Here is a 57,671-nt window from a genome sequence, read left to right as displayed (position 1 = left end):
AGTACGTTCAAATTTAGATGAAGATCCGAGCTTAGTTATTCGACAATTTCAAAAAATTGAACAACACTTGTTTGCCAGTCAAGCCTATTTAAATCAATATGACACTCCTAAGCACCCTGATGACCTCAGCCAACATAGACTGCTGAGTATGGTTGCAGACCACGTTGACCAAAGCTTGGTACTGTACAATAACCAGCAACAGCAAGTAAAAATCAAAATTAATCCGATGATTATGGGATCTGACCTCAATATGCTAGCGCAGTTGGTTAGTAAAGACTGTGGTATAGCCCTACTGCCAGATACGATTGCGTGCAACTATGTGAAAAGTGGACAGATTGTTCGAGTGCTCCCGGATTGGAAAGCACCTCATGGCGTTTTCCATGCAGTCTATCCGTCTAGACGAGGCGTACTGCCAGCCGTTCGAGTTTTTATTGATTATCTAGTAGAACGTCTCGGTCAAAATATCGAATCACGCCACACTACATAGATCACACAAGCACAAAACAAAAAAGTTTGTTAAGATTCTCGGCAATTTTTCGCTCTAGCCTAATTGAATACGAGATTTATGACCACTCCCGCTTATCAGCAACAGTTAAATGCCAAAGTTGAACGTATCCAAACACAATTTGCTACGTTCTCAACACCTGAACTCGAAGTATTCGACTCTGCTGCGAACAACTTCCGAATGCGTGCAGAGTTTCGAGTATGGCATACTGAGGATGACATGTTTTATGCCATGTTTGATCGATCTGGCGAAAATCAACATAAAACCGTCATTCGTATTGACGAATTTCCAATAGCGGATCAAGCCATTAACCAGTTGATGCCTAAACTATTATCAGCTTTAAAAGCCAATCCACTACTCAGCAAACGCTTATTTGAAGTCCACTTTCTTTGTAGCCTTAAGGGTGAAATGCTGGTAACTATTATTTACCATCGTCAACTTGATGCAGATTGGGAGGCAGCAGCTAAACAACTGGCTATCGATTTTAACATTAAACTTATTGGTCGTAGTCGCAAACAAAAGTTTGTATTCAGTGATGAATATATTTTAGAAAGCTTAGAGGTTGAAAAGCAAAGCTATACCTACAAACAATACGAAAACAGCTTTACTCAACCCAATGCGAAAGTGTGTGAAAAAATGCTGGCCTGGGCTTGCCAAGTTGCTGGACAGTCTGAGCAAGATCTACTTGAATTATATTGTGGTAATGGTAATTTCACCCTACCTTTGTCTAAGCATTTTCGTCAGGTACTCGCTACTGAATTGGCTAAATCTTCTGTATATGCGGCACAATGGAATATCCAACAAAATCAAATAGACAATATTAAAATTGCCCGTCTTTCCGCTGAGGAGTTTACTCAAGCCTATGGTGCTGAACGTGAATTTAGACGCTTACAAGAAGCAGATATTGACATTCAATCCTATGATTTTGATACCATCTTTGTTGATCCACCACGTGCAGGAATTGACAAGCAGACGCTAGGCTTAATGCAAAACTTTAACCGCATTATTTATATCTCATGCAATCCTGATACCTTACATGATAACTTAACTCAGTTAACACAAACTCATGCAATCAAGAGATTTGCATTATTCGACCAATTCCCTTTTACACATCATGTAGAATGTGGAGTACTTTTAGAAAAATTGTAAGTAACTATGAAATAGTAATATCAGATCACTTTTGAGTGGTCTGATTAACTTATTGAAAACTATATTTTTATAAAAATTGCTTATCACTTTTGTTGCATAATATCGTTTAAAATTGAATTTATAATCGAAAAAAGCTGATTTCAACACCCGCTTTCCCCCCTCGTAGATGCTTGTAATTTATTTTATATTGGATATAGTCCGTACTATCTTAGGTTTATAAAGAAGGCTCTATGAGTTTTTGGCAAAATTTGTTGCGATCTAATCAACATAAAAACGAGCTACGTAATCAAGTCGCTTGTGTTGAGAATGACTGTGCATGTACGTCGAATGAACAACTTATTGCTTCATTATTACAGGAACATGATCCTGAGATCCGTCAAGGAAAAACCAAGGTATTAATGTCACGCGGCTATACCCGCAAAGAATTAGATGCCTTGATCGAAGCGAATTCTACGACGAAAGTTAATTAAGTGAAAAATGGCATTGCATGGATACAATGCCATTTTTTTATTATAGAAAAAAATATAAACACCGATCTGTATTATTTTTAACCCATATAACTGCAATAAAAACATACAATTGAAATTAATTCATGTATTTTATTAAGGTTGAGCTAGTCCTAATCTTGTTCTCGATGTAACATATTGCGTCTTTATAAGTAAACTGTAATAGGACTTTCATGCGCGAGTATGCCGTTTTTACTTCGGAATCTGTTAGCGAAGGTCATCCTGATAAAATGGCTGACCAAATCAGTGACGCTATCTTGGATGCAATCTTAAAAGAAGACCCATACGCTCGAGTGGCTTGTGAAACCTTAGTAAAAACCGGTGCAGTCGTGCTTGCTGGTGAGATTTCAACCACTGCAAATGTTGATTTTGAACATGTCGTTCGCCAAACGGTAAACGGTATTGGTTATCATCATACAGATTTGGGCTTTGATGGTTCTACCTGTGCTGTTATTAACATGATTGGTAAACAATCCCCAGAAATTGCACAAGGTGTTGACCGCCAAAAACCTGAAGACCAAGGTGCAGGCGACCAAGGTTTAATGTTTGGTTATGCGAGTCGTGAGACCGATGTGCTTATGCCAGCACCGATCTCTTATGCACACCGCTTAATGGAAAAACAAGCCGAATTGCGTCGTAACGGCCAATTGGCATGGTTACGTCCAGATGCAAAAAGCCAAGTTACTTTTGCTTATGAAAATGGTAAGCCTGTACGTCTTGATGCTGTTGTGCTTTCAACACAACATGATCCTGAGATCAGTCAAGCTGCCCTCAAAGAAGCGATTATCGAAGAAATTATTAAACCGATTATTCCAGCAGAAATGTTCCATAGTGCAACCAAATTCCACATTAACCCAACAGGTTTATTTGTGATTGGTGGTCCTGTGGGTGACTGTGGTCTAACTGGTCGTAAAATTATTGTTGATACTTACGGTGGTATGGCGCGTCACGGTGGTGGTGCCTTCTCTGGAAAAGATCCATCAAAAGTTGACCGTTCTGCAGCCTATGCTGGTCGTTATGTTGCTAAAAATATTGTTGCAGCAGGCCTCGCAGATAAATGCGAAATTCAAGTCTCTTATGCAATTGGTGTTGCAGAACCAACGTCTATTTCGATTAATACCTTCAATACAGGGAAAATCTCTGATGAATTAATCGTACAATTGGTTCGTGAGCACTTTGATCTCCGTCCATATGGTATTACTCGTATGCTGGACCTTCTCCAGCCAATGTATAAGCAAACTGCAGCCTATGGTCACTTTGGACGTGAAGGCAATGATCATGCTTTTACTTGGGAAAAAACAGACAAAGCCGAAGCGCTCAAAGCATCTGCAAATATCTAATTTTCAAAAAAAGAGAAGCTCAAATGAGCTTCTTTTTTTGTCTTCGTAAAACTAAATACTGAATCAATTGGATGAATTAATTTTTTTTAATCACTTCAAAAATTGATTGTGATATTGGCAGATCACTTGTATCTCTAGTCACTTGCACATACAAGCTCACTAAGGTGAAGAGTAATACCACAATAAGACATGCAAACACACAGAATACCCATAGGCTAATTGGGCTTCGAATATGGTGAGAACCACACTCGGGACATTCTTTTTGATCACTGCCCACAATGTGATTACAACATGCACAATGATAATGATAGCGGTAAAGCATAATAGGTATCCTCCTATTTCACTGTTTAAATCATCCATGATTGATAAATAAGTCAACATAATTTTCTATGTCTCAAACAGATAGTAGCCAATTATGTATGAATTACCCATTACAACTTACTAAACACCTACAATGTATCTCTAGCAAATAATTAGTTTAGCTGTTAACAAATAGCTAAAAAACTATGACTAGTATAGCTCTCAATCCATTTTCAGCCTGCACTGTACAGCATTAATTCATAACCTATCATCTATTTTTATGGAAAAAACAATATCTTTGCTAAAATATTTGCAGTACAACCCATATACTGGATCATATCAATGACTTTAATTCGCAAAGGTGGCTTTAGAGAGCGCGCCAACCGTCAAAGAAAATATACAAACTCAGAAAATCAACAGACTACACTCGCTCCACAAAACCAATATCAGCCCACCAATACACCAACTGACTTAGAAGCCCATGTGCAACATATCAATCCACAATATAACCGCAAAACTCAAAAATAATATCCCTGAAATCATATCAAGCCCATGCGCAATTACTTGATATTTCTTTTGAATCGCTTCACGCGACAAAACCCAAGCCAATACACTAAATGTAGCGAATGTTTGTAAGGGTATAATCGCCGCCAATTGCAATTTTAAATATGGAGAAGCGGTTGAACTCAGTGCAAGTGAAAATACACTGCTAAAATAAATCAAAGTCTTAGGATTGGTCAGATTCGTATATAAACCTAAAAGAAAATACTGTGCTGAGGTCTTGGCTACACCATTTTCAATTGGACTAGATTGAGTTGTCGCAAATTGAATGTCCTTCTTTTTATGTTGATATACCAACCAGCCCTCTTTCACCATGGCACACCCCATTTTGGCCAAAAAAGCGCCACCACATAGCATCATTAGCTGTTGAAGCCACGGCCATTGCTGGATCAAAACACTAAATCCTAATAGCGTCAAACACACCCATGCAGCAATTCCTACACTAATCCCAGCGACTACTTTCAAACTATTGTAAATGTGGTCTGTTGCTGCAGTTCTCACGATGAGTAAGATATCTGGCCCTGGTGTAAGTTGAGCGGCAAAATGAAGAAGACAGATGGTGAGTAAAAGGGTCATTTTTTGCAGCTCGCTTATATTTCATCAAATAACTTGTTCTTTAAACAAAAAAAAGAGCTGATTTCATTCTCAGCTCCTTTCATCTCAATCATGGCAATTATTTGGGATTGACGTCTTTCATGGTAATTTGTTTATGTTCTGGCTCAACCTCATGTGCTTCACCATCAATAATATTAGGATCTTGATAACGGCCACCCTGTTGTTGGTTTTGCATTTGGCGCATTAAATCTTCAAATGGGTTTTGTCCAGCAGCTCCCCCCATATTGCCCATCATTCCACCCATCATTTTCTCCATCATTGCTTGTTGACGTCGAGCAATCATGCGTAAAAATAAATTACGGAATAAACGTTGTACCGCAGGGATAAGCAATAATAAAGCAAGAACATCACTGATTAAACCTGGGACCATTAACAAGAAACCTGCTATCAATTTAGAAATATTGCCATTTGCTGCAATATCTCCGTTCATTTGACCTGTCATTTTCATTTGTTGCATTTGCGGCATGATTGAAGCAGCACTGCTACGCATCATGTTTAGGCCAATGAAGAATGCGATAATAAACCAGAAAAACACATACCAACCACTGATAAATTGGGCAACACCAATCCATACAGCAATTTCAGCAATAATCGCAATCAGAATAATTGGGAATAGTTTCATGAAGGTTTCATCATCTCTAAATAGCAATAAAAATAACACTGTAAGGTTTTTACAGTGCTCCTTCCAATGATGGGTACGATGTTTTCATTATTCAAGTCAATTTACGATAGTTTATGCAGTAATTTTTTTTAAATTTAGTATTAGTACTCATAATCCAGCTGATATTTTGTTTCTAATCCATTGAAATACAGCAAATAAGCTATTTCTTGTACTTCATTCACTTTAGAACTAAACCATATATTCAGATTTTGTATATCACTACAGATACTCAAAAGACTGACAAAGATCATCGGCAATGTTTTATTATTTCATATTATTTGTATCATCACGCAGTACACAAGCGCAGAAAATTAAAAACACGCAAAGGCTTTTGGTTCTAGATAAAGACAAATAACATCGATTTGACAAATTTAATAATAATTTCACTCTGTCATAACTCTATATGTAACAATAGCCGCAAGATAAATGATTTAAAGCAATTATGAGTTTAATTATTGGCATTGACCCCGGTTCACGTATGACGGGTTATGGCATCATAGAAAAAGATGGACAGACCTTACGCTTTGTTGATGCAGGTACAATCAAAACCGAAACTACTGCCATGCCCGAGCGACTAAAACGTATTTTTGCAGGTGTTGACCGTATTGTACGTTTTCACGGCCCTGTTGAAGCCGCAGTTGAACAAGTCTTCATGGCTCAAAATCCTGACTCAGCATTAAAACTTGGCCAAGCACGTGGTGCAGCCATTGCCGCTTTAGTCAATTTAGATCTGCAAGTTGCAGAATATACGGCAAGACAGATCAAACAATCTGTTGTCGGTTATGGTGCTGCTGATAAAGAGCAGGTTCAAATGATGGTAATGAAGCTGCTGAATTTAACTATTCGACCTCAAGCCGATGCAGCAGATGCTTTGGCTGCTGCAATTTGTCATGCGCATGCTTCTGGTAGTATGAGTAAAATGGCTGTACTCAATGCCTTAGGCGGTATGGCCCGAGGGCGTAGTCGTTATAGCAGCCGACGTCGCTGAACTATTTCGATGTAAAATTATTTTAACTTTACATATAAAAAAGCTCAGCCTCATTATATAGGCTGAGCTTTTAAACATTATAGCGCTTGATTATTTACCAGGTTTAAAGCTATCACGTAAATCGAGAATACGGTTAAATACTGGTTTATCAGCACAGTGATCATAACGATCTGCAACAAAATAGCCTTCACGTTCAAATTGGAAACGATCTTCTGCCTGTGCCTGAGCGAGTGCAGGTTCAACTACTGCTTGTACCACTTTCAGCGATTCAGGATTTAAGTTAGCTAAGAAATCATCCCCAGTTTCAGGGTTTGATTCAGTGAATAGTCGATCATAAACACGTACTTCAGCAGGTACCCCTTGTGTTGCAGATACCCAGTGAATCACACCTTTAACCTTACGACCTTCTGGATTTTTACCTAAAGTCTCTGGATCAATTGAACATTTCAATTCAACTATTTCTCCAGCAGCATCTTTAATGACTTCATCACATTTAATGACATAGGCATGACGTAAACGCACTTCACCATCAGTAGTCAAACGCTTAAAGCCTTTTGGAGGTACTTCTTCAAAATCTTTACGATCAATATAAATTTCTTGAGTGAGTGGAATCACGCGTTCACCCATATCTACATTTGGATGACGTGCATGTTTAAGCTCTAATGCTTCTGGTAAATTCGTCAAAGTGACTTTCAACGGATTTAACACAGCCATACCACGCGCTGCAGCATTTTCTAATGATTGACGGATAGAAAACTCAAGCATTGCAACATCAACAATACCATCAGTTTTTGAAACACCTACACGCTTACAAAAATCACGTAAACCTTCTGGTGTAAAACCACGACGACGCATTCCTACCACTGTAGGCATACGTGGATCATCCCAACCATTGACAAAACCACCTTCAACCAAACGGCGTAACTTACGTTTAGAGGTAATAGTATAGTCGATGTTTAAACGGCTTGATTCATATTGGTGCGGTACTGCAGGTGCTTTAACTTTCTCAACAAACCAATCATATAAAGGGCGGTGATCTTGGAACTCAAGTGTACATAATGAATGGGTAATCCCTTCAATTGCATCTGATAGTGGATGTGCATAGTCGTACATTGGGTACATTTTCCACTTATCACCTGTTTGATGATGTTCGGAATGTAATACACGATACATGATTGGATCACGCATATGCACGTTTGCCGCTGCCATATCAATTTTTGCACGAAGAACTGCCGCACCTTCTGCCAACTCACCGTTATTCATTTGTTCAAAACGTGCCAAGTTTTCTTCAACACTCGCATCGCGATAAGGTGAATTAGTGCCCGCCTCTACAAAAGAACCACGATTTAATTTGATTTGCTCTGGTGTTTGCAAATCAACATAAGCATCACCTTGTTTAATTAATTGAATAGCCCAAGCATGTAATTGATCAAAGTAGCTTGATGCATATAAAGGTTCACCTTCCCAGTTGAAACCTAACCATTTTACATCTGTCGCAATACCATCGACATATTCTTGTTCTTCAGCATCAGGGTTAGTGTCGTCAAAACGAAGATTACATTTACCATTAAACTCTTGTGCAATTCCAAAATTTAAGCAAATTGCTTTCACATGACCAATATGTAGATAACCATTTGGCTCAGGTGGGAAACGCGTAACAATAGACTGGTGCTTGCCTTCGTTAAGATCATCGGTAATCACTTGACGAATAAAATCCAAACCACCCTGTTGTTCTTGCTGCTGAGCATCGACAGGTGTAGATGTGGATGTCGGGTTCATTGGCAAATCTGAAACAACAGCATTTGGCTTCATAATTACTTAATCACTTCTTGAATAAAAAATAGATAAAAACATTATTTCAACATTTTAACAAAGAAAATAACGTTTTTGCTTGCCTTGTAGTTTACAGTTTGCTTATGCTTCTCACAACCGAAAAACCCATGGCATTTCGCTATGTTTAGGAGATTATAGAATGAGTTTTCCTCAAGTCGAATTAAATACCAACAAAGGACGTATCGTTCTTGAACTCAATTCAGAAAAAGCACCAATTACTGCAGCAAACTTTTTAGAATATGTTCGTGATGGTTTTTATGATGGCGTAATTTTCCACCGTGTTATCGATGGCTTTATGGTACAAGGCGGTGGCATGGATGAAAACTTCAAAGAGAAAACAACTCGTGACTCTATTGAAAACGAAGCAGACAATGGCTTAAGCAATGATATTGGTACAATTGCGATGGCACGTACTCAAGCACCACATTCTGCATCTGCACAATTCTTTATCAACGTAAGCAATAATGCTTTTCTTAACCACTCAGGTAAAACTGCTCAAGGTTGGGGTTATGCTGTGTTTGGTAAAGTGGTTGAAGGTATGGATGTAGTAGAAGCAATCAAAGGTGTTCGCACTGGTAACCGTGGTTATCATGCAGACGTACCTTTAGAGAACATTGTTATTGAATCTGCTAAAATCATCTCAGAATAATTTTCATTTGGATTATTAGTGACTTATCTGTTTATATCAGATCTGCACTTATCTGAAAACTACCCTCGATTCATTCGGGGGTTTTTAGATTTGCTTGTAGACTACGCTGACCGTAATACTCAACTCTATATTTTGGGTGATTGGTTTAATGCTTGGTTAGGCGATGATAATGATGAAGAATGGATAAAACCAATCGTCACCGCATTACAGCAATTCCACGCACGCGGCAATCAAGTATATTTTCAAGCAGGTAATCGTGATTTTGTTTTAGGTACAAAGTTCTTACAACAATTTAATGGCATATTATTACCCGAAATTGCCTATCTCACCCTAGGCTCAACATGTTTCCGTTTAGAACATGGTGATGCACTTTGTACGGATGACCGCTCTTACCAGCGTTTCAAGAAGTTTATTCGAAATCCCTTTGTTTTAAATGTGTTACGTAACACACCATTAAGCTTTCGCAAAAAACTAGCCAATAATTTACGCAAACAGAGTCAAGCTGCTCAACAAGAAAAAATGGCTAACATTATGGATGTTCACCCAGCAGCAGTACAAAAGGCTCTCAGTCAGTGTGATGTATTAATTCATGGCCATACACATCGCCCAATGGTTCATCAAATTGATCAAAAATTTCGCATCGTACTTGGCGATTGGCGCATGTCAACACAAAGTGCTGAAATTTTGGAAGTCAATGACGAGGGTGAATGGGTGATGCATCACTTTATGTTCTAAGACCGCAATATTTCGCTTCGAAAAACTTGATATGTTGTCTATCGTATGTAGATAAATTGGCTATACTTAAGCTTTCTTAGTTATTTATATAATGAATCATGGATTTACTTAAAGTACTACAGCAGCGTTATACCACCAAGGCTTATGATGCAAGTAAAGTCATTCCACAGCCTGAGTTTGATCAACTACTTGAAGTTTTAAAACTTACCCCTTCCTCTATTAATATCCAACCCTGGCATTTTTTTGTTGCAGCGACAGACTCCGCAAAACAACGTATTGCGACAGCTTTAGTCGGTGATTATGCTTATAATGCCCCTAAAGTTTTAAATGCATCTCACACTATTGTGTTTTGCAGTAAAACCGATATTAATCAAGAACATTTAAGCAATATTATTAATAAAGAAGCGCAAGATGGTCGGTTTAAAGATCAACAAGTGCAACAAAACCAAATGAATAGCCGTGCATTCTATGTTGACTATTATCGACAAGTGCAAGGGGATGTTTCGCGTTGGACAGAAAACCAAACCTTTATTGCCTTGGGTCAACTATTATTGGCTGCTGCCGTACAAGGTATTGATGCAACCCCTATTGGTGGATTTAATGCTGAGATTTTGACACAGGAATTAAAACTCACAGAACAGGGGCTTAAACCAAGTGTTATCGTTGCACTTGGTTATCGTAGTGAGCAAGATTTTAACGCTCCTCTACCTAAATCTCGCCTACAACGTGAAAAAATCATTAGTATTTTACCTTAAAAAATTCACTCAATTGGACGATGTATACCATTATGGCTACATCGTCATTTTCTTATTCGGAACTCAGATATTTTTAGTCAAAAAACTGTCATCTAGAATACTTAAAGCAATGCTATGCTTTAGATAAAAATTGGACACCATTTTAAATGGTTTGTATTTAGGTATTACTTATGGACCTAAACCACTATCTAGCAAATAAGTTCAAGATATTTAATGAATATCTAGAGAGGCATTGGCAGGATCAACCCCTTAAATATAAAGAGATCCAAACTTTGTTGTTTTTTCAAGCCTATACAACAATTGATTTAATGGCACGGACGGACATAAATTGCAGCCATTATTCTGAGTACCCTACCCTAAGTTATTATTATCAGCGCATTGAAAAGTATATAAAAATACCTGCCAAAGAATTATTTCCCGCCTCTTTTCATCGACCCTATACTCAAATTTTAAATGAATTTAAATATTTTAGTTTTTATCAAGATCCACTGCACATCCAAAAAAAAATTGACCATATTTACGATCTCTTTCAAAAAATAGCACTTCCCAACTCATCCCATGGTATTTACCATGAAATCTATGCCTCATTACAACACAGTATAGAATTCCTGCATGATCCAAATATTAACATTCAACAAAAAAATAAATTACTTTATCGTTGGCAAGACATTGATAATTTAGAAAGCGCCTCTGCTTACCGTTCTCTTGCTAAAATTCAACATACTCTCTCGCAATATCAACAACAAAGCCTAGCTGAAAAATACCAACGATTAATTGCTCAGAATGAAAATAACCGTATTGAGTTTAAACAACGCACAACTGACTTACTGAGCAATAAAAAATCTGATACATGGATTAAAGCTTGTTTTGCATTTATGAATACACGTAAAGGCTATGTGTTTATAGGTATAGCAGATGACCAAAGTATTATAGGTATTGAACAAGAACTTCATGAACATTTTCAAGGTTCATTAGACCTAATGAAAAGAGGTCTCCTAGATAAGCTTGCTCATGAAAGCCAAAAACGCTCCAATATTTACACCACTTTGGAGGATATTCAAATCGAAGGTAAAACAATATTGGTTTTTCAATGTAACAAAGCAGACCGCCCTCTTTATTATAAGGGCGAGTTATATATGCGAAATAATGCGCAAACAATCCGAGTTCCACCAGAATTGATTGCCTGCTTTCAGCAGGAATATTATTGTTAATCTGACTTAAAAACGTGTACGCAAGGTGAATGTCACTTTACGTGGCTCCCCCCAGTAGACACCATTATAAAAACCAATATTCTGATAATATTCTTTGTCAAATAAGTTTGTCACCTGTAATCCCGTGGAAACCATATCATTAAATTTATAATTCACTTGTGCATTGGCTAAGAAATATGCATCTTGGCGCATGATTCCATCACTGCCCTGAGGTGCAGACTTGGTTAGGTTTTTAACTAAATCACTTTGCCAATTTACCCCTACTCCAATACTCAATTTTTCAGCACCTTGCCACAAAGAACTGGGTAAATTAAATTGACTAAAAAACTTCACTTGATTTTGAGGAATCGTGGTTGAGGCTGCAACATCGGCAGAGCTTACGCTATTCACATAGGTATACCCAGCAGTTATATTCCAATGCGGCAATATCTCTCCCACTGCCTCAATTTCAAAACCATTAATATCTAGACCAGAACCAGAGGACATCATTGGATCAGTACCATCCACCTTAATTCCTTTGGCAATTGCATCCTCATCTTTGATTGCAACATTTTCCTTTTGAGACCAAAATGCCGCAGCTGTTGCTAATAATTTATCGTCAAAGAAAGTCCCTTTTATCCCCAACTCGTAACTTTTTCCTACTTCTGGTTCTAAGTAGTTATTATATCTATCCTTTTTTTTACTTGGATTAAACATATCCGTATAACTTGCATAAGCTGTATATTGGTCATTTAAAGCATAAGTCACACCAAAATATGGCGTAAATTTATCTTGCTCAATATCAGCTTTATTGCCATTACTGGCTTTATAATAACTTTGTCGCCCACCAATAATAACTTTTAAAGGATCTGTAATATTTAAACGTAAGGTTGAATATAAGCCATAATTGCGTTGAGTTTTGTCTTTATCTGCTGGTATCACCATATAATCAGGTTTATTAGTCGCATTACCATCCCAAGTATGCCAATCATTAATTACACAGTTGTCGCCAATATTTGTACTTGGAATTGTACTGGTGTCATTAATTTTTTTAGTACAAGTTAATTGATCACTGGCCTTACCGAATAGCATTCCTGAGGGCGAATCACTACTCAGATGAAAGCCACTAGCACCAATAACTAACTCATGTTGACGATCAAATAATTGAAATGGACCACTCGCATATAACTCAAGACTGGTTTTTTTTGACTCCGTTGTGGGATAAACAGTACTCCAAACTCCGATCCCTGTACCATCTTGTTTAGGAAAACCACTACCACCATAAGACATCAACCAAAAGCTTTTAGAAAAAGAATAAGTTGCTGCTGCTTTTATCATCCAGTCATTATCAAAGCGATAAGTTAAATCAGCCAGTACAGTACGGTCACTTTCATTAATAGTATTCCAGCTATTGGCTAAACTAAAATTACGAGGCAAGTTAGCCAAACGCCCATCTGCATACCAATAAGGCACTGTGCCCCAAGTTGAACCTTGAGGCTTATTTTCTTGATATTGGAAACCCAAACTAGCTGTAAGTTTATCAGTCAAATCTGCCTCAACGATTGCCATCGCAGCAACAGATTGTAGGGAATAATAATCCATATAGGAGTCACCATCGCGATAAGCTCCCATCAGACGGCTTCTTACTCGGCCATCTTGAGTTAAAGGAATAGAAACATCTGCTTCAGTACGAATGGTATCCCAGCTACCAATAGAGGTCGCAGCATAACCAGCAAACTCTTTCATTGGACGTTTGCGAATCATATTAATTGTGGCAGATGGATCACCCGTAGAACCTGTTAACCCTGAGGCACCTTTAATCACTTCAACACGATCAAAGAAAAAACTATCCGTTCGTGGTGCATTATCTGCAATGGGTAATCCGTCTATTTGTTGATTATTCACCTGATAACCACGTGCATAATAACTAGAACGCTCACTATCAAGTTTAGTAACAAAGATCCCAGGTGTAGCATCCAAAACATCATCAATAATATTTAAATTCCGTTGTTCAATCTGCTCACGAGTGACCACACTCACTGATTGTGGTGTTTCCTTAATATCTAGTTTTAATCTTGAAGAGGCACGAGATGATTTTGCCTTAAAGCGACCAGTTCCTTCAGTTATTTCACCTTGCGGTTGATCGTCAATGCTTTGGGCATAAACAGTGATTGTAGGTAACTGCACCAACTCAGGATTGGAAGTCGTTTCTGCAAATGCCACTGGACAACATACTGCCCATAAAACAGTTGTGTAAATTGCTTGAGTAATGGCATTTTTTTTAAAATATGTATTCATAATAATAGGATAATTTATATGAGAATGATTATTATTATTTTTAGAGCTATCTAAGTAAACTCATGCCATTATTTTTATTCAAAAAAATATATTTACTATGTAACAAATTAATTTATTTATAAAAATCTGGACTTTTTTGACCAGATTTTTAATTTCAAACGACTATAAATACTTACTGGCTTTAAATTGCCTTAGCTAAACAAAAAATAGCGGCTGTAGCAAAAATAATAGCAGCACTACTCAACCTATTTAAACGCTCTTTAAAGAAAACTAAACCTGCCATAGCACCTAATAAAATGACCAAAATATTCATTCCTGCAAAAACAACTGAAGGTGAATCTTTTAACCACTGATGTGCCTTTATATACAATGCAATATTCGCAAAATTAACTACCCCTAATAACAAACCAGCGTACATTGCACGCATAGTCCATTGGGTTTTTCTTAAGATTAAGAAGGAAAAAATAAAAATAAAAGCCAACATAAAACTTAAATTTAGCGTTACAGCAAACTGTAAACCCAATCCGCTGGTATATTTAAGTAAAATATCTACTAAAGCATAAATACCCCATACTGTTGCCAAAGAACACATCGCACCTTGATGTTGTGCGGCAGAACGAAATGCTGCCAGCTGATCCGAACGAGAACAAACCAGACACAGCATGGCAAATAGCCCTAAGCATATACCAATGACTTTCAGACTATTTAACTGTTCATTAAAAAATAAATAAGCAGCGCAGAGTGATAAAATTACAGATAATCGCTGTGCTATTTCAGTCTTAATTACCCCTGCACGTTGTAGTGAGCGTCCAAGTACAATAAATCCACCTGGTAAGACTAGACCTAAAATTGCAATGATCCACCATGGTGTATCGGTTAAACTTAAATGTGAAAAATCAGGTTGGAACCATACATAACACAAGGTAATTGCGAGCAAATAGCTCCAAGCCAACATTTGCAAAATATCAATTTGCTGACTTTTACAGTGCTTAAGTAAAACTGAAACTGCGACACTGCATAAAGCAGCAAATACAATAAAATGCATATTATTTTTCCAAAATATTAAGCAAGCTTGGCTTTATATACATGAAAAAAACGTCCACTTAAAGTGGACGCTTTTAATATATCAATGCAAATGCAATGAATTATTTATAATGTTCAACCATTTTCTCTAAAGAAATTGGGCGAATTTTATCAGCCTGACCTGCTGTACCAAATGCAGTGTAACGATCTATACAGATTTGTTTCATTGCTTGAACAGATGCAGCAAAGTATTTACGTGGATCAAATTCACTTGGATTTTCAGCCAAGAAACGACGAATTGAACCAGTAGAAGCTAAACGTAAATCAGTGTCGATATTAATTTTACGCACACCATGTTTAATTGCTTCAACCAATTGTTCAACAGGTACACCATAAGTTTCCTTGATGTCACCACCGTGCTCATTGATTACAGCTAACCAATCTTGAGGCACAGAGCTTGAACCATGCATAACCAAATGTGTATTTGGTAAAGCTGCATGAATTTCTTTAATACGATCAATTGCTAAAATATCGCCTGTAGGTGGACGAGTAAATTTATAAGCACCATGTGAAGTACCCACTGCAATCGCAAGTGCATCAACTTGAGTATCAGCAACGAATTGGCGAGCTTCTTCAACCGAAGTTAACAGTTGAGAATGATCTAAAACGCCTTCTGCGCCTACACCATCTTCTTCACCTGCTAGACCCGTTTCTAGGCTGCCTAAACAACCAATTTCACCTTCTACAGAAACGCCACAAGCATGAGCCATAGCCACTGTACGACGTGTTACATCGACATTGTATTCATAAGATGTTGGTGTTTTACCGTCAGCACCCAAAGAACCATCCATCATGACTGAGCTAAAGCCCAATTGAATAGAACGCTGGCAAACGTCTGGACTTGTTCCATGGTCTTGGTGCATTACAACAGGAATATGCGGCCATTCTTCTACAGCAGCTAAAATTAGATGGCGTAGAAATGGTGAACCTGCGTATTTACGCGCGCCTGCAGAGGCTTGGACAATCACAGGTGAATTTGTTTCATCTGCGGCCAACATAATTGCGCGCATTTGTTCTAGGTTGTTTACGTTGAATGCTGGTACGCCGTAATTATTTTCGCCGGCGTGATCCAAGAGCTGGCGCAATGAAATAAGAGCCATAATATCCTCCCAGGTAATGCCCCATATTCTACATGGGGAAAGCTAGCAATTCAGCAACAATTCGACTTATTTTAAAAAAAGTCCCCGTTTTCACGGGGACTTTTCATTCATATCTACAACTTATTGTTATTCAATCTAGTTTATTTAGCATCTGTCTCTGGTGTTGCAGCATCAGCAGGCTTAGCAGCAACCTCTGCTGGTACATCTGTATTCTTTTCATCAGCAATTGGTTTATCAATTGAATCAATCGCAGCTTGTTGCTCTGGAGTAACCTTTTCAGAATCTGTAGGTGTTACCACAGCAGAAGCAGATTGATCTTCAGCAGCCTTTTCTTTTTTAGAACATGCAGTTAATGCCAAAGGAGCAAGAATAAGCGCAGCAACAATGACTTTAAATTTCATCAGATTTTCCACAATGAGTGATTTATTTCGTGTCCAATATATTGCAGAGTTATGACATTTTTATGACGAAAGTAAAGAAGCTAACCTAAGTTAGCTTCTTTATTTATTTTTCAGCACATTATAAATAATCAGTGGCTAAATATCTGTGTTTATGCGCGCGCCAATAGTGCAGCAACTGCAGGTAAAGTTTTACCTTCAACAAACTCAAGGAAAGCACCACCACCTGTTGAAATGTAACCAATTTTACTTGCAACATCATATTTATCGATAGCAGCTAAAGTATCACCACCACCAGCAATTGAAAATGCAGCTGAATTCGCAACAGCTAGAGACAATGCTTTTGTTCCTTCGCCAAACTGATCCACTTCAAATACACCTACTGGACCATTCCATAAAATGGTTTTAGAGTCCGCGACAATCTGTGCAAAAGCTGCTGCTGTTGCTGGGCCTACATCTAAAATCATGTCATTTTCGGCAACATCAGCTACGTTCTTAATCACTGCTTTTGCTTGAGCCAAAGAACCTAAGAAATCACTAAAATCAATTTCTGCAGCATCAGCAACAACTACATCGGTTGGTAATGGTACTGAAACTTTTGCAGCAATCGCTTTGGCTGTATCTACCAAGTCAGCTTCATACAAAGATTTACCCACGTTATAACCAGCAGCAGCTAAGAATGTATTAGCAATTCCTCCACCTACGATCAATTGATCGCAAATTGTAGAAAGAGAGTTGAGTACATCAAGTTTAGTTGAAACTTTAGAACCAGCAACAATAGCAACCATTGGTTTTTGTGGCGTTTTTAAAGCACGCCCCAATGCATCAAGTTCAGCTGCTAACAACGGTCCTGCTGCTGCTACTTGAGCAAAACGAGCAACACCTTCTGTTGATGCTTCTGCACGGTGTGCTGTACCAAAAGCATCCATTACGAATACATCACATAACGCAGCATATTGCTGAGCAAGTTCTGGGTTATTTTTTTTCTCGCCATGATTGAAGCGCACGTTTTCAAGCAATACCACTTGACCTGCTGCAACCTCAACACCATTTAAATAATCAGTCTGTAATTGTACTTCTTGGCCCAATGCTTCAGTTAAATATGCTGCTACTGGAGCCAAAGATTGTTCAGCTTTAGGTTCGCCTTCTACAGGACGACCTAAATGTGAACAAACCATCACTGCTGCACCTTGTGCCAAAGCAGCTTTAATTGTTGGAAGAGCCGCACGTAAACGTGCATCGCTGCTAATCACACCATTTTTAACGGGTACATTTAAATCTTCACGAATCAATACGCGCTTCGCTGTAAGATCAAGCTCGGTCATACGTTGAAAATTCATGTCGTGCTCACTTTTTATATCGCAAAAAATCGCACTGATTCTAAATGATTTGAAAAATAAAGGTGAGTTAATTTATCGAAATGATGTAGAAATTTTTTGTTTTGATTATCATAAAGCAAGAACTGCATTTTAAAGTGAATATATGTCGATACATCCTGATCCAAAAATCAACCGTTTGAATGTATTAGGCAAGCCAATGGCCAGTTGTTGTTTTGACCCGATTACCGGATATTTCCGTAATGGTTTTTGTCACACAGCCGCAACTGATCTTGGACAGCACACCGTTTGTGCGCAAATGAGTGCTGAGTTTTTAAATTTCTCACAAAAAATTGGCAATGACTTGATTACACCTGTACCTGAGATAGATTTTCCTGGCTTACAACCAGGTGACTTTTGGTGTATTTGCGTTACTCGTTGGGTAGAAGCTTATCAATCTGAAGTTGCCCCTCGAATTAAACTCGATGCCTGTCACCAATCTGTGTTGTCTTATGTGCCGCTCAATATACTTATGGAATATGCAGTAGAATGATGTACTCAGAAATTATCCTTGCGTCTTCAAGCAGTACCCGTCGGGAATTGATGGATCGTTTAGGTATTGTATATCGTTGTGTCTCCCCAGATATTGATGAATCTCCCTGTGATGACACACATGCTGAAGAACTTGCACTACGATTAGCGATAAAAAAGGCTCAACATGTTGCCCAGCAATTCCCAAATGCGTTGGTCATTGGCTCAGATCAAGTTGCTTATCTCAACGATGCAGCAAGCCAGTTTATAGGTAAGCCATTGACTGAATCTGGGGCAATTGCACAGCTCACAGCTCAATCTGGACAATGCGTAAATTTTGCTACCGCACTCAGTGTCCAAATTGGACAACAACAATTTCAGGTAGATTGGGTTGAAAAATTCTCTGTTCAATTTAGGGCACTACAACATGATGAAATTGAACGTTATGTTGCAAAAGAGCAGCCTTTACACTGTGCAGGAAGCTTTAAATGCGAAGGACTGGGCATTAGCTTATTTGAGTCAATGCAAGGGCATGATCAAACCAGTCTCATGGGTCTACCTTTGATCGCACTATGTAAAATTTTAAGACAACTTGATTTACAACTTCCCTGATGAACTATGAGTTAATCATAACGCTTAATTAACTCACAACTTACAATCATTTTTAAAATACTTAGGCTATTTATGTCTCATACACTTGATGTTTTAGGCGGTATCAGCGCCGAACAGTTCTTAACTGAATACTGGCAGAAGAAACCATTATTAATTCGTGCTGCTATGCCAGAAATTGATGGCATGCTTCATCCTGATGATATCCATGCTTTAGCATTAGAGGAACATGTCAGCGCACGCTTAATTAAGCAACGAGATAAAGATCCCAATCAGTGGAGTGTCAAATCTTCACCATTAAGCAAATCTGATTTTCAAAAAATGCCACAGAAATGGACGCTCTTAGTACAGGCTGTAGACCAATATTCTTTAGAATTGTCTGCGTTATGGAAAAAGTTCCCATTCATTCCACAGTGGCGTCGTGATGATGTGATGGTCTCATATGCTCCTCAAGGTGGATCTGTTGGTCAACACTTTGATTTTTACGATGTATTTTTAGTACAAGCCTATGGTCAACGCCGTTGGCAATTGGGGCAAATGTGTGATGAAAATACCGAGTTTGTACCTAAACAACCTCTAAAACTTTTACCAGAAATGCAGGTTAGCTTTGATGAAGTACTAAATCCTGGTGATTTGCTCTACGTACCACCAGGATTAGCTCACTTTGGTGTAGCAGAAAACGAATGTCTCACCTGCTCATTTGGTTTCCGTATGCCTGATATTGCAAGTATGATGGATCGTTTAAGTGATCATTATGCTGATACACCTCAGTTAAAGAATCCTCTAAAAGATGTGATACGCCAACAAAGCACCCCTATTGGCCAAATTACGACTGAAGAATTAGACTATTTAAAAAATGTCTTGATTCAACAGTTACAACAAACAGATTGCCTAGATGCAGTCATTGCCACCCTCATGTCAGAAGCGAAATATCCAGACAATATTCCTGAACCTGAGGAATTGGCTGCTGATGATTTACTCGATGTTATTGATTCAAATTACCATGTCATGCTTGAGCCAGCCTCACGCCTGCTCTATATCGAATCTCAAGGCCAAATTCAATTTTTTGCCAATGGCGAAGCAATTTGTGTAAGTGCAGCACTCACACATTTACTCGTCAAAATCGCAAATGGCGAAATCTTGGCTTTAAATTCTCATTTTAAAGATGAAGAAATCCGTGAAGATCTAGCACAACTATTAAATGATGCGATCTTGATGTTATTGCCACCTGAGAATGATGAATAATTTCTCCCCATCTTAAGCTCAGCACCCCCTATATTTACAATATAAGGGGTGCCACAGAAATATCAAAAAGCCAACACGATTAAAAAATAGGCATAAATCATATAGATTTGTAGTTATTACTCCACTTTACTTGTACTTTTTTTGATAAATTGGCAACTTATTAATCAAATAATTATTGGATAGTTCACTAAAATGGCCAGTCCTGCTCAATCAGTCAGATACAAGCTGTTAAATACTTTTTTTTCTCGCCACTCTGTTTGGTTTCTTTGTATCTTTATCATGGGATATCTAACATGGGTGATTGTTTTTAATGACAGTCATTACATCTACTATTTTTTCTCAGACTATGTCATTAACACCACTTGGATCATCAGTATCCTTCTGTCTTTGCTTGGGGTATATGATCTATTACAAACGCGTCATGCAATTTTACGAAACTACCCGATTATGGGACACTTCCGCTTTTTATTTGAAAGTTTTCGTCCTGAAATTCGTCAATACTTTATTGAATCAGATCAAGATGCTTTGCCATTTACCCGGATGCAACGCAGCTTAGTTTATCAACGTGCCAAAAATGAAAATTCAGATAAACCCTTTGGTTCGATCGTAGATGTTTACCAAAATGATTATCGCTTTCTCACGCACTCACTTGCCCCTTGTCATCCTGCAGACCCAACAAGCTTCCGTATTCATATTGGAAACGCACAGTGTGCTCAGCCCTATGATGCTTCGATCATGAATATTTCTGCCATGAGCTTTGGTAGTTTAAGTGCGAATGCGATCCGCTCACTCAATCAGGGAGCAAAAAAAGGTGGTTTCTATCATGATACTGGTGAAGGTAGTCTTAGTCCTTACCATTTAGAAGCAGGTGGCGATATTGTTTGGCAAATTGCGAGTGGCTATTTCGGTTGTAGAACAGAAGATGGGCATTTTGATCCAGTACGTTTTGAGCAGCAAGCGCAATTACCTCAAATAAAAATGATTGAGATAAAACTTTCTCAAGGTGCAAAACCTGGTCATGGTGGCATTTTACCACAGCATAAAATTACTGAAGAGATTGCACAAATTCGTGGTATTTCTCGTGATAAAGACTGTATTTCACCGGCATCACATTCTGCATTTAGTACACCACTAGAATTAATGCAATTTATACAACAATTACGCAAACTATCAAAAGGCAAACCTGTAGGCCTAAAATTGTGTATTGGTCAGCCATGGCAATTTATGGGGCTCGTCAAAGCCATGTTAGAAACTGAAATTGTACCGGATTTTATTGTGATTGATGGTTCAGAAGGTGGAACTGGAGCAGCGCCAGAAGAACTCATTAATCATATGGGCACCCCACTACGTGAAGGCTTGCTTTTCGTCCATAACACCCTGATTGGTGCTGGATTACGTGAAAAAATTAAGCTGGGTGCAAGTGGTAAAATTATCAGTGCTTTTGACATTGCGAGTATCATGGCGATTGGTGCAGACTGGGTGAACTCAGCACGTGGCTTTATGTTTGCAGTTGGATGTATTCAAGCACAAAGTTGTCACACCAACCAATGCCCTGTTGGTATTGCAACGCAAGATAAAGAGCGTCAAAAAGCAATTCACGTACCAACCAAAGCAGAACGTGTATATAACTTCCATAAAAATACGCTCAAAGCGCTTGCTGAAATGCTCGCCTCTTCTGGGCTAACTCATCCATCACAAATTCGCCCACATCACTTAGCTCAGCGTATTAATGACCGTGAAATAAAGAACTATGCTCAATTACATTTCTGGTTGAAAAATGGTGAGTTATTAAATATAGAGAATGAAGATAATGATAACTTCTATTATCGAATGTGGAAAATGGCTGATGCCAAACAGTTTTAAAAACTAAGCATCAACTCATCTACATGCTATGCTGCTAAGGCCCGTTCAATAATGGGCCTTATTTATTTGCTATTATTTGCTATAAAAATCGTAGATACGGTATAAGCGTTAATCTGAATAAAAATCACCGGTAGAATCTGCATGTAAAAATGCAGGAATTAAACCCGTCAACGCTGCACGAATATCTGCTCGTTCATTAATTAACTGATGAGAACCTTCCTCAAGCATAAGTAGAATTTGTAATCTAAATTTCTCTCGAACAAACTCAATATTATAACGCCAGTCTACAGTCTGATCTTGCGCACCTTGTGCCAACCATACAGGTATACGACAAGCTGGGCGCAACTCCATTTCTTGCATCCATTTCGACATCGCTAAAATCCAATCCATTCCCATCATACGAGGTTGTAGCGGATCTTTTAATCTCACAAAGCGTAAAAACTCTGGGTTATGATTGTTACGTCTAAAGTGTCGTGGTACTTCTCGTTTGATTCTACGAATAATTCCTAGACCAATCGAGTTATGCCACCATGCAGATTTAGCTGGACGAATTAATGGCGACAACAGAAGCACCCGCTCTACAATAGGGTTTTCACGGCGTGCTGCATAGGCCAACAAATGATGCATCCATATTGCAGCCCCTGTACTCTGTCCAATCCCCAACCATGGCTTAGGTAACTGATCGGCTGTACGCACGTATTGATATACCGCATGTAACACTTGCTGATAATGATCAAAATTTTGAATATTGGCAGGTGAACCATCACTCAAACCATGACCGGGCAAATCATAGGTCAGAACACTAAAGCCTTGTTCTAACAATTCTTGAATAATCGGTTGATAAATACCACTATGTTCTAAATAACCATGGAGTAAACACACCGTACCAAGGATACGATCTGTTCGAGGTTTAAACACCTGAACATGCAACTTAAACAAGGGCATTTTTATATAGCCTTGCCAATGCTCTGCCTCAAGCTGATCAAATCCATATAAGCGTGTATATGCTTTAAGTTCGCGACTCAGTACACATGGACGGTTTAAATTCAGTGGCTCAAGGAAACTTGGTGTGTCATCACGACTAGGAACTGGAAGATCTAATTGCTTGAGTATATTCGGATTTAAAAATGGAATCTCGGACATTAAGGAACCTCTCGACAACCACTTGAGCCAAATAACATGTCACGTAGGGATGCTAATAATTCGTAATTAGCACGACGGCTATGATCATAATTTTGTTGGCTAGGTTGCCATGTGGTTAATGGTGTTGGCATAGGTGCTTCTACGGCTAGGGTTTCAATCCCATTTAATGCAAATAAACGCCGTGTACGTGGCATGTGATAACGATCAGTCACCAAAAACACTTTAGGAGCACCTCCTTGTTTTTGTAATAGTAATGAACTAAATCTTGTGTTTTCACAAGTATTCATACTTTTATTTTCCAATAGTTTTGCATCAATACCTCGTTGTGCAAGCCATGCTTGCATATAAGGTGCTTCAACGCCACTAAGTACAATAGGTAGATGTGTCTCTTTCTCAACTTCTAAAGTTTTTTCTAGGCGTAATCGAGTATATTCGTTAATAATAATATCCTTACGATTTTTATCTAATGTTAACCCTCCACCTAAAACAACAATGGCATTTGGTTGTTCTTGAGTATTAAATACATCTTTTCTAACTTCCCCTGCATTTTTTGCATTGTTTCGTGTATTCACATAAGCAATATCTTTATAAATTTCATCATCAATCGCAGTCTGTTCTTTTAATTCTACTGGGTGAGTCTTTAGGAATTTAATATATTTCTGCATCAACGCACTGTTTTCTTTAGACTGACCAACCAATAAATCTTCAATATGGCCACTTGCAATATTCGGTTCACTATGTGCTTGCTGATCTTTCGGATGAATTAAGAAAGGCACCTTTGTTGTATCAGGTTTTTTAATTTTATTTTGCTCAGTTTCACGCTTAATTTCTTGTTGAAGTACTTGATAACGTGCATGCAACTCAACTAAGTCGTGTGAGTTTTGGGTACGAATCGCCTCTTCCATTACTTTCAAATAAGCTTGCCGTGCAATCCATAAAGCCGAACCTGGTTCTAAATCATCATTTTCAGATAAAGCCCCCATTTGTTGACTCTCAGCAGCGACCTGATTAACCTCCACAGGCACAACGCCATTTAAAATGCGCATGACCATATCTGAATAAAATGGCGTATAAAAAAATACAATTAACACGCCAATTAATATAAAAATAACTGAAAGATACCGAATTAATCGTAGCATCATATGGACACACCTGTATGTGCTTGAATCACGCCTTGTGAGTCAAACAATACCGGTTCTGGCTGTAAGGAAATTGCAAACTTTTGATATACATCATGTTGTACCGCTTGATACGTCTGCTGTACATCGTATAAATCTGCATCGGCATAATTCACCAAAACCAAAGCTTGTTTGGCAAACATCCCAACTTGATCTAAACGTTTTCCTTTCCAGCCTGCCTGTTCAATCAACCATCCAGCTGCAACTTTAACTTGGCCATGTGCTTGCGGATAATGTGGAATTTGTGGATATTCCTTAAGCAAATATTGTAGTTGCTGTGCAGAAATAATCGGATTTTTAAAAAAACTTCCTACATTAGCGAACTGTTTAGGGTCTGGTAATTTACTTTGTCTAATATGAATAACTTGTTGTTGTAAATTCTCAGCAGTTAACTCTTCACCCATTGCTTGTCGTAAATCACCATAATTAATTTTTAGCTCAGCTTGTTTAAGCAATTTAAATACGACATAACAAATGACATAGCGCTGTGGATATTGTTTGAAAATACTATCGCGGTATGCAAAGTTACAATCTGCCGCACTCAGTTGTGTAAAACGTTTCTGTTCACGATCATAAACTTCTACATAATCAATAAACTCACCCACTTCCACCCCATAAGCACCAATATTTTGCACTGGTGCTGCCCCAACTAAACCTGGGATCAGCGCTAAATTTTGTAGGCCATAGCACTGCTGGGCTGTGCTCCACAAAACAAAATCATGCCAAGTTTGCCCTGCACCAACACGGAAAAACTGATACTGCTCAGTGGTATGCAGTGTCTCAACTCCCATAATCTGCATATGCATAACCAACGCATTTATCTCGCGAGGAAGCAAGACATTACTTCCCCCAGATAAAATCAACACATTAAGTTGTTGTTGCGTAGCATATTCTAATGCTACAGCAATCTCTTCGACATGATGAATTTGCACATAATGTGAAGCAACAGCCTCAAGTCGCAATGTGTTAAATGCTTTTAGTTGGACCTGCGTCAAAATGTTCATAAAGCGTTAATTTGTTACCTGTGACAGATGTTGTTTAAAGTATTGAACCCAAGCCTGACTACTCGACTCACATTGATCTAGGACATATTCAAAATCAGTGGATTGGCCATAGTAAGGATCAGGTACCGCTTGTTGGGGGTATACCAAATCATGCTCACTCATGAGAGCAAGCTGTGCCAATATTTGCTCAGCACCATAATGTTGAATTGCCTTGCTCTGCAATTGCTTCAAATCATGCAAATTTTCTAAATCCATAGCCAAAATTAAATTAAAATGCACAAAATCCTGCAACTGAATTTGACGAGCACGTAGCGAAGATAAATCATAACCTCGTTGTTTTGCATGTTTTTGACTACGAGCATCAGGCGCCTTATTCGGGTGATAATTACTGGTTCCCGCAGAATCAATCACAATATTTAATTGCGCTTCTTTACAGTAATGTCGAAGTACAACCTCAGCAGTTGGCGAACGGCAAATATTTCCAAGACAAATGCACAATACTCGATACGGTGCTTGAATTTGCAATGGTATATCCCCCAAATGGTTTATTCTATGTGATGTGCTTATGTTAGTTTATTTAGGTTATGAATCCTATACAGTAGCAAAACAATAATGATCTAATTTATTCAAGATAAGCCACAATATAGACTCTTATATACTACTTTTATCTCAGTTTTATAAGTCTATATAACAATCTATCAATAAAAAGATTCCAATATAGTTCATATATTGGAATCCTCAATATCACTAAAACGTGATCTTTCATGTACAACTTATTTTACAGATACTATTACAATGAAATGTATGCCAAAGCTGGATCACTCACCGAGTGTTCTCCTGTTTCAACGCGGCCAGCAAAACGTCGAGCATATTTAGGATCATGATCACTTTTAACTATAAAATCATACCAGCAACCCACATCAGCTAAGTGCCAATGTTGTTTTATGGTTTGCCCTGCAGCTAATTTCAGTTGTAATGGACTTTGATTAAAATATGCAATCGCTTGAATGGTGATTTGTGTGTCATGTTGTCCATTATTCAACACTTCCACATAGACATCACCATTGGCGACATCATAGCAAACCTTAATTTCAGGGTTCACTTGTGTTAACGCTAATGACTTTGTTTGACCTTTAAAATGTCGATGAAAACCGTTCGGTCCAAGTACCCACAGATCATACTCACCTGCGTCTTTGACAATTGTTGACCAAACATCATCCAATTGTTTATCTGCCTCAACAACATAGCGACGAGGAATCGCAGACAGGTTTAAACAATCATAAACATGAAAAACTGCAGCCTGTTTACCTGTATTTGAAAAAATCAATCGAACTGTTCCATCTGCCTGACAGCGTGCACTGGTATGTAACTCATAAGGTAAAGCACGTGAAGGTCGAATTCCTGCCTGTTGGCGTGGCAATTTTACCTCTTGAGGTAAAGGTACCGCTGGTAAATTCTCCTGTTGATGACGAAGTTGATCTGCGGCATCTCGATTAATTTTTCCATCTAATTGAGGGAAAGGGAGTTCGTTTGGAGTTTTAAAATTAAATGCACTGCTAAGATCACCACAAACTGCACGGCGATAAGCACTAATATTTTCTTCTTTTACCCCAAAACGTTGCTCTAAGAACATCAACACAGAGGTGTGATCAAAAACTTGTGAGTTAACCCAGCCTCCACGACTCCATGGTGAAACAACAAATAAAGGAACACGAGGACCAGGACCATAAACACGACCATCGGGTGTAGGCTGCCAATGACTGCCCTCTGGTTTTGAGTGCACAAAGTATTCAGCCTGCATCGCTTCTTCACTTAACGTAAATTTTCCAGCATAACCTGATCCTTGTTTAGAAGGTGCAGACGGTGATGGTACATGGTCGAAATAACCATCATTTTCATCAAAATTGATCAAAACAACTGTCTTACTCCAAACCTCAGGTACAGCAGTTAATGCATCAATAATTTCTTGAATAAACCAAGCTCCTTGCACCGGACTTGATGGGCCAGGATGTTCACAATAAATTGAAGGAGCATTTAACCAAGAAACTTGTGGCAAACGCCCTTCCTTAATATCTCGTTTAAAAGCATCAAGATATTCTTCTGGTTTATTGCCTGGTAAAGTATTTGCTATGCCTTTATACAACGGATTTTTAGCATTATCTGTCGCATGATCATAGGCATGGTAAGGTAATGTTTGACCTGTTTCGCTATAAGGAGAATTAGGTGCACCACCACTTGATACAGGGAAACCTGAAGCAATATTGGCTTTTTTAAAGTTTCGAAATGCACCAAGCATATTGTCTCCCCATTCATCGGGCATATTTTGGTAGCAAATCCAACTTACTCCCGCTTGTTCTAAGCGCTCAGCATAAGTTTTCCATGTATAGCCAATATTAGTATTTTCTGCTTTTCCATCTATAGCATCCCATTCATTATTTACAAATGCTGTTCCCGTTGCAGTTGCACCATTAGTTCCCGTTAAATGAAATGAACGGTTCGCATCTGTACCAGTATGCATTGAACAATGATAAGCATCACAAATTGTAAAGGCATCAGCCAGAGCAAATTGGTAAGGAATTTCAGCAGGGGTAAAATATCCCATTGAGGTATCTGTCTTATGTTTAGGCCATTGGCTCATACGACCATGATCCCAGGCAGCTTGGCTGTCTCCCCAGCTATGTGGTGTACCATCTGCACGCTGCGCATTATGCTTTTCGCCATTGAGATGGTATGGCGTAAGCACCTGCCCATCTGCACGAAGTTGCTCCCAAACACTCCGTTGCTGCGGCATAGGAATGGTAATTCGGTCTGAAAAACCTCGTACACCCTTCATCGTACCGAAATAATGATCAAATGAACGGTTTTCTTGCATGAGAATCACGACATGCTCAACATCTTGAATACTCCCTGTTTTGTTATTTGCAGGAATAGCCAAGGCGCGTTGAATACTTGCAGGAAAAGTTGCTAAAGCAGCAGCACCTAAACCAGTTTTAATTGAATTTGAAAATAATTGACGACGCGTAATCATGATATTTACTCTTTAATCTGGTTAAGGTGCACAGCGAATCACAGCAGGTTTAGAAGCTTCTTGTTCATTTGAAGTAGAGCTTTCTGAATCTGAGTCATTACAAGCCATCAACACAGAAAAGAGTGGCAGGAGCAGGAGCAGCTGCATCCATTTTTTTAGGGCATATCGCATAAAGGTGTATTCCGAGATTGAGCGAAATACACCTTAGTCAGCCTCAATGACAATTCACTGACAAATTAATTACAAACTCATGATTTATATATTTTTGACAAATACTTAATTAGGCTATGAAAGCACAAACTTACTTCAATTCTACCTGATGTAATTGTGCATCAAATGCCTGTAATAATTGCTTCACAACAGGTTCTTGCTGTAATAATTCAACCGCACGCACATAGGCATGTTGTTTACGTTGTTGCAATAGTACATAAGGGGTTGCAGAACTAATTTCTTGATATTCAACACTAAAATGAGTTTGTGGCCACAAAGCAATCAATGCTTGTTGCAAATCATGCTGTGTTTGAGCAAATAATTTCTCGTATTGTGCAGGAATACAAAAAATACATTTACCATTAATATCTCCCGTCATCAAACCATGTTGAGCGAGTTCTTGAACAGCTGGTGATAATGCACTATTTCTAAACCAGTATTCCCATTTATGTACATCCCATTGCCCGTCAAGTTGCTGTTCAGCTAAAGTTAAAATCTGCTGAGGAAGTAGTCCTGAGCTTGGTGAAGTTGATTGATCATTCAACGCTGCTGGAGTTAAGTTTGGTATGGTCGGTTCAGAGAAAGTATCCGTCGTGAGGACATCTTGTTGCGTCTCTTGCTCACTTTGAATTTCTGTATCTACGTGAGGGGCAAGAAAAAATAATTCTTGCTCAGACATAGTTGCCACATTCAACGAATGACTAGATTCAATAACAGGCTCTTGAGCAGTAAAATGAGTTAGCGTTGGTGCCATTTCAGCAACCATTGTAGTTGTATCTGACTGTATGGCTGTACCTGTCTCTACCAATTCAGTTGGCGTTTCAATCGAAGGTTGTACTGTTGTCTGATCAAAACTAATTTCATTATTAGCGACTTCAGCCACAGATACAGCTTGATCCTCAACATCTACTTCAACCATAGGAACATCTGTAGAAGTAGTAACAACATGATGTTGTTGAGTTTCTGCTGTGTCTGGAACAATTGACACTGGCGTCATAGCTTGTACGGCAGCTGTTTGAACTTGTTCAGATACAGCACTCACTTGATTCAATGCTAAAGGTCTAAATGCCAATAAACGCAGCACTGTCATTTCAAAACCTTGCTCTTGAGTGACGGCAATCTGTAAATCTGCACGTCCTTTACACGCAATTTGATAATACAGCTGTAGATCTTGTGCTGAAATAACCTCAGCCAATTGCTTAATTTTTTTATTTATTTCAGAACTATATTTTAGACTCAAATCAGGTAAATACTGCATCAATGCCAATTCATGCAGGGTTGAAACCAACTGATCCAATACCAAAGCTACATCAAGTGCCTGTTGTCTAAATTGTAATAATAGCTGGCTAACTAAGGGTTTATTATTTTGATGAATCGCTAAAATTAAATCGTAAATCATACTACGGTCAATTAAGCCGAGCATTTCTTTTACGTCTTGATGATGAATCGCACCTTGTCCATAAGCAATTGCTTGATCTGTCAATGACAATGCATCACGTAAAGAACCCTGTGCAGCCTCGGCAATTTGCCACAGTGCATCAGTTTCAGCCTGAATATGTTCTGTTGCAAGAATTTGACTCAGATGCTGACTAATCTCATCAATCAATAGAGGTCGTAAGGTAAATTGCAAACAGCGTGAAATGACCGTAATCGGTAATTTTTGTGGATCTGTTGTTGCAAATAAGAATTTGACATGTGCTGGAGGTTCTTCCAAAGTCTTTAATAATGCATTGAAAGAATGAGTCGATAACATATGCACTTCATCGATCAGATAAACTTTATAACGTCCTTGAGTAGGTGCATAAGGCACGTTATCTAATAATTCACGCGTATCTTCAACTTTAGTACGCGATGCAGCATCAATCTCAATGAGATCAATAAAACGCCCTTCATTCACTGCCTTACATGTTGCACAAACTTCACAAGGTGTCGCAGTGACACCAGTTTCACAGTTTAGACACTTTGCTAAAATCCTTGCAATTGTTGTCTTGCCCACACCACGCGTGCCTGTAAATAAATAAGCATGGTGTAACCGACCTCGCTCTAACGCACTTGTTAATGCGCGCGAGACATGGTTTTGCCCCACCAATTCATTAAAGTTACGTGGTCGATATTTACGTGCAAGTACCTGATACATGGATGCTCCTTGTGACAGGTCTAAGGATACTGTGTTTTGTCTACGCTGTGAATCCTTTCACTGACTCTGTGCTCTTCCAAATGACTATCCTACAGGCATTGACCAAATATCACACTATTTAACTTTAAAACCATCCTTTATGCCCTGTTATAACCGCATCTGCACAGCGCAGAGCCTCCTGTGTGAGTCCCCATAAGCGATAGTCCCCTGTCATAGATGCAACAGGGAAATTATGTACATAAGCAAAACTAAGATTACGCTGTGGATCACACCAAGCTCCAGATCCATTATACCCAACATGACCAAATCCTGATTTAACACGCTTACCCAAAGTAATTACACGGTGGTAACCCAAACGCCATTTCATTGGAATCGGCATCACACGATCTCGCTTGTAGGTTTGAATTTGACTAAGCTCGTGAAAAACTAAATGGTCAATCAGTTGTTGGCCCTGCCACTGCCCTTGTTGTGCCAACATCGCATAAACTTTAGCTAAGCTACGTGCAGTAAATGCGCCATTCACTGCAGGCATTACTGCTGTTAAACCTTGCTCACTGAAAAAACTAAAATCACGCATTGCGCGTGGCACCATAGCATCAAGAAAGTCTTGTGGATCATGTCCTGACAACTCTAAAAGGCGCTCTGAGAAAGTTGTTTTGCGTGGTGATTTAGCTTTTGCCGTAGTATTGGTATTGGCTACCTTACGACAAGGTTTAGCTACCCGATGTAACTCAGACTGCGGTACGCCAAAGTAAGCACCATCTAACTCTAGTGGTTCAACCAAATACTTGTGCATCAGGGTTGCTAAAGATTGACCTGTTGCTTTTTCTAACACGCCACCTAATAACCATCCAAAAGTAAGCGCCTGATATGCTGTATCCGTACCAGCCTTAAAACGAGGAGTAGCTTGTTCAATGCTCTGTAACATCGCAGACCAATCTGCCATATCACTTGCTTTTTCTATAATATTACGAATATCGAACAATCCACTTTGATGACAAAGTACATGAGCCAAAGTAATCTCAGCTTTGTTGTGCTGAGCAAACTCAGGCCAATAATGTGCTATTGGATGATCATACGACAACAAACCTTGACTCACTAGAATATGCGCCAAAGTTGCGAGTACTCCCTTACCTGTTGAATAACAAATAGATAAGCTATCTTCTGCCCACTGTTCAGTATCGGTTTTTTTTCCTGTGTAGATATCTACGACTTTTTCACCACGAAAATAAACCGCAAGTGCTGCACCACCTTGTTCAACTCCAGGTTGCAACAAACGACTAAATTGCTTTGCAAGGTCATTAAAATGTGGCGCAACTGTACCTTGAAAATGCTGTGTATCAGCGAAAATAAGCTCTGTTAGTCCGTTCATGACTACCCCTTTTTTGTTTTATTCAATTTTTATAGCATTATTATCATGCCATGGCAGAGCATAAATACGCTGTTCCAGTCTAAGTTGTCAACTTTTAAAAAACCTAAACCGCAGCTTATTAAATCTGAGATGAATAAAAATAACCAGATATAAAACGTAGATTTAGGTTTAATTAATCCAAGAGCTTATTCTACAATTTAATGTTTATAATGCAGACACCTTGCCACTGACATGTGGTTTTTGATCTTTATGATTTTGGATTAAGAAAGCAGTTAATTTCCCTTCTTCTGCAGTTAAGAACTCTACCTTAGAAGGTAAAAACAAAGGAAGTTTAAACCAAACATCTGCATAGTAAGCATCTGCCAAATTCAAAGTTGCTAATGCTCTTGCTTTAGTCCACATACCATGCGCAATTGCCTGTTTAAAACCAAAGGCTTTTGCTGTTAATGCATGAATATGAATCAAGTTAAAATCGCCTGAAATCATCGCGTAACGGCGACCTGTATTTTCAGGTACTGTCCACAAGTCTTTAAGTTGATAATCGATTTTTTCTGCAACAACTTTATTTTTAACTTTTTCTGACGTTTTTTGACGACTCAAATAAGTTGTTACTGCTTCAACAACAATATCATCGGCAACTTTTACAGTAGTAATAAAATCAAATTCTAACCCTTTCTCATGTGGTCTTAATTCACCAAATTGACAGGATAAAGTTAAACTTTCATTACTTCCAATTTTACGATGCTGTGTAATTTGATTACGAATATGGACTAAACCAAGCAATTCAAATGGAAAAGCTTCTTGTGTCATCATCTGCATTTGCAAACTTTGCGATAACACAGCCAAATAAATTGCAGGAATATAACCATTTTGTTTAAACCCACAAATATCGTTATATGCTTTTAAATGTTGCTGATCAACTTTAAAAGAATCAACAATATATTTAACTTCTGGTAAAACAAGTGCATTTTTTGCTTTTTTAAAAACTAAACCTTGTACCACTTTAGCATAAGCCAAATAAGGCTTGGGTAGCTGATTAAAATGACGTGTATTCATTGGAGTTGATCCTATTTCTAACCTTAGTTATCAAAATAAACTCATGCGCTTATTCTTTATATATGCAAAAAGGGATGCATTCGCATCCCTTTTCTTTGTTCGTATTAGGCACCTAATAAACTTTGTCCACACACACGAACCACATTACCATTTAGACCTGATGAGCTTGGCGCAGCAAATAAAGCGATCGTCTCTGCCACATCTACAGGTAAACCGCCTTGACTCATTGAATTCATACGACGCCCAGCTTCACGAATCGCAAAAGGAATAGCTGCTGTCATTTGAGTTTCAATAAAACCAGGTGCTACGGCATTAATTGTTACCCCATCTTGCAATGTTGGTGCTGTATATTTCACTACACCAATAACGCCTGCTTTTGAAACAGCGTAGTTGGTTTGACCTAAATTGCCCGCAATACCTGAAATAGACGATACACAAATGATACGACCATTTGCATTTAAACCTTTTTCATCTAATAAATAACTATTTACGCGTTCAATTGCAGATAAATTAATATTTAACACTAAATCCCAAAGCTCAGGCTTCATATTTGCCAGAGTTTTATCTCGGGTAATCCCTGCATTATGCACAATAATATCTAAACCACCGAGTTCAGCTGCGGCAGCTTTAATCTTGGCACCAGCATCGGCTGCTGTAATGTCTATTGCTAAAGTAGAACCAGAAATTTGCTCAGCTACTCGGTCAAGATCAGCTTGTTGTTGAGGAACATCTAAACAAATAACATGCGCACCATCACGTGCGAGTACATGCGCTATTGCCTCACCAATGCCTCGGCTTGCTCCAGTTACAACAGCTGTTTTACCTGCCAATGGTTTAGACCAATCGAGATCTACAACTGTAGCTTTACTCACACGTATCACTTGACCAGATACATATGCTGAACGTGGTGATAAAAGGAAACGTAAACTTGACTCTAAATTTTCAGCCGCACCCTGATCGACATATAGTAACTGTGCTGCAATACCTTTTTTAAACTCTTTACCTACTGATTTAACAAAACCTTCTAAAGCACGTTGTGCGATAGCCTGTTGAACTGATTTTGCAGTGTCTGGGTTTAAACCAATTACAATCACACGACCTGAACTTTGGATTTGACGCGCAATAGGATGAAAAAAGTCATATAGACTACGAAGTTGCTCAGTATTTTCAATACCTGATGCATCAAAAATAACAGCTTTAAATTTTGAGCTCGTATCTGCTGTATTTAATGCTCTTAAGTTAAGTCCATTTTTTGCCGCAGCTTGTTGTAACTCTGGTTGATTCCCTGCGTATGTATTGGCATGAATATTCGCTAAAACTTGAGCAACAGCACTTGATACTTCATTTGCCACAGCTGCACCAAACAATACAGCACCTTGTATAATAGGTGTCGCAGCTTGGAATCGATCAAGACTGATTGGAGATGGCAATCCTAGATTTTTAATAACAAATTTACCAATGGGTGTTTTCGCAAATACTTGGTATTGATCGCTCATACTTATAATCTCTTCACAAGTTAATTTTATCTCTATCGGCACAGGTATTTCAGCTGTTTATTTATGGCAGTTCAGCAAGCTGGTGAAATAGACAAATGCCCTAACCGATTCATGAATATTGAGCAAATCATACTTGAGTTAAGCCATTGATGTCTTGACCAGAGCGCCTAGTCAGATGTCATTATAGTCAATTCACGCTACTGCTAAATATGCTAATGTGCGGCATAATCGTGACACACATATTTGTGGAATAAGCTTAATGAGTAAATCAACTACGGACAATCCTGCAGCTGATCAAAACAGTGAAGCAGCAGTGTCAAAAACATCAAAGCCACGTGCAACAGCCAGAAAAACAGCAAGCACAACTACACCGGCAAAACCACGTCGTTCCCCAGTTCGAAAAACTACGGCAAGCAATTCACAAAGTACAGCTGCCAAAAGTAAAACATCAACTTCATCTTCTGTTTCTCAGGAAAAAAACATGAGTCAAAATACTGTTCGTCGCGTTGCGATCATCGGTGGTAACCGTATTCCATTTGCTCGTTCAAATGGTGCTTATTTCAACGCCTCTAATATGGATATGTTTACAGCGACCTTAAATGGTTTAGTTGACCGTTACCAATTACAAGGACAACGTTTAGGTGAAGTGGTTGCAGGCGCAGTATTAAAACACAGTCGCGATTTCAATATGACACGTGAATGTGTTCTGAACACCCAACTTGCTCCAGAAACACCAGCATTTGATTTACAGCAAGCATGTGGTACTGGTTTGCAAGCCGCTTTTCTTGTCGCAAATAAAATTGCACTTGGCCAAATTGAAGTAGGTATTGCAGGTGGTGTAGATACAACTTCCGATGCACCTATTGCCTTTGGTGATGGTCTACGTAAGGCGTTATTAGAACTCAATATTGCGAAAACTGCAGCAGCACGTTTAAAAGCACTTACCAAAATCAACATCAAAGATTTACTTGATGCCCCTAAAAATGGTGAGCCACGTACTGGGCTATCTATGGGTGAGCATCAAGCAATTACTGCACTCGAATGGGGTATTTCTCGTGAAGCACAAGACGAGCTCGCTGCCTCATCTCACCAAAAAATGGCTCAAGCTTATGATGAAGGCTTCTTTGATGATCTCATTACACCATTTATGGGCCTAGACAAAGATAATAATTTACGTCCGGATTCAACGGCAGAAAAGTTAGCAAAATTACGCCCTGCTTTTGGTAAAGGCGAAGCAGCGACAATGACTGCAGGTAACTCAACGCCACTAACAGATGGTGCTTCAGCCGTATTACTTGCATCAGAAGAATGGGCAAAAGCCAATGGGCATGAAGTTTTAGCCTATATTAGTTTCTACGAAACAGCTGCTGTTGATTTTGTCAACAAAAAAGAAGGGCTATTAATGGCACCAGCCTATGCTGTACCACGTATGTTAAATCGTGCTGGCCTTACACTTCAAGATTTTGATTTTTATGAAATTCATGAGGCATTTGCATCTCAAGTGCTCTCTACACTTAAAGCATGGGAAGATCCTAACTTCTGTAAAAACCGTTTGGGTCTAGATATGCCATTAGGTTCAATTGATCGCAGCAAACTCAATGTAAAAGGTTCTTCACTTGCAGCAGGTCACCCTTTCGCTGCAACAGGTGGGCGTATTTTAGCTACTGCTGCAAAACTCATTAATCAAAAAGGCACTGGTCGTGCATTAATTTCGATTTGTGCCGCAGGTGGTCAAGGTGTGACTGCAATTATTGAAAAATAATTTCATCGCCCAAAAAAAACCGTAGCTTATAGCTACGGTTTTTTTATTTATACTTAAGCACGATCTAAATGATGTGGGAAGTAACGATCTTCCAGCGTGTCATAGCACCACTGAAAAATAAAGGTGTATACCAAAATACACGTTGTCATCGACAGATCAAGCAAGATCGCTTGAAATATAGTCATATCCATGGCATAAGCAACCATTGGAATCGTCAACAACATTAAACCACCCTCAAACCCGATCGCATGTAAGATACGAACTTTAATCGTACGTTTGAACTGATGTTTGTGTTCTAATTTTTCAAAATAATGGTTGAAAATCATATTCCAGATCACGGAGGTCACTGCCATAGCAATACCCAAGCCGCCTGTTACATCTAATGGAACATTAAAAATAAAACTCAAAGCGATTGCAATGATCACCAATAGAATAATTTCATAGCTTAATGCATGAACTATTCGTCTCTTGGAAATCAACATTTTTAAATACTCATTGTGAATTGAATGCTCATTTTAGTGTATTATTCTGATCAATCGAGTTAGATACTTTCAATATTATTGATAGATGAATATTAATCAAGAGCAACTCAATATTTTCAAGACGGTCATGGAAACAGGTTCTTTTTCTGCGGCAGCTCGTAAATTGGGTAAAGTACCTTCAGCTGTAAGCATGTCCATTGCTAATTTGGAAATTGATTTACAATTAGATTTATTTGAGCGTAAAGGCCGTGAACCTGTGCCTACAGCACAAGCACGAGTTCTATATGAAAGAACAGAGCAATTACTTATAGAAATGAATCAATGGAAACAACAAGCACTGGCACTAAGTGCAGGTTTAGAATCTGCACTCAATATTGTGGTGGTTTCTGAGCTTTCTCATAGTAACTGGACAGACTATATTTCTATATTGGAACAGCAGTTTCCTTTGCTCCAAATCAATATTTTCTCTGCACCGCAAGAAGATGCATTACAACTCTTAATGAATCGTTCTGCGCATTTGGCCATATTGTTTGAACGGGAACAACTTGATCGTAGTGACCAATTCGTAGAGTTAAAAAAAGAAGTGCTGGTTGCCGTAGCAGCCAACAACTTTCCGTTGGCACAGCCGCTACAGGTGAGCTTTGAACAAGTATTACAAAGCAGACAAATTGTTGTAGCGAGTCGAAATCGCTCAATCAAACCTGAATTGGTTTATTCTAAAAACATTTGGCGCACTGATAGCCACCATTCCGCATGTACGATGATTCTACAAGGTTTTGGTTGGGGAATTTTACCGCTTGAAATGTTAAATGAGAATCCTCGTCTTGCTGAGCAATTAAAAATTCTAGACTTTATTGATTTTACCTCGCGCTTTGAATACTACGTCGATTTAGTCTGGAGTCGGGAAAATCAACTAGGGATCGCTGCACAATTTTTAATTCAACATATTCGAAAATTACGACATCAAGAAAATTAATTATTTTCCCGATATATTCGCGCCAGTAGGCCAAAGCTTGTGTTATAACTAGTTTTCACGTTTTTTATATTTAAGAATTGAAGACCAAGACAATGACACTATCTGCATTGAAGCAACTACAAGCACTAACCACGATTGTCGCGGATACGGGTGATTTAAAAGCAATTCAACAATTTCGCCCTTTGGATGCAACAACAAATCCATCTCTCATTACAGCAGCAGCGAAGCAAGCTGAAAATAAGGCACTTATTGAAGAGGCCTATCAACAAGCTCAACGTGAGGCCTATCAAGGCACGGCTCTAATTGAACGTACAATTGATATTTTAACGGTCAAACTTGGTGTAGAAATTTTAAAAACAATCCAAGGCCGTGTATCAACTGAAGTTGATGCAGCCTTATCTTATGATACTGCTGCGACTGTCGCTAAAGCCAAAGAGCTTCTTGCACTCTATCAAGAATATGGCATTGAACAACACCGAATTTTGATTAAAATTGCGTCAACATGGCAAGGCATTCAAGCGGCTAAACAACTTGAGGCTGAAGGAATCCACTGTAATCTCACCTTACTTTTTGGTATGCATCAAGCCAAAGCTTGCGCAGATGCCCAGGTCACTCTAATTTCCCCATTTGTTGGACGCATCTTAGACTGGTATAAGAAGGCTGAGCAAGTTGATCACTATCCAATTGATAAAGATCCTGGTGTATTATCAGTAAAACAAATTTACCATTACTATAAACAGCATCAAATTAAAACAGAAGTCATGGGAGCAAGTTTCCGAAGTGTTGAACAAGTTCTAGGCTTAGCTGGATGCGACCTACTAACAGTTGCACCATCACTACTGGCCGAACTAGACCAAGATCACCGCATTGTGAGTGCAACACTAGATGCTAAGCAAATAGCTGTTCTAGAAAATAATCCTGCGGCCATAAACCAAACACTATTCGAACAACAACTCGCTGATGACCTAATGGCTTCTCAATTACTTCGCTCAGGGATTGAGGGTTTTATTCAAGCACGTCAACAGCTTCAACTATTACTGCAACAATCCTTTGAAGTCTCAGCCTAAAATCAGGCATAATACATCCAATTCATCCTATGCTGTAACCACAAGTGTTGCAGTATCGGGATGATGCTTCCCTTCTTATATAGCAAGTCAGACTTTCATAGTCAGCATCACCTGCGAGTCATTTATGTTCGGCATCACCGATATTTGGACCTATATCATTGGCGCAATTTTTATCATTATCTTGCCAGGACCAAATTCGATTTATGTGATGTCAGTAGCCTCTCGCTTTGGTGTGAAAACTGGATATCAAGCAGCTTTTGGCGTATTCATAGGTGATTTAATCCTAATTTTAGCTACTGTGCTTGGTGCTGCCTCTTTACTCAGAGCCTTTCCATGGATTTTCATCTTACTTAAAGTTGTTGGTGCAACTTATTTGTCGTATTTAGGCATTCGACTGTGTATTGCTGCATATAAAACGTGGAATAATTCAACCCAAAATATACAAGGGCAAAAAAGTCAGGAATTACAAAGCTTCCATCCTTTTCGTAGTGCATTAACAATTAGTTTAATAAATCCTAAAGCAATCTTATTTTATCTATCTTTCTTTATTCAGTTTGTAGATCCAACATACCCACATCCTGCAATTAGCTTCACTATACTGGCAACAATATTACAATGTCTTAGCATGACATATTTAACCCTGCTTATTTTTTCAGGAATCAAGTTAGCTCACTATTTCAACCGTTATTATAAAATTGCGGCAGCGGGTATTACCCTTGTTGGCGTTTCGTTTTGTATTTTTGGTTTTAAACTTGCGACCTCAAGCCTAAGTTAAAATGATCACCATCAAAATGGATGAATATTTCTAAATTATTACTAGGTCTCAACAGTAGTTATCGGTATGATCTTTAGCAAAACAATCCACCTTTAACTTGCTTTAGATCATGAATAAACTTATCCAAGATTTTTCTATTACTGCAGTATTTGCTGGTTTTATTACCTTTCTTGTTGGCATTAGTGTTTCATCTGTTCTTGTCATTCAAGCCGCTCAAAACTTGGGAGCTAATACTGCACAAATTAGTTCATGGTTTTGGGCTTTGGGTACAGGTATTGGTCTATGTGCCTTATTGCTATCATGGAAATTTAAGTACCCTGTTGTTACTTCATGGTCAACAGCAGGACTTGCGCTCATCATTGCCAGTGGTAGTGGATATAGTCTTAATGAGGCCTTAGGTGCTTTTGTCATTTGTGGATTATTCACCATTATCTTGGCCTATTTGGGTATTTTTGAACGAATCTTATCGTTTATTCCACAAAGTCTAACAAGTGCTATGCTCGCAGGTGTACTACTCAAGTTTGGTATAGATGTATTTGCACAATTGCAACATGGTTTTGGCTTTGTTCTCGCCATACTGGCTTGTTATATTATCTCCAAACGTATTTGGCCTCGATATAGCATCGTGATTACCGTTATAGCCAGCTTTGTACTCAGTCCTTTTTTTATGCATATTCCTGCGCTTAATTTAAATTGGACTATTAGCCAACCTGTTTGGACCACTCCCCATTTTAGCGTTGCCGCACTGCTTGGTTTAGCTCTGCCACTTTTAGTGATTAATATGGCCTCACAGTATCTACCCGGCATTGCTATTATTAAAAGCTATGGTTATGAACCTCATATTAAACCCTTAATCGGATGGACTGGCGTTGCTCAAACACTGTTAGCTCCATTTGGTTGTTTTAGTGTCAATATTGCAGCAATCAGTGCAGCCATTAGTTTAGATGATCAGGTACATCATGATCCAAGTAAACGTTATATTGCAGGCATGAGTTGTGGCGTGTTTTATCTCATCATGGGATTATTCGCAGCAACATTAACCAGTTTACTCTTATCGTTCCCAACATTATTTATCGTCACTTTGGCTGGTATCGCTCTCTTTGCCACCATTGGACATAATATTGTGGTTGCTTTTGCAGATGTAGATCAACGTGAAGCAGCCTTGATGACTTTCCTATTTAGTGCGTCTGGTGTGCAATTTTTGGGTATTGGCTCGGCATTTTGGGGCCTAGTCTTTGGCTGTATTGTCTCTTGGATTTATACTAAACGACGTTAATTGCTATAAAAATAAGATAAACAGCCCTTCTCAGGGCTGTTTGCAATCAAAAATATCTTCTTAAATCTCAGGATATTCTCCTGTGCCTTCTGGCCAAGGTGTCAACAACTCAAAACCTGTCTCAGTGACTGCAATCATATGTTCCCATTGTGCAGAAAGCGAACGATCCGATGTAACCACCGTCCACCCATCAGCCAATTCCTTCACTCGAGCTTTCCCCATATTCACCATAGGTTCAATGGTAAACACCATCCCTGGCTTTAACGCTGTGCCATGGCCAGGTTTGCCAAAATGTAAAATATCGGGTTGATCATGGTAAACCTGACCAATGCCATGTCCACAATATTCTCTGACTATGCTATAGCCAGCTTGCTCTGCCAAACTTTGAATTGCAAAACCAATATCACCTAAAGTTGCATTTGGTTTAACAGCATGGATGCCTGCTCGCATGGCTAAATAGGTGGTATCAATCAATTTTTTCGCAGCGGCATCAACCTGACCAACACAATACATTCGACTGGTATCACCAAAATACCCGTCTTTTATAATAGCGACATCAATATTGATAATATCGCCTTCTTTTAAAATAACCCGACTTGAAGGAATACCATGACAAACCACATGGTTAGGAGAAATACAGGTCGTTTTCGTATAGCCAGAATAACCCACATTCGCAGGAATAACCTTTAAGGTATTAACAATATAATCGTTGCAGATATCATCCAGATACTCCGTCGTTACACCTGGCTTCACATATGGTGTGATCATCTGTAAAACCTTCGCAGCCAAACGACCCGAATCTCGTAATTTCTCTAAATCATACGAACTGTTAATTTTAATCTGCGAAACTCGCATCAATCTCACCCCAATTTTAAATTTATCACTATCTTACACCATATCTTTAATCGAGGTCTAAGCACCTGCTCGATCCTTATACAGCAACCATCTTCAATTCATTGCTCAATATTTGCGATGCCTCACAAATAGTTTTTCATACAATTCAATAGCATTGATTGCTTATAGAGCTGATTCAAAAAATAAAATACACTTCAATTCATATTTCTACTAAAATCTACGCTTTTGTAATATTCCGCAGTTGTATGACCACACTCAAATCAAGAGATATCCTTGCTCTTGGCTTTATGACCTTTGCATTATTTATTGGTGCGGGAAATATCATTTTCCCTCCCATTGTTGCCCAACAAGCTGGTGAACATGTCTGGCTTGCTGCTTTTGGTTTTCTGATTACAGCCGTCGGCCTCCCAGTATTAACAATTGTTGCACTTTCACGTACTCAAGGCTCTATTGCGATTTTGAGTTCCCCATTGGGTAAAATCGCTAGTCTGATTCTAACTATTGTATGTTATCTTTCTGTCGGTCCTTTATTTGCTATTCCACGGACTGCGACTGTTTCCTACGAAATTGGCTTTGCTTCATATTTGCAAGGCAATGAACATAGTATGTTGATTTATAGCTTAATTTATTTTGCTGTAGTTACAATCGTTTCACTCTATCCAAATAAATTACTCGATACCATAGGTAACGTTTTAGCTCCCCTTAAAATTCTATCGTTGCTCATTTTAGGAATTGCTGCACTTTTAATTCCAAGCCAAATGGTTCCTCCTGCAATTAATAACTACATAAACTCTCCCGTTTCTGAAGGTTTTGTAAGTGGTTATTTAACCATGGATACTTTAGGCGCTTTAGTCTTTGGTATTGTGATTATCCATGCCATACATTCGCGTGGTGTCACAGATAATAAGTTAGTGATTAAATATTCAATTATTGCAGCGATTATCTCTGGTATTGGATTAACTCTAGTTTATTTAAGCTTATTTAAACTGGGCCTAGGAAGTCATGAAGTTGCTCCAAATGCAAGTAATGGTGCAATCATTTTACATGCCTATGTTGAACATGCTTTTGGTGATCGTGGTGCACTTTTCTTGTCTGCTATGATTTTCTTAGCGTGTATGGTTACGGCCATTGGATTAACTTGTGCTTGTGCAGACTACTTCTCTCAAATCACTCGTATTTCCTATAAAGCCTATGTATTCATCTTTATTTTGTTTTCACTTGTGATTTCAAATTTAGGTTTAACTAAACTAATTGCTTTCTCCGTTCCTGTATTAAGTGCGATTTACCCACCAGCAATTGTTGTAATTCTCTTAAGTTTTCTCTCCAAAAAATTTCATCAACCGCAACGAGTTATTCAACCCGTAACGGCTATTGCTTTTGTATTTGGAATTTTTGAAGGAATCCGCGTATCACCATTTAAAGATATGTTGCCTGAATTCCTCAATCACTTACCTCTCACTGAGCAAAATCTTGCATGGCTGATCCCATCATTTATATTTCTCATCATTTTTACAATTATCGATCGTGTAAAAGGTCCTACCCATACTGCCTAATACATTAAAACAAGTTATTTAAGTTATATGCTCGATTTAGTTTTACCCAAATTAAGTAGAGTATCGCAATATTCGTTGTACTTTACCCAAGTACACGTTTATTGGCTTTAAAACATATTGTCTTTTATCGTTATTGTTTAAAACAAAATTTAATTTACTGTTACACTCGGGATTCAAATTTTCAACACTAAATTTAAAATAGTGTTATTTTTCATAATGTTAATAAAATTCAAAACTTAGCTTATTGTTTTATATCCATAAAAAAAATCTCATTTAATGTAAATTTGTCATAAAAGCTTAACAATAATCTGATCGCAAACTTGCATTTTCTTTTTAATCCATGTACAAATAGTCCCTTAACAGACTAAAACAACACGAGTGTTTGTCGCGTATGACAGGAGGGATGGAGATGTTTTCTACACATTTCAACAAGCAAGTCTTCATTAATTCGTTGAAGACAAATCAGAATATGATGACCTTTTTAAGCACTACAATCGGCTTAATTGTCACTATGTTCATACACGGTCTCATTCAAGGCCAACTTAAACCAGTTTACTTTATCTATGCGATTGTTGTGTCACTCGCCTTCGTGCTGTGGGCTATTATTGACCAACGTTTCCGCCCCTGCCACCAAGATGTAGACTAAAAGATGGATGACTTTGTCATCCATCTTTAAACGTCAGCTTCCTTTCCAATCTTCCTTGAACATAAAATTTCCCTGTTTCATCCAAACAAATAAACACCCGCCCCAACCAACAATGCGGTTGTCGCCCCTAACTCCGCAATCACTAATGCCCACATGGCTATTTTCATCATCCAAGATGCAATATTAAGTTTTCCAAGCTTATGCGGCTTTCTAAATTGGTTTTGTGTATCTTGTAAATAACCATGCACCACATAACTTAAAATAGAAAAACTAAAGAAAAATAAGTTCATTACAACAAAAATTAAGTTTAGCCAATCTGACCAAACTGAAAAGAATGCCAATACCCCTAAAATCAGTGTTGCAGGCGCATATAGTAAGCTGCTTCTATGAGCAACATCAACATAGTAATGAGCACGTGCTTGGGGTGATCTTTGAATTTGCCAATATTTCCAAACACCAGTCAACATGCCAACCCATAGATAAACCCCACTAAAAAATACACATAGTCGTACTGCTAAAGAAAGATTATCCCACATCAAAATATATTATCCTTAAAAATCATGATGTTAAAATCATTTAATGCGTATTCACTAATACACCCCACTCTACAATGAATCAGTGTATTACAGTAACTGCTGGAAAATGAATATCTATATAGGCTGATAAATCACTTTAGATATATTTAATTACAGTATTCAATAAATTTATTATCTAAAAAAACTTTTGAATTACCTTGAGTTATACTCCTGATTTTACAAAGGTTAATCAAATAATTTTTCGAATAAAATTGTTATAAACTCATTATGACAATTTCGACCAACACTCAATGAACAAAGGCCACATTTTAAAAAGTTTTTTTTACACTAAAATGTAGTCCTGTCCAATTCAAAAATAATTTAGTTTTGGCAGTATTTATACAATAACAATTGTACTGTAATTTAGGCTAATGTTTCTCTAGACAAGAATTTTTACTCATTTGAGCACCTTATTTTAAACCCACTTATATTTGGTTTTATCACTTAAATTGAGTGTCTCCCAAACACTAGGCTAAAGCACAGCAATCATGCTACGTAATTTTAAGAAAAATATAGCAAAAAGATTTTTTATACATATCTATTTATTTTTGCTTATTTTTTATATTACTAAGCAATGCTTTAATCCAAATAATAATATCATCTCAATCAGATGATTATTAAAAATAATAGGGCGCCATTGATGACCAAAAAATTCGCAAAATTTTTACCAGCAACAGAAAATTTCAGCTTTGATAATTTTCCATTTTACTGGATTACTCAGGTACATTCCCAATATATACACAATGTTGATCAAGCATTGAAAAAATATGGTGTGGATAATTCACGCCGTCGCCTACTCACTATTTTAGAAACGAGACCACATGCCAGTGTTTCAGAACTATCAGAATCTATTGTTTCAAAAATGTCGACTACAACCAAAATTGTTTATCGCCTAAAAGATGAAGGTTATGTTGAGACCTATTCTTGTGAGAATGATGCACGTATTACTCGTGTTTATTTGACTGATGCGGGTTTAGAGATGACTCAAAAAATTAATGACTTAATGGCCATTGTATTAGAACAATCTTTTGAAGGTCTAACCCCACTTCAAGTTGAAAAAATGACAGAACACTTAAAACATATTTTTAAAAATCTTGCTCGTTGAAAAGCAACCATAAAAAAAGACCCATATTAGGGTCTTTTTTGCAAAACGTGGATCAAAACATCAATAAAATCAGAGTGCTTGTACCATTTTTTTCTGCTGTGCATTTTTACGAATTGTAATCATAATCAATTGTACTGCAGCTGGTGTTACACCAGGGATACGTCCAGCTTGTGCAAGTGTTTCAGGTAGAACACCTTTAAGCTTTTGCGTAATCTCACGAGATAAACCAGATACAACATCATAATTAAAATCAGCAGGAATTTTAGTTTCTTCCAAACGTTTTAACTGTGCAACATCTTCATGTTGACGGTTGATATAACCTTCATATTTCACAGCAATTTCAATTTGATCGCCAACTTGTGCTGAAACTTCAGAGCCTGTTAATTCTGCAATTTGAGCAAAACTAATGTTAGGACGTTTCAATAAATCAATCGCACTACACTCTTTGCTTAAATCTGCACCGGTCATTTCAATGAATTTTTTACCCATTGGATTGTTCGGTGCAGCCCACAAATGCTGAAGACGACCAGTCTCACGTTCTACAGCTTCCATTTTTTCACTATACGCAGCCCAACGTGCATCATCAACCAAACCAAGTTCACGGCCAATTGAAGTTAAACGTTGATCGGCATTATCTTCACGCAACATAAGACGATATTCTGCACGTGAGGTAAACATACGATACGGTTCTTTAGTTCCTAAAGTAATTAGATCATCAACAAGAACACCCATATAAGCTTCATCACGCTTAGGTGTCCATTGTTCTTGATCCCAAGCACGACGTGCTGCATTAAGACCTGCGAGCAAACCTTGTGCACCAGCTTCTTCATATCCTGTAGTGCCATTTATTTGACCAGCAAAATACAAGTTCTGAATGGCCTTAGTCTCTAATGTAAACTTTAATGCCTGAGGGTTAAAATAATCGTATTCAATTGCATAGCCTGGACGAAGAATATGCGCATTTTCCATACCACGAATTGAACGAACCAGTTCAAATTGCACATCAAATGGTAAAGAAGTCGAAATTCCATTTGGATATAACTCATGCGTGTCTAGCCCTTCTGGCTCTAAAAAGACTTGATGAGACTCTTTATCTGCAAAACGATGAATTTTATCTTCAATAGATGGACAATAACGTGGACCAACGCCTTCAATTACACCAGTATACATAGGTGAACGATCCAAGCCTCCACGAATAATTTCATGAGTACGTTCATTCGTATGTGTAATATAACAATTGACTTGTTCGGGATGCATTGACACATCGCCCATAAATGACATTGTTGGTGATGGAAAATCACCAGGCTGTGGAGTCATTACAGAAAAATCAACAGAACGCGCATCAATACGTGGAGGAGTACCAGTTTTCAAACGTCCTACTGGAAGTTTTAGTTCACGTAAACGATCTGCCAAAGCAATAGAAGGCGGATCGCCTGCTCGTCCACCCTGAGATTTTTCTAAACCAACATGAATAATTCCGCCTAGGAATGTTCCTGTTGTTAAAACAACCGTTTTGCAGTCAAAACGGATGCCCATCTGAGTGACCACCCCTTTAACAGTGTCACCCTCAACAATGAGATCGTCAGCTGCTTGTTGAAAAATATCAAGATTTTCTTGATTTTCTAGTGTATGGCGAATGGCAGCTTTATAGCGTATCCGATCGGCCTGTGCACGAGTTGCTCGAACAGCCGCACCTTTACGCGAGTTTAAAATGCGAAATTGTATCCCACCTTTATCTGCTGCAAGTGCCATTGCACCACCAAGTGCATCAATTTCTCTTACAAGATGAGACTTACCAATACCACCAATTGCGGGGTTACAACTCATTTGCCCCAAAGTCTCGATATTGTGCGTCAGAAGTAAGGTCTGTCGTCCCATGCGTGCAGCTGCAAGGGCAGCCTCTGTACCCGCGTGACCGCCACCAATAACAATGACATCGTAAACTTTAGGATAAAACATAGTAGTATGTGACAAAAAAGAAAAGACGGAAAATTATAGCAAATCTTTAAAATGATGTAGAGCCGATCGGTAAAATTAATTGCATGACTTTGTTTTAAAGCACATTATTTACTTCCAACTCTATATTAATAAGTAATATTCTTATGCTATACAGCTTTTTATTTTCAATCTGCACATCTTGACATTATTTTAGTTACAATGTCTTTTTCGCGAATTATTTAGGTTTTCATGGTGAAGTGGTTACAAATTCATATTACAGTTGAACAAGCTCAAGTTGATTATACTGAAACATTATTAAGTTCACTTGGTGCTGTCAGTGTGACTTTAGATGATGCGGAAAATCAAGACTTATTAGAACCCTTACCAGGCGAAACACCTTTATGGAATAAAGTCATTGTAACCGGCATTTATGCTGAAGAAGAAGGTGAAAGTCTAGATGTAGCTGCACTTGAGACTTTTATTAAAACCCAATTACCTGACGCACCATTACAAAGTGAATTTTTAGAAGACCAAGTGTGGGAACGCTCATGGATGGACTACTATGAGCCTATTCAAATTGATGAAAATTTTTGGATTGTACCAGAATGGTTAGCGGCTCCAAACCCAGAAGCTGTCAATCTTAAACTAGATCCAGGTCTTGCATTTGGTACAGGCAATCATGCTAGTACTTTTTTATGTTTACAATGGTTAGGTAAAACCGATTTAAAAGATAAAATCGTTATTGATTACGGATGTGGATCAGGAATTTTAGCTGTAGCTGCGCTTTTGTTGGGTGCAAAAAAAGTTTATGCCACTGATATTGACCCTCAAGCTGTTTTGGCAACCAAACAAAATGCAGAACTTAATGGCGTATTAGATCGTCTATATGTAGATTTACCTGAAGCCTTTGAACAAACATTCAAGCCGCAACAAGCCGACATCTTGGTTGCCAATATTTTAGCAGGGCCATTAATGTCACTTGTCGAAGAGTTCGCAGCTTTGACTAAACCACAAGCAGAATTTGCTCTAGCTGGAATTATTGAAGAACAAGTAGAAGATGTTAGCCAGACTTATCAAACTTTCTTTGATGTCACAGATCGTGCTCAACGAGAAGATACTTGGTATAGACTCTCTGGAAAACGTCGTTAATTATAATAGTAACTTAGGTTAAGCCTATGACCAAACAGACCCGCTGCCCTAACTGTCAAAGTATATATAAAGTGACAGTTCCACAATTGACCGTGACACAAGGTATGGTCTGTTGCCCAAAATGTAATGAACGCTTTAATGCCGTACTCCATTTAAAACAACCCAATATTAACCTTCCTTCAGATCAGGCTCCACGTTCACATGAACAACGTGCTTTCTTTAATCGTACCAAAGTAATATCTGATGACAGTATTCTAGGCTTAGATATATTAACCTTAAAGGTTGACCACTCTAATTTAGACTTACACCACTATCTCAATAACTTAAATTATTATCATCGTAATAATGTCTATTGTTTTCCAGCACAAAGCCCAACTCAAAGTCGAGAAATGGCTTTTCAACGTAAAAAAAGACCACAACTTGCTTATTACCTAATGTGGGGCATCATCAACTTTTCATTATTTTTACTTTTTATATTTCAAATCTTATGGTTTAACCCACAATTATTAGAACAATCTCAACTCTCAAATCTATTCTTTAATAAGGCTTGTGCTTTAATACAGTGTGAAACGCTTGACCAACGTTATACCAAGCTCAATGTCGAGCATTTTAAAATTGAACGTACCCTTGATAATCACACCCAGATTTCTGGTATCTTAATGAATTACAATACGGAAAGTTTAAAACTGCCTCAACTCAAAATCATCATGCAAAAGGATGAACAGTACTTAGAACGCATGATTTCACCTGCTGAATACTTAGCACCGAGTCTACATGGCATAAGTCGCATTCCTGCACGCCATCCTTACAGCTTTAAAGTAACTTTATTACAACAGTATGACGCAAAATGGCAATATGAAATACAGATTGTACGTCCATAACAAGGTTAATTAAAAAAATAATAAAAAAATTGTAGTTAACTTGCTCATTTTTTCTAAGACAATGCTATTATATGCGCCACGAAAGCTAAGCTTCGTCAACATTTGCAAATCCCACAACAATTATGTCTAGTTTTGTGCAATATTTATCAGTATTGCGCAGCTGGTTTTTTTGTCTGTGAAATAGCTGTGGTTACAATTATTAATTTATTGTTACGCTTATTTTGCAACCAATTTGGCGAATTATGGCAAGCTAATTGTTATCAATATCGGGCGCGCGATTTAAGATCTAAATCGACACTCAAGTTTTATACCACATTTATACTGCTTTACCCGGGCAGTATTTGTTTTTATTCGGATAAATACGCATGAATAGTAAGTCTCCCATTTTTACTGCACAATCTGATGTCGCTCTTCGTATACATGTAGATCGCGCTGTTCGTCATTACTTTGCTCAATTGCAAGGCGAACAACCATCTCAAGTTTACGATATGGTATTGGCAGAAATGGAGAAACCTCTTTTGTCTGTAGTCTTAGAATATACTCGCGGCAATCAAACACGTGCTGCAGAGATTCTGGGATTAAATCGTGGAACTTTGCGTAAAAAGTTAAAAGCTCACGGCCTAATGAGTGAATAAAATGCTAAAATGCTCACGTCTGTGGGCATTTTTTATGCCCATCTGTTTTTAATCTGTAGACTTCAACACAACAGCTGACTGATAATCATGACTATTACACGCGCTTTGATCTCTGTTTCTGACAAAACAGGAATTGTCGAATTTGCTCAACAACTTGCAAATTTAGGGGTAGAAATTCTTTCTACGGGTGGTACTTACAAGCTATTGAAAGAAAATAATATCTCTGTCGTAGAGGTGTCTGAGCACACTGGCTTTCCTGAAATGATGGATGGTCGCGTCAAAACTCTACATCCGAAAATCCATGGTGGTATCTTGGCTCGTCGTGGTCTAGATGAAGCAGTAATGCAAGAACACCAAATCGCTCCTATCGATTTAGTTGTGGTGAACCTCTATCCGTTTGCTGCTACTGTTGCAAAACCAAATTGTAGCCTTGCTGATGCAATTGAAAATATTGACATTGGTGGTCCAACAATGGTTCGTGCTGCAGCAAAAAACCATGCTTCAGTAGGTATTGTTGTTAATGCTACAGATTACGCTGACATTATTGCTGAAATTAAAGCGAATGGCACACTTTCTCATGCGACTCGATTTGATCTTGCAGTAAAAGCTTTTGAACATACAGCACAGTATGATGGCATGATTGCTTCATATCTTGGCGCACGTGTTGCTAAAGCTGAGGGTGAAGAAGCTGATAAATTTGCACGCACCTTTAATACACAATTAAATAAAGCTCAAGATTTACGTTACGGTGAAAACCCACACCAAGCAGCTGCATTCTACGTTGACGCTAATGCAAATGAAGCGTCTGTTTCTACGGCAAAACAGCTACAAGGTAAAGAGTTATCTTATAACAATATTGCAGACACTGACGCAGCACTTGAATGTGTTAAAACATTTGTAAAACCTGCCTGTGTTATTGTTAAACATGCCAATCCTTGCGGTGTTGCAGTTTCTTTAGATGGTATTCATGCAGCATATGATCTTGCTTATGCAACTGATCCTGAATCAGCTTTTGGTGGCATTATTGCATTTAACCGCGAATTAGATGTTGCAACTGCTCAAGCAATTGTTGATCGTCAATTTGTTGAAGTGATCATTGCACCAAGTATTGCTGATGGCGTTTTAGAAGTAACTGGCGCGAAGAAAAATGTTCGCGTACTGGTATGTGGTGAACTACCAGCACCAGAACAACGTCAAGCACAATATGACTACAAACGTGTAAATGGTGGTCTTCTTGTTCAAGATCAAGATCTTGGCATGATTAGCAAAGATGATCTCAAGGTTGTGACTAAGATTGCACCAACTGAACAGCAAATTGATGACCTTATCTTCGCTTGGAAAGTAGCGAAATACGTTAAATCAAACGCAATTGTCTATGCGAAAAACCGTCAAACTATTGGTGTAGGCGCAGGTCAAATGAGCCGTGTTAACTCAGCACGTATTGCAGCAATCAAAGCAGAACATGCAGGTCTTGTTGTTGAAGGTGCAGTAATGGCATCTGATGCATTCTTCCCATTCCGTGATGGTATTGATAACGCTGCTAAAGCAGGAATCAAATGCATTATTCAACCGGGTGGTTCAATGCGTGATGAAGAAACCATCGCTGCTGCAGATGAGCATGGAATCGCAATGGTCTTTACGGGTATGCGTCATTTCCGTCATTAATCTTTACGCATGATTCTCTAATGAGAGGGTCATGCCCATATATTTGATTATTTCGATATTTATGCCTAAAGTCCTCTCTGTTAGAGGACTTTATGTCATTGAGATTCATGGAGTTTGTGGCAATGAATATTTTAGTTCTAGGTAATGGTGGTCGTGAGCATGCATTAGCATGGAAAATTGCCCAAGATGAGAAAGTCAACAAAGTTTTTGTTGCACCAGGTAATGCTGGCACAGCAACAGAAGCAAAATGTGAAAATGTTGCAGTGGACATTTTAGACAACCCTGCCATTATTGCATTTGCTCAACAAAATAACGTAGACCTCATTGTAGTTGGTCCCGAAGCGCCTTTAGTTAATGGTGTTGTTGATGCTTGCCGTTCAGCTGGTTTAAAAATCTGGGGTCCAACACAATTCGCTGCCCAACTAGAAGGCTCTAAAGCTTTTGCCAAACATTTCTTGAAACGCCATAACATTCCAACAGCATTTTATGATGTTTTCACCGATGTAGCAGCGGCTAAAGCTTATGTTGAACATCATGGTGCGCCTATCGTTATCAAAGCAGATGGTCTTGCTGCTGGTAAAGGGGTAATTGTTGCCATGAGCAATGATGAGGCTTTTGCTGCAATTGATGATATGTTGGCTGGCAATAAGTTTGGTGATGCAGGTTCTCGTGTTGTTATCGAACAATTTCTTGATGGTGAAGAAGCATCTTTCATTTGCATGATTGATGGTAATAACATTTTACCAATGGCAACATCACAAGACCATAAACGTATATTTGAAGCAGACCAAGGCCCTAACACAGGCGGTATGGGTGCTTACTCACCTGCCCCTGTCGTTACATCCGAAGTATTTGAACGTGTTATGAATGAAGTAATGCGTCCAACTGTAGATGGTATGGCAAAAGATGGACACGTCTATACTGGCTTTTTATATGCAGGTCTTATGATTGATACTGCAGGTCAACCTCGTGTAATCGAGTTTAACTGCCGTTTTGGTGATCCTGAAACTCAACCAATTATGATGCGTTTACAGTCATCTTTAGTTGAGCTCATTGAAGCTGGTATTGAAGGTCAACTTCCTGCCGAAGCAGCTTGGGATGAACGTAAAACAGTAGGGATTGTTTTAGCTGCTGAAGGTTATCCTGAAACTGTGCGTAAGGGCGATGTCATTCATGGTCTAAATGTTGAAGTGCCAGAAACAAAAGTTTTTCATGCTGGTACTGCGCTAAATGACCAAGGTGAAGTGATCACTGCAGGTGGTCGTGTTCTTTGTGTGACAGCACTTGGAAATAGTATTAAAGAAGCACAAGCAAAAGCACTTGAGCTTTGCCAACAAGTCACTTTTACTGGTGTACAGTACCGTAAAGACATTGGTTACCGCGCAATTGCTCGCGAACAAGCTTAATTAATCTTATAGCTTGATCCCGTATAGGCATTCATTTGCATGATTATGATCTGAATGAATGCCTATCTCATCTACTCCCCTTGCCTTAATGACCTTCGGCCTCAGCCTTCTATATATTTTTAATTCATATTAAAGTTCATTTTAATTAATTTAAATACTATAAAAAATAAATATACTCTCATTTTACTTCTTATCACCCTGTTGAAATATCATGGCTAATTCAGAACAAAGCTTAACATTCGCATTACCTATCATTGACTTAACTGAAGTGAATAGTTGTAATGCAATGGATATGGCTAGCTTTACACTGAATTTAAGAGAGATATGCCGCGAATCTGGTTTTTTCTATCTGCTTGGTCATGATTTTACTACTGAGGAACTTGCTGAAGTACAAACGCTAGCACATGCTTTTTTTGCACTAGATCCTGCAGAAAAAAATAATATTGCGATGGTTAATTCTCCGCATTTTCGTGGATATAACCATGTTGCTGCCGAATCTACGCAGCAACGACCAGACTATCGCGAGCAAATAGATATAGGTGCTGAACTTACTGCTTTAGAGCTCAATGCTCAAAGCCCCAATTATTATCGTTTGCAAGGCCCAAACCAATGGCCACAGCATTGGCCTGAATTTCGTGAAAAAATAACGGCCTTTCAAGGCAAAGCACGTCAATTATCAATTGAACTTTTAAGACATTTTTTAATCGCATTACAACAACCTGCCGATGCGCTTGACATTTTAATTGATCCTGCTCACCCTGCTGAATTATTAAAATTACTTCATTATCCAGCAAGTTCTAATCCAGATCATCGTCAAGGTGTTGGGGCGCATAAAGATAGTGGTATTATTACGTTACTCACCCAAGACCCGATTGGTGGCTTACAGGTTTACACGCAAAATAGCTGGAAAGATATTCCTTATGTAGAGGGTGCTTTAATTGTCATTATTGGTGAAGTATTAGAACTTGCGAGTAATGGTTATCTCCATGGTAATATTCACCGTGTAAATGCACCACAAGCTGGCCAAGATCGTTATTCGATCGCTTATTTTTTAACGCCGAACATTTTTGCTGGCGATATTCCAATATTGGATTTAAAACCCGAACTTGCTGCTTTAGCACTTGGGCCTGATTATGAACCACATAATCCATTGTATAGAAATGTTGGTTTAAATACTCTAAAGGGGCGTTTACGTTCACATTTGGATGTTACTGAACGTCATTATCCAAAAGAATATCAACAGCTACAAAATAAACAAACTCTAGTCGAAACGACTGAAGTTTAAACCTTACCGATTCCATTAAGGACGAGAGAAATGAAAAAATACATCAGCCTGTTCCTGAGTCTGTTTGTACTGCTAGCAGCCGCTTGCAGCAAAACACCAGAAGGCCAAAATACAGCCAGCACTGATGCGGCTAAATCTACAAAAATCACAATCGCTTCAACGGGTTCTGATACTGATGTTTGGCGTTATATTGCTGGTCTAGAATCAACAAAAGCTGCAGGCTTTAATATTGAAGTGAAAAACTTTAATGATTACGTTGCAATGAATAATGCAACTGCTAATAAAGAAGTAGACCTTAACGCATTCCAATCTTATAACTACTTACTTGCTTATAATGCTGAAAGCGAACAGAAAGTTGCACCTGTATCAACAACTTATATCGAACCAATGGGTATTTATTCAGATAAAGTTAAAACTGTCGCAGAGCTTGCAAATAATGCAAAAATTGCAATTCCAAACGATGCGGCAAATGAAGCTCGTGCACTCTCACTGCTTCAATCAGCAGGATTAGTTAAACTTAAAGCTGACTTTGATCCAATCAAAGGAACAACACGTGATGTTGTTGAAAATCCTAAGAACTTAGAGTTAAAAACTATTCCTATGGCAACTGCTGTACGTGTAAAAGGTGAAGTTGATGCCATCGTACTAGGCAACACGCTAGCAATGGAAGGTGGTTTAAATGTTATTAAAGATGCGATTTATTATGAAAAAATCGATCAAAGCACTAAACTCTATGTCAACATTCTTGCCACTGCAGCAGGTCGTGAAAATGACGCAACTTTGCAAAAAGTAGGTGAACTTTATCACAGTGCTGAAGTTAAAAAATATGTTGAAGAACATTTTGCTGGAACAAAAATTGATGTCAATAAACCTGTATCTTACTTAACTGAAAGCAAATAATTTATTGAGTCTCTCAGCAGGTAGTGAGCTACCTGCTTTTTCTTTTAGGTTATTTGATGTAGACAAAGAACGATGATTGAATTTAAAAATATTTCCAAACACTATGTGCAAAAGGGTCAAACCTATCAAGCACTCAATCAAATTAATCTAGAAATTCCCCAAGGTAGTATCTTTGGTATTATTGGTTACAGTGGTGCAGGTAAAAGTACTTTAATTCGTTTAATCAATTTACTTGAACGCCCAACTACAGGTCAGGTATTTATCCAACAAAAAGACCTTACTGCTTTTAGTTCCCAACAATTACGTCAAGAACGTGCCAATATTGGCATGATTTTCCAGCACTTCAATTTATTGGAAACAAAAACCGTTGCTGCAAATATTGAAATGCCGTTATTACTTTTGGGTTATAGCAAAGCTGAACGACAAAAACGTGTTGATGAACTACTTGATTTTATTGACCTAAAAAATAAAAAAAATGCCTATCCAGATGAACTTTCAGGTGGACAAAAACAGCGTGTAGGTATTGCTCGAGCATTGGCCAATCGACCTAAAATTTTACTGTGTGATGAAGCAACGTCTGCACTTGATCCACAAACCACACGATCTGTATTAGCTTTATTAAAAAAAATTAATCAAGAACAAAATATTACCATTGTCATGGTCACTCATGAAATGGATGTAATTGAATCTGTGTGTGATTATGTAGCGGTAATGGAAGCTGGAAAAGTGGTTGAAACAGGAACAACCTTAGAAATTTTTAGCCACCCACAACATCCAACTACACAAAGTTTTATTCAAACTGTATTACAACAACAGTTGCCTGTCAGCATATTAGAACGTCTAGAAAACCAGAATCATCATAGTATTTACAGCCTACAATTTTTAGGTAAATCTGCTCAAGAAACGGTTATTCAACAAACCATTGGTCAATTTGACTTACAGCTTAATATTTTATTTGCCAATATGACTGAAATTCAAGGTCATGTGATTGGACAAATGTTTGTGCAACTCCTTGGTGCAAACGATCAGATCAGTGCTGCTATTGCCTATCTAGAGGCTAATCAAGTTATTGTAAAACAAGCAGGAGTTATCGCATGAGAGAGTTAATTGTTCAGTTTCTCACATCTGTGACACAGCCTTTTTGGCAAAGTGTAGTCACAATGGATGAGTTCGTGACAGCAATGCAAGAAACACTCTATATGCTCTTTCTTGCCATGTTGTTAGGTAGCGTATGGGGCTTTATTCAAGCCATCACACTATGGCTGACACGACCACAAGGTATTTTATCTAATCGTCTAATTTATAATAGCTTAGGGCCAATTGTTAATGCACTGCGTTCTCTACCCTTCATTATTTTATTAATCGCATTAATTCCCCTAACCAAAATTTTAACAGGGACTAATATTGGCGTTTGGGCAGCCATTGTACCGCTTACCTTTTATATTGGTCCTTATATTGGTCGTTTACTTGAAATCTCTCTGCTTGAAGTCAACCCTGGAATTGTCGAATCCGCTCAAGCAATGGGTGCCTCACCAGCGCAAATTATTTTTAAATTTGTCATTCCTGAAGCGCGTAGTTCATTAATACTCAATTTAACCAGTGCCTCAATTAGTTTGCTTGGTGCGACTGCAATGGCAGGTGCTGTTGGCGCAGGTGGTATTGGTGCTTTAGCCATTGATTATGGTTATAACCGTTTTGACGGTAGTGTGGTCACACTTACAGTGATTATATTATTGATAATGGTGCAAATTATTCAAATGATTGGTGAACGTTTATCTCGTCTACGTTAAATCTCACCATCCTTTAATTAAAAAGAGCAAGTACTTAACTTGCTCTTTTCAATTCATTCTTACTTCACTGCGCTACCGCCATTGCTGATCAATCGC

Annotated in this window: 53 protein-coding genes (1 of these 53 running past the window's edge); 30 read left to right on the top strand and 23 right to left on the bottom strand. The window is 38.3% G+C overall.

Annotated features, from left to right (window positions below; all coding sequences use genetic code 11):
- From RFH42_RS14165 to metK, 4 genes are all read left to right on the top strand, one after another.
- Positions 1 to 487 carry the 3' portion of a LysR substrate-binding domain-containing protein gene (locus tag RFH42_RS14165; protein WP_308976406.1) on the top strand. The gene continues 434 nt to the left of window position 1, outside the view, so 487 of the gene's 921 nt are visible here — the last part of the coding sequence; the start codon falls outside the window, past its left edge; its stop codon occupies positions 485 to 487.
- Positions 488 to 565: 78 nt separating this feature from the next.
- A complete protein-coding gene (gene trmA / locus RFH42_RS14160) occupies positions 566 to 1,654 on the top strand; it encodes a tRNA (uridine(54)-C5)-methyltransferase TrmA (RefSeq protein ID WP_308976405.1) in 1,089 nt (362 codons plus the stop codon).
- Between the two features lie 230 nt (positions 1,655 to 1,884).
- Positions 1,885 to 2,124 carry a hypothetical protein gene (locus tag RFH42_RS14155; protein ID WP_308976404.1) on the top strand — a complete coding sequence of 80 codons (240 nt, stop codon included), beginning with the start codon at positions 1,885 to 1,887 and terminating at the stop codon, positions 2,122 to 2,124.
- A 209-nt stretch (positions 2,125 to 2,333) separates the two neighbouring features.
- Positions 2,334 to 3,500, top strand: a complete 1,167-nt coding sequence (gene metK / locus RFH42_RS14150; RefSeq protein WP_308976402.1) for a methionine adenosyltransferase — start codon at positions 2,334 to 2,336, stop codon at positions 3,498 to 3,500.
- A gap of 76 nt (positions 3,501 to 3,576) precedes the next feature.
- Here metK and RFH42_RS14145 read toward each other — a convergent pair whose 3' ends face one another.
- The 3 genes from RFH42_RS14145 to RFH42_RS14130 form a co-directional block, all read right to left on the bottom strand.
- On the bottom strand, positions 3,577 to 3,822 hold the full coding sequence (locus tag RFH42_RS14145) for a hypothetical protein (RefSeq protein ID WP_308976401.1): 246 nt from the start codon (positions 3,820 to 3,822) through the stop codon (positions 3,577 to 3,579).
- A 449-nt stretch (positions 3,823 to 4,271) separates the two neighbouring features.
- Positions 4,272 to 4,937 (bottom strand): LysE family transporter, encoded by a 666-nt coding sequence (locus tag RFH42_RS14135; protein ID WP_308976397.1) that lies wholly within the window; start codon positions 4,935 to 4,937, stop codon positions 4,272 to 4,274.
- 97 nt (positions 4,938 to 5,034) lie between these two features.
- The gene (locus RFH42_RS14130) at positions 5,035 to 5,598 is read right to left on the bottom strand and encodes an FxsA family protein (RefSeq protein ID WP_308976396.1); all 564 of its coding nucleotides are present in this window, start codon (positions 5,596 to 5,598) and stop codon (positions 5,035 to 5,037) included.
- A 481-nt stretch (positions 5,599 to 6,079) separates the two neighbouring features.
- On the opposite strand from RFH42_RS14130, the gene ruvC reads away from it, so the two are divergent.
- Positions 6,080 to 6,625, top strand: coding sequence for a crossover junction endodeoxyribonuclease RuvC (ruvC, locus tag RFH42_RS14125; protein ID WP_308976395.1), 546 nt, complete (start codon positions 6,080 to 6,082; stop codon positions 6,623 to 6,625).
- A 90-nt stretch (positions 6,626 to 6,715) separates the two neighbouring features.
- Here ruvC and RFH42_RS14120 read toward each other — a convergent pair whose 3' ends face one another.
- Positions 6,716 to 8,437 (bottom strand): glutamine--tRNA ligase/YqeY domain fusion protein, encoded by a 1,722-nt coding sequence (locus RFH42_RS14120; protein ID WP_308976394.1) that lies wholly within the window; start codon positions 8,435 to 8,437, stop codon positions 6,716 to 6,718.
- A 160-nt stretch (positions 8,438 to 8,597) separates the two neighbouring features.
- On the opposite strand from RFH42_RS14120, the gene RFH42_RS14115 reads away from it, so the two are divergent.
- The 4 genes from RFH42_RS14115 to RFH42_RS14100 all read left to right on the top strand — a co-directional run bounded on the left by RFH42_RS14115 (position 8,598) and on the right by RFH42_RS14100 (position 11,808).
- Positions 8,598 to 9,107 carry a peptidylprolyl isomerase gene (locus RFH42_RS14115; RefSeq protein ID WP_308976392.1) on the top strand — a complete coding sequence of 170 codons (510 nt, stop codon included), beginning with the start codon at positions 8,598 to 8,600 and terminating at the stop codon, positions 9,105 to 9,107.
- Positions 9,108 to 9,125: 18 nt separating this feature from the next.
- Complete coding sequence (locus tag RFH42_RS14110; protein WP_308976391.1) at positions 9,126 to 9,842, top strand: UDP-2,3-diacylglucosamine diphosphatase; 717 nt, start codon at positions 9,126 to 9,128, stop codon at positions 9,840 to 9,842.
- Positions 9,843 to 9,940: 98 nt separating this feature from the next.
- Entirely contained in the window at positions 9,941 to 10,597 is a 657-nt protein-coding gene (nfsB, locus tag RFH42_RS14105; protein WP_308976389.1) for an oxygen-insensitive NAD(P)H nitroreductase, read from the top strand.
- Positions 10,598 to 10,767: 170 nt separating this feature from the next.
- Entirely contained in the window at positions 10,768 to 11,808 is a 1,041-nt protein-coding gene (locus tag RFH42_RS14100; RefSeq protein WP_308976387.1) for an AlbA family DNA-binding domain-containing protein, read from the top strand.
- A gap of 6 nt (positions 11,809 to 11,814) precedes the next feature.
- Here RFH42_RS14100 and RFH42_RS14095 read toward each other — a convergent pair whose 3' ends face one another.
- From RFH42_RS14095 to RFH42_RS14075, 5 genes are all read right to left on the bottom strand, one after another.
- Positions 11,815 to 14,085, bottom strand: coding sequence for a TonB-dependent siderophore receptor (locus RFH42_RS14095; RefSeq protein ID WP_308976386.1), 2,271 nt, complete (start codon positions 14,083 to 14,085; stop codon positions 11,815 to 11,817).
- A 181-nt stretch (positions 14,086 to 14,266) separates the two neighbouring features.
- Positions 14,267 to 15,130, bottom strand: a complete 864-nt coding sequence (locus tag RFH42_RS14090; protein ID WP_308976384.1) for an EamA family transporter — start codon at positions 15,128 to 15,130, stop codon at positions 14,267 to 14,269.
- A gap of 100 nt (positions 15,131 to 15,230) precedes the next feature.
- Entirely contained in the window at positions 15,231 to 16,268 is a 1,038-nt protein-coding gene (gene fba / locus RFH42_RS14085; protein WP_308976383.1) for a class II fructose-bisphosphate aldolase, read from the bottom strand.
- Between the two features lie 140 nt (positions 16,269 to 16,408).
- Positions 16,409 to 16,669 carry a hypothetical protein gene (locus tag RFH42_RS14080; protein ID WP_308976382.1) on the bottom strand — a complete coding sequence of 87 codons (261 nt, stop codon included), beginning with the start codon at positions 16,667 to 16,669 and terminating at the stop codon, positions 16,409 to 16,411.
- Positions 16,670 to 16,818: 149 nt separating this feature from the next.
- On the bottom strand, positions 16,819 to 18,006 hold the full coding sequence (locus tag RFH42_RS14075) for a phosphoglycerate kinase (RefSeq protein WP_308976380.1): 1,188 nt from the start codon (positions 18,004 to 18,006) through the stop codon (positions 16,819 to 16,821).
- Positions 18,007 to 18,148: 142 nt separating this feature from the next.
- On the opposite strand from RFH42_RS14075, the gene RFH42_RS14070 reads away from it, so the two are divergent.
- The 4 genes from RFH42_RS14070 to RFH42_RS14055 all read left to right on the top strand — a co-directional run bounded on the left by RFH42_RS14070 (position 18,149) and on the right by RFH42_RS14055 (position 22,230).
- Complete coding sequence (locus RFH42_RS14070) at positions 18,149 to 18,535, top strand: DUF2237 family protein (protein ID WP_308976379.1); 387 nt, start codon at positions 18,149 to 18,151, stop codon at positions 18,533 to 18,535.
- Complete coding sequence (locus tag RFH42_RS14065; protein ID WP_308976378.1) at positions 18,532 to 19,125, top strand: Maf family protein; 594 nt, start codon at positions 18,532 to 18,534, stop codon at positions 19,123 to 19,125. The genes RFH42_RS14070 and RFH42_RS14065 overlap by 4 nt, the downstream gene beginning before the upstream one ends.
- 72 nt (positions 19,126 to 19,197) lie before the next feature.
- Positions 19,198 to 20,367 (top strand): cupin domain-containing protein, encoded by a 1,170-nt coding sequence (locus RFH42_RS14060; RefSeq protein ID WP_308976377.1) that lies wholly within the window; start codon positions 19,198 to 19,200, stop codon positions 20,365 to 20,367.
- 192 nt (positions 20,368 to 20,559) lie between these two features.
- A complete protein-coding gene (locus tag RFH42_RS14055; protein ID WP_308976375.1) occupies positions 20,560 to 22,230 on the top strand; it encodes an FMN-binding glutamate synthase family protein in 1,671 nt (556 codons plus the stop codon).
- A gap of 108 nt (positions 22,231 to 22,338) precedes the next feature.
- Here the strand turns inward: RFH42_RS14055 and RFH42_RS14050 are convergent, their stop codons facing one another.
- From RFH42_RS14050 to RFH42_RS14005, 10 genes are all read right to left on the bottom strand, one after another.
- Positions 22,339 to 23,373 carry an alpha/beta hydrolase gene (locus RFH42_RS14050; RefSeq protein WP_308976374.1) on the bottom strand — a complete coding sequence of 345 codons (1,035 nt, stop codon included), beginning with the start codon at positions 23,371 to 23,373 and terminating at the stop codon, positions 22,339 to 22,341.
- On the bottom strand, positions 23,373 to 24,515 hold the full coding sequence (locus tag RFH42_RS14045; protein ID WP_308976373.1) for a YdcF family protein: 1,143 nt from the start codon (positions 24,513 to 24,515) through the stop codon (positions 23,373 to 23,375). Before RFH42_RS14045 ends, RFH42_RS14050 begins: the two co-directional genes overlap by 1 nt.
- A complete protein-coding gene (murB, locus tag RFH42_RS14040; RefSeq protein WP_308976371.1) occupies positions 24,512 to 25,555 on the bottom strand; it encodes a UDP-N-acetylmuramate dehydrogenase in 1,044 nt (347 codons plus the stop codon). The genes RFH42_RS14045 and murB overlap by 4 nt, the downstream gene beginning before the upstream one ends.
- A gap of 6 nt (positions 25,556 to 25,561) precedes the next feature.
- Positions 25,562 to 26,080 (bottom strand): low molecular weight protein-tyrosine-phosphatase, encoded by a 519-nt coding sequence (locus RFH42_RS14035; protein ID WP_308976370.1) that lies wholly within the window; start codon positions 26,078 to 26,080, stop codon positions 25,562 to 25,564.
- A gap of 265 nt (positions 26,081 to 26,345) precedes the next feature.
- On the bottom strand, positions 26,346 to 28,583 hold the full coding sequence (locus RFH42_RS14030; protein ID WP_308976369.1) for a phosphocholine-specific phospholipase C: 2,238 nt from the start codon (positions 28,581 to 28,583) through the stop codon (positions 26,346 to 26,348).
- A gap of 21 nt (positions 28,584 to 28,604) precedes the next feature.
- Positions 28,605 to 28,754, bottom strand: coding sequence for a hypothetical protein (locus tag RFH42_RS14025; RefSeq protein WP_308976367.1), 150 nt, complete (start codon positions 28,752 to 28,754; stop codon positions 28,605 to 28,607).
- A 130-nt stretch (positions 28,755 to 28,884) separates the two neighbouring features.
- Positions 28,885 to 30,930, bottom strand: a complete 2,046-nt coding sequence (gene dnaX / locus RFH42_RS14020; protein ID WP_308976366.1) for a DNA polymerase III subunit gamma/tau — start codon at positions 30,928 to 30,930, stop codon at positions 28,885 to 28,887.
- A gap of 124 nt (positions 30,931 to 31,054) precedes the next feature.
- Positions 31,055 to 32,302, bottom strand: a complete 1,248-nt coding sequence (locus RFH42_RS14015; RefSeq protein WP_308976365.1) for a serine hydrolase domain-containing protein — start codon at positions 32,300 to 32,302, stop codon at positions 31,055 to 31,057.
- A 204-nt stretch (positions 32,303 to 32,506) separates the two neighbouring features.
- Positions 32,507 to 33,358 (bottom strand): MaoC family dehydratase, encoded by an 852-nt coding sequence (locus RFH42_RS14010; RefSeq protein ID WP_308976363.1) that lies wholly within the window; start codon positions 33,356 to 33,358, stop codon positions 32,507 to 32,509.
- 104 nt (positions 33,359 to 33,462) lie between these two features.
- Positions 33,463 to 34,854 carry a 3-oxoacyl-ACP reductase gene (locus RFH42_RS14005; RefSeq protein ID WP_308976362.1) on the bottom strand — a complete coding sequence of 464 codons (1,392 nt, stop codon included), beginning with the start codon at positions 34,852 to 34,854 and terminating at the stop codon, positions 33,463 to 33,465.
- A gap of 259 nt (positions 34,855 to 35,113) precedes the next feature.
- Between RFH42_RS14005 and RFH42_RS14000 the strand changes: the two genes are divergently transcribed.
- Complete coding sequence (locus RFH42_RS14000; RefSeq protein WP_308976360.1) at positions 35,114 to 36,616, top strand: acetyl-CoA C-acetyltransferase; 1,503 nt, start codon at positions 35,114 to 35,116, stop codon at positions 36,614 to 36,616.
- Positions 36,617 to 36,669: 53 nt separating this feature from the next.
- On the opposite strand, the gene aceI is transcribed toward RFH42_RS14000, so the two are convergent.
- On the bottom strand, positions 36,670 to 37,098 hold the full coding sequence (gene aceI, locus RFH42_RS13995; protein ID WP_308976359.1) for a chlorhexidine efflux PACE transporter AceI: 429 nt from the start codon (positions 37,096 to 37,098) through the stop codon (positions 36,670 to 36,672).
- An 85-nt stretch (positions 37,099 to 37,183) separates the two neighbouring features.
- On the opposite strand from aceI, the gene RFH42_RS13990 reads away from it, so the two are divergent.
- From RFH42_RS13990 to RFH42_RS13975, 4 genes are all read left to right on the top strand, one after another.
- Positions 37,184 to 38,074 (top strand): HTH-type transcriptional regulator AceR, encoded by an 891-nt coding sequence (locus RFH42_RS13990; protein ID WP_308976358.1) that lies wholly within the window; start codon positions 37,184 to 37,186, stop codon positions 38,072 to 38,074.
- Between the two features lie 92 nt (positions 38,075 to 38,166).
- Entirely contained in the window at positions 38,167 to 39,141 is a 975-nt protein-coding gene (gene tal / locus RFH42_RS13985) for a transaldolase (RefSeq protein WP_308976357.1), read from the top strand.
- Between the two features lie 124 nt (positions 39,142 to 39,265).
- Positions 39,266 to 39,916 carry a leucine efflux protein LeuE gene (gene leuE, locus RFH42_RS13980; protein WP_308976355.1) on the top strand — a complete coding sequence of 217 codons (651 nt, stop codon included), beginning with the start codon at positions 39,266 to 39,268 and terminating at the stop codon, positions 39,914 to 39,916.
- A 109-nt stretch (positions 39,917 to 40,025) separates the two neighbouring features.
- Entirely contained in the window at positions 40,026 to 41,192 is a 1,167-nt protein-coding gene (locus tag RFH42_RS13975) for a benzoate/H(+) symporter BenE family transporter (protein WP_308976354.1), read from the top strand.
- A gap of 60 nt (positions 41,193 to 41,252) precedes the next feature.
- Here the strand turns inward: RFH42_RS13975 and map are convergent, their stop codons facing one another.
- Positions 41,253 to 42,047 (bottom strand): type I methionyl aminopeptidase, encoded by a 795-nt coding sequence (gene map / locus RFH42_RS13970; protein ID WP_308976353.1) that lies wholly within the window; start codon positions 42,045 to 42,047, stop codon positions 41,253 to 41,255.
- A 245-nt stretch (positions 42,048 to 42,292) separates the two neighbouring features.
- Here map and brnQ point away from each other — a divergent pair, with 245 nt between their 5' ends.
- Both brnQ and RFH42_RS13960 read left to right on the top strand, forming a co-directional pair.
- A complete protein-coding gene (gene brnQ, locus RFH42_RS13965) occupies positions 42,293 to 43,600 on the top strand; it encodes a branched-chain amino acid transport system II carrier protein (protein WP_308976351.1) in 1,308 nt (435 codons plus the stop codon).
- A gap of 409 nt (positions 43,601 to 44,009) precedes the next feature.
- Positions 44,010 to 44,246: a hypothetical protein gene (locus tag RFH42_RS13960; RefSeq protein WP_308976350.1), complete on the top strand. Its 237-nt coding sequence runs from the start codon at positions 44,010 to 44,012 to the stop codon at positions 44,244 to 44,246.
- Positions 44,247 to 44,323: 77 nt separating this feature from the next.
- On the opposite strand, the gene RFH42_RS13955 is transcribed toward RFH42_RS13960, so the two are convergent.
- Complete coding sequence (locus RFH42_RS13955) at positions 44,324 to 44,782, bottom strand: hypothetical protein (RefSeq protein WP_308976348.1); 459 nt, start codon at positions 44,780 to 44,782, stop codon at positions 44,324 to 44,326.
- Positions 44,783 to 45,461: 679 nt separating this feature from the next.
- On the opposite strand from RFH42_RS13955, the gene RFH42_RS13950 reads away from it, so the two are divergent.
- Positions 45,462 to 45,926: a MarR family winged helix-turn-helix transcriptional regulator gene (locus tag RFH42_RS13950; protein WP_308976346.1), complete on the top strand. Its 465-nt coding sequence runs from the start codon at positions 45,462 to 45,464 to the stop codon at positions 45,924 to 45,926.
- 69 nt (positions 45,927 to 45,995) lie between these two features.
- Here RFH42_RS13950 and mnmG read toward each other — a convergent pair whose 3' ends face one another.
- Positions 45,996 to 47,885, bottom strand: a complete 1,890-nt coding sequence (mnmG, locus tag RFH42_RS13945) for a tRNA uridine-5-carboxymethylaminomethyl(34) synthesis enzyme MnmG (protein ID WP_308976345.1) — start codon at positions 47,883 to 47,885, stop codon at positions 45,996 to 45,998.
- Positions 47,886 to 48,116: 231 nt separating this feature from the next.
- Here mnmG and prmA point away from each other — a divergent pair, with 231 nt between their 5' ends.
- The 9 genes from prmA to RFH42_RS13900 all read left to right on the top strand — a co-directional run bounded on the left by prmA (position 48,117) and on the right by RFH42_RS13900 (position 57,575).
- Positions 48,117 to 49,013, top strand: coding sequence for a 50S ribosomal protein L11 methyltransferase (gene prmA / locus RFH42_RS13940; protein ID WP_308976343.1), 897 nt, complete (start codon positions 48,117 to 48,119; stop codon positions 49,011 to 49,013).
- A 26-nt stretch (positions 49,014 to 49,039) separates the two neighbouring features.
- The gene (locus RFH42_RS13935) at positions 49,040 to 49,894 is read left to right on the top strand and encodes a DUF3426 domain-containing protein (protein ID WP_308976342.1); all 855 of its coding nucleotides are present in this window, start codon (positions 49,040 to 49,042) and stop codon (positions 49,892 to 49,894) included.
- A gap of 365 nt (positions 49,895 to 50,259) precedes the next feature.
- On the top strand, positions 50,260 to 50,529 hold the full coding sequence (gene fis, locus RFH42_RS13930) for a DNA-binding transcriptional regulator Fis (RefSeq protein WP_001086304.1): 270 nt from the start codon (positions 50,260 to 50,262) through the stop codon (positions 50,527 to 50,529).
- A gap of 87 nt (positions 50,530 to 50,616) precedes the next feature.
- On the top strand, positions 50,617 to 52,194 hold the full coding sequence (purH, locus tag RFH42_RS13925; protein ID WP_308976341.1) for a bifunctional phosphoribosylaminoimidazolecarboxamide formyltransferase/IMP cyclohydrolase: 1,578 nt from the start codon (positions 50,617 to 50,619) through the stop codon (positions 52,192 to 52,194).
- Between the two features lie 122 nt (positions 52,195 to 52,316).
- Positions 52,317 to 53,600 (top strand): phosphoribosylamine--glycine ligase, encoded by a 1,284-nt coding sequence (purD, locus tag RFH42_RS13920; protein WP_308976340.1) that lies wholly within the window; start codon positions 52,317 to 52,319, stop codon positions 53,598 to 53,600.
- Between the two features lie 211 nt (positions 53,601 to 53,811).
- A complete protein-coding gene (locus RFH42_RS13915) occupies positions 53,812 to 54,885 on the top strand; it encodes an isopenicillin N synthase family dioxygenase (RefSeq protein ID WP_308976338.1) in 1,074 nt (357 codons plus the stop codon).
- 30 nt (positions 54,886 to 54,915) lie between these two features.
- A complete protein-coding gene (locus RFH42_RS13910; protein WP_308976336.1) occupies positions 54,916 to 55,785 on the top strand; it encodes a MetQ/NlpA family ABC transporter substrate-binding protein in 870 nt (289 codons plus the stop codon).
- A 72-nt stretch (positions 55,786 to 55,857) separates the two neighbouring features.
- Entirely contained in the window at positions 55,858 to 56,883 is a 1,026-nt protein-coding gene (locus RFH42_RS13905) for a methionine ABC transporter ATP-binding protein (RefSeq protein WP_308976334.1), read from the top strand.
- Entirely contained in the window at positions 56,880 to 57,575 is a 696-nt protein-coding gene (locus tag RFH42_RS13900) for a methionine ABC transporter permease (RefSeq protein ID WP_308976333.1), read from the top strand. The genes RFH42_RS13905 and RFH42_RS13900 overlap by 4 nt, the downstream gene beginning before the upstream one ends.
- Positions 57,576 to 57,671 lie beyond the last annotated feature (96 nt).

This window comes from Acinetobacter rudis (genome assembly GCF_031157835.1).
In the GTDB taxonomy this organism is placed as follows: Bacteria; Pseudomonadota; Gammaproteobacteria; order Pseudomonadales; family Moraxellaceae; genus Acinetobacter; species Acinetobacter rudis_A.
This window is presented reverse-complemented; position numbering and strand designations above follow the sequence as displayed.

Excerpts from the sequence above, each read along its gene's own strand:
- trmA (WP_308976405.1), top strand. The coding sequence starts at position 566 with ATGACCACTCCCGCTTATCAGCAACAGTTAAATGCCAAAGTTGAACGT.
- RFH42_RS14155 (WP_308976404.1), top strand. The coding sequence starts at position 1,885 with ATGAGTTTTTGGCAAAATTTGTTGCGATCTAATCAACATAAAAACGAG.
- metK (WP_308976402.1), top strand. The coding sequence starts at position 2,334 with ATGCGCGAGTATGCCGTTTTTACTTCGGAATCTGTTAGCGAAGGTCAT.
- RFH42_RS14145 (WP_308976401.1), bottom strand. The coding sequence starts at position 3,822 with ATGCTTTACCGCTATCATTATCATTGTGCATGTTGTAATCACATTGTG.
- RFH42_RS14135 (WP_308976397.1), bottom strand. The coding sequence starts at position 4,937 with ATGACCCTTTTACTCACCATCTGTCTTCTTCATTTTGCCGCTCAACTT.
- RFH42_RS14130 (WP_308976396.1), bottom strand. The coding sequence starts at position 5,598 with ATGAAACTATTCCCAATTATTCTGATTGCGATTATTGCTGAAATTGCT.
- ruvC (WP_308976395.1), top strand. The coding sequence starts at position 6,080 with ATGAGTTTAATTATTGGCATTGACCCCGGTTCACGTATGACGGGTTAT.
- RFH42_RS14120 (WP_308976394.1), bottom strand. The coding sequence starts at position 8,437 with ATGAAGCCAAATGCTGTTGTTTCAGATTTGCCAATGAACCCGACATCC.
- RFH42_RS14115 (WP_308976392.1), top strand. The coding sequence starts at position 8,598 with ATGAGTTTTCCTCAAGTCGAATTAAATACCAACAAAGGACGTATCGTT.
- nfsB (WP_308976389.1), top strand. The coding sequence starts at position 9,941 with ATGGATTTACTTAAAGTACTACAGCAGCGTTATACCACCAAGGCTTAT.
- RFH42_RS14100 (WP_308976387.1), top strand. The coding sequence starts at position 10,768 with ATGGACCTAAACCACTATCTAGCAAATAAGTTCAAGATATTTAATGAA.
- RFH42_RS14095 (WP_308976386.1), bottom strand. The coding sequence starts at position 14,085 with ATGAATACATATTTTAAAAAAAATGCCATTACTCAAGCAATTTACACA.
- RFH42_RS14090 (WP_308976384.1), bottom strand. The coding sequence starts at position 15,130 with ATGCATTTTATTGTATTTGCTGCTTTATGCAGTGTCGCAGTTTCAGTT.
- fba (WP_308976383.1), bottom strand. The coding sequence starts at position 16,268 with ATGGCTCTTATTTCATTGCGCCAGCTCTTGGATCACGCCGGCGAAAAT.
- RFH42_RS14080 (WP_308976382.1), bottom strand. The coding sequence starts at position 16,669 with ATGAAATTTAAAGTCATTGTTGCTGCGCTTATTCTTGCTCCTTTGGCA.
- RFH42_RS14075 (WP_308976380.1), bottom strand. The coding sequence starts at position 18,006 with ATGAATTTTCAACGTATGACCGAGCTTGATCTTACAGCGAAGCGCGTA.
- RFH42_RS14070 (WP_308976379.1), top strand. The coding sequence starts at position 18,149 with ATGTCGATACATCCTGATCCAAAAATCAACCGTTTGAATGTATTAGGC.
- RFH42_RS14065 (WP_308976378.1), top strand. The coding sequence starts at position 18,532 with ATGATGTACTCAGAAATTATCCTTGCGTCTTCAAGCAGTACCCGTCGG.
- RFH42_RS14060 (WP_308976377.1), top strand. The coding sequence starts at position 19,198 with ATGTCTCATACACTTGATGTTTTAGGCGGTATCAGCGCCGAACAGTTC.
- RFH42_RS14055 (WP_308976375.1), top strand. The coding sequence starts at position 20,560 with ATGGCCAGTCCTGCTCAATCAGTCAGATACAAGCTGTTAAATACTTTT.
- RFH42_RS14050 (WP_308976374.1), bottom strand. The coding sequence starts at position 23,373 with ATGTCCGAGATTCCATTTTTAAATCCGAATATACTCAAGCAATTAGAT.
- RFH42_RS14045 (WP_308976373.1), bottom strand. The coding sequence starts at position 24,515 with ATGATGCTACGATTAATTCGGTATCTTTCAGTTATTTTTATATTAATT.
- murB (WP_308976371.1), bottom strand. The coding sequence starts at position 25,555 with ATGAACATTTTGACGCAGGTCCAACTAAAAGCATTTAACACATTGCGA.
- RFH42_RS14030 (WP_308976369.1), bottom strand. The coding sequence starts at position 28,583 with ATGATTACGCGTCGTCAATTATTTTCAAATTCAATTAAAACTGGTTTA.
- RFH42_RS14025 (WP_308976367.1), bottom strand. The coding sequence starts at position 28,754 with ATGCGATATGCCCTAAAAAAATGGATGCAGCTGCTCCTGCTCCTGCCA.
- dnaX (WP_308976366.1), bottom strand. The coding sequence starts at position 30,930 with ATGTATCAGGTACTTGCACGTAAATATCGACCACGTAACTTTAATGAA.
- RFH42_RS14015 (WP_308976365.1), bottom strand. The coding sequence starts at position 32,302 with ATGAACGGACTAACAGAGCTTATTTTCGCTGATACACAGCATTTTCAA.
- RFH42_RS14010 (WP_308976363.1), bottom strand. The coding sequence starts at position 33,358 with ATGAATACACGTCATTTTAATCAGCTACCCAAGCCTTATTTGGCTTAT.
- RFH42_RS14005 (WP_308976362.1), bottom strand. The coding sequence starts at position 34,854 with ATGAGCGATCAATACCAAGTATTTGCGAAAACACCCATTGGTAAATTT.
- RFH42_RS14000 (WP_308976360.1), top strand. The coding sequence starts at position 35,114 with ATGAGTAAATCAACTACGGACAATCCTGCAGCTGATCAAAACAGTGAA.
- aceI (WP_308976359.1), bottom strand. The coding sequence starts at position 37,098 with ATGTTGATTTCCAAGAGACGAATAGTTCATGCATTAAGCTATGAAATT.
- RFH42_RS13990 (WP_308976358.1), top strand. The coding sequence starts at position 37,184 with ATGAATATTAATCAAGAGCAACTCAATATTTTCAAGACGGTCATGGAA.
- tal (WP_308976357.1), top strand. The coding sequence starts at position 38,167 with ATGACACTATCTGCATTGAAGCAACTACAAGCACTAACCACGATTGTC.
- leuE (WP_308976355.1), top strand. The coding sequence starts at position 39,266 with ATGTTCGGCATCACCGATATTTGGACCTATATCATTGGCGCAATTTTT.
- RFH42_RS13975 (WP_308976354.1), top strand. The coding sequence starts at position 40,026 with ATGAATAAACTTATCCAAGATTTTTCTATTACTGCAGTATTTGCTGGT.
- map (WP_308976353.1), bottom strand. The coding sequence starts at position 42,047 with ATGCGAGTTTCGCAGATTAAAATTAACAGTTCGTATGATTTAGAGAAA.
- brnQ (WP_308976351.1), top strand. The coding sequence starts at position 42,293 with ATGACCACACTCAAATCAAGAGATATCCTTGCTCTTGGCTTTATGACC.
- RFH42_RS13960 (WP_308976350.1), top strand. The coding sequence starts at position 44,010 with ATGTTTTCTACACATTTCAACAAGCAAGTCTTCATTAATTCGTTGAAG.
- RFH42_RS13955 (WP_308976348.1), bottom strand. The coding sequence starts at position 44,782 with ATGTGGGATAATCTTTCTTTAGCAGTACGACTATGTGTATTTTTTAGT.
- RFH42_RS13950 (WP_308976346.1), top strand. The coding sequence starts at position 45,462 with ATGACCAAAAAATTCGCAAAATTTTTACCAGCAACAGAAAATTTCAGC.
- mnmG (WP_308976345.1), bottom strand. The coding sequence starts at position 47,885 with ATGTTTTATCCTAAAGTTTACGATGTCATTGTTATTGGTGGCGGTCAC.
- RFH42_RS13935 (WP_308976342.1), top strand. The coding sequence starts at position 49,040 with ATGACCAAACAGACCCGCTGCCCTAACTGTCAAAGTATATATAAAGTG.
- fis (WP_001086304.1), top strand. The coding sequence starts at position 50,260 with ATGAATAGTAAGTCTCCCATTTTTACTGCACAATCTGATGTCGCTCTT.
- purH (WP_308976341.1), top strand. The coding sequence starts at position 50,617 with ATGACTATTACACGCGCTTTGATCTCTGTTTCTGACAAAACAGGAATT.
- purD (WP_308976340.1), top strand. The coding sequence starts at position 52,317 with ATGAATATTTTAGTTCTAGGTAATGGTGGTCGTGAGCATGCATTAGCA.
- RFH42_RS13915 (WP_308976338.1), top strand. The coding sequence starts at position 53,812 with ATGGCTAATTCAGAACAAAGCTTAACATTCGCATTACCTATCATTGAC.
- RFH42_RS13910 (WP_308976336.1), top strand. The coding sequence starts at position 54,916 with ATGAAAAAATACATCAGCCTGTTCCTGAGTCTGTTTGTACTGCTAGCA.
- RFH42_RS13905 (WP_308976334.1), top strand. The coding sequence starts at position 55,858 with ATGATTGAATTTAAAAATATTTCCAAACACTATGTGCAAAAGGGTCAA.
- RFH42_RS13900 (WP_308976333.1), top strand. The coding sequence starts at position 56,880 with ATGAGAGAGTTAATTGTTCAGTTTCTCACATCTGTGACACAGCCTTTT.